The sequence below is a fragment of the Miniphocaeibacter halophilus genome, assembly GCF_016458825.1.
Taxonomy (GTDB): Bacteria; Bacillota; Clostridia; order Tissierellales; family Peptoniphilaceae; genus Miniphocaeibacter; species Miniphocaeibacter halophilus.
The window spans coordinates 524,044-581,714 of sequence record NZ_CP066744.1 but is presented as its reverse complement, the minus strand read 5'-3'; the positions used below and the strand labels follow the sequence as shown (position 1 = coordinate 581,714).

Genomic DNA, 57,671 nt, shown 5'->3' with positions numbered 1-57,671 from the left:
AAGGAGTTTAATAGGAAAATAGTTAGATTTAACTTAGCAACAGGTAAAAGAGAGGATTTTGGGAAGGAAATAGCAGGAGCTACATGGGATGGTGAAACTATTTATTTTTCTAAATTATTTAACGAAACAGAAGTAAGTGGTAATAGTAAATTTGTTTTTCCTCAATTGGATATTCCATTTCAATTTTTTAATCTACAAGATGCAATAGATTTTTGTAGATTTGCCATAGATATTACAATTAAAACAATGAGATTTACAAATGTTGTAAAAACAGTTGGTGGAAACATTGATGTACTGGGTATAAAGCCAGATGAAGAAATTTGGATTTCTAAAAAAGAATTATATTAGAAGGTAAAAATACCTTCTTTTTTTATGTTTTTTAAAATAAAATGCATATTCATTTGTATTTAGCCATTATTAGTGATATATTATACGAGGACAAAAAATAGAAAGAGGTAAAAAATACTTAATGACAGAAAAGAAAATTGAAGATTTTAACCTATCAAAAGAGGTAATGAAAGCTGTTTCCGACATGGGATTTGAAGAATTCTCTCCAATACAAGCTCAAGCTATACCTTATTTGATGGAAGGAGAAGACGTAATTGGTCAAGCTCAAACAGGAACAGGAAAAACAGCCGCTTTTGGGATTCCTATTGTCGAAAAAGTTGATTCGAAATTAAATAAAGTTCAAGCAATTGTACTTTGTCCAACAAGAGAATTATGTATTCAAGTATCTGAAGAAATTTCAAAATTAGCGAAATATAAGAAAGATTTGAAAGTATTGCCTATATATGGTGGGCAACCAATTGAAAGACAATTAAGAGCGTTAAAAAAGGGAGTTCAAGTAGTTATAGGAACACCTGGTAGAGTGATAGATCATATAAAAAGAAAAACATTAAAATTGGACAATGTTAATATATTTGTATTAGACGAAGCCGATGAAATGTTTGATATGGGATTTAGAGAAGATATAGAACTAGTATTAGGTAGTGTATCTGATCATAGACAATCATTGTTCTTTTCAGCAACAATGGATAAAAATATTATGAAATTTGCGAAAAAATTTCAAAATGAACCTAAAATCGTAAAAGTAGTTAATAAGGAATTAACAGTACCTAAGGTAACTCAATTTTATTATGAATTAAAGAATAATATAAAAATAGAAGTATTATCTAGAATCTTAGATATTTATAATCCAAAATTAACTGTAGTATTTTGTAATACTAAAAAAATGGTAGATGAACTTACAGGAGAGTTACAAGGTAGAGGTTACTTTGCTGACGGATTACATGGTGATTTAAAGCAGGTACAAAGAGATGTTGTAATGAATAAGTTCAGAAAAGGTACTATAGATATTTTAGTAGCAACAGACGTAGCAGCAAGAGGCATTGATGTTGATGATGTAGACTTAGTTGTTAACTACGACATGCCACAGGACAATGAATATTATGTTCATAGAATTGGAAGAACAGCCAGGGCTGGTAGAGAAGGTACAGCTATAAGTTTTGTAACAAACAGAGATTATAGTATGTTAAGAGAAATTGAAAAGTACACTAAAACTTCTATAGAAAGAAGGGCCTTACCTACATTAAAGGATATTGAGGCAAAACAATCATCTAAAATTATAGAAAAGCTTAGAAAAATTCTTGATGGTGGAAATTTAGAAAAACAAATTGAAATTATAGGTCTTTTAGAAGGCGAAGATTATAGTTCAAATCATATAGCAGCAGCATTATTGAAACTATATATGAGAGATAATCGCTTAGAAGGACATCAAGAAATAGACAGTGTCGATAACAATAAAAAAGCTTCCTTTGGCAGAGATAAGGGAAGAAAAGACGATAGAAGAGACAGAAGAGATCGTCGTGGAAAAGATGGAAGAACAGAAAGAAAACCAAATAGAAAATTAAAAAATTCTACAAGACTCTTCCTTAATACAGGAAAAAGAAAAGGTGTATCTCAAAAGCATATACTTTCGGCTTTATGTAATGATGCAGGAATTGCAGCAAAAGAAGTTGGAGATATAGATATTTACGATAAATTTACATTTGTAGATGTAGACAATAAAGTAGCTGATAAAGTTGTTAAGAAACTTAACAACAAGCATATAAAAGGATCTAAAGTATCTGTAGAAAAAGCTAATAAAAAAATATAATATTAAGATCAAGAGGATAACTTCTTGATCTTTTTTGATGCCAGCACTTTTTAATAAATTTGTTTAGTGATAGAGTAGATATAATGATTATCAAAATTTGTTTTATAAATACCAATAAGCCAAAAAATATTGATTAATAGGATTAAAATATAATAAATAATATTAGTTCTATGTAGGAAAATATGGGTATGGTATTTATGGAGCAATTATAAAAAATTATTAGTTGGAGGATATATATGGATAGATTATTTAAAGAGAAAAAATTTTATATTCCAATAATATTATTCTGTATGTTTTTATGGGGTTCAGCTTTTCCCATTATTAAATTAAGCTATATAGAATTTGGAATACCGCAGGGGGATTATTTTGCTAAAATATATTTTGCAGGATTAAGATTTTTCTTATCTGGTGTTATGGTAACAATATTTGGAAAGATTTTTTTAAAGGAAAAGATTAATTTTAAAAAATTAGACTATAAATTTTTAGCCATACTTGGATTAATACAAATTACCTTTCAATACACCTTTTATTATATAGGTGTTGGAAATACTTCAGGTATGAAGTCTGCCATTATTCAATCGGCATCAACCTTCTTCATAGTATTATTTGCTTCAATGCTATTTAAAGATGATAAGATTAACAAAAATAAAATAGCGTCAATAGTAATAGGATTTTTAGGAATTATAATTACAAATATTTCATCAGGTTTTGATTTTAATTTTACATTGACAGGTGAAGGATTTTTACTAATAGCAACATTATTTGGAAGTATTGGTCAAATCTATGTAAAAGCTGCCGGAAAGAGTATGAACCCGGTTGTGGCAACGTCAGGACAAATGTTAATAGGAGCGTCAATATTAATATTAGTAGGAAGAATTGGAACTTCTACAGATTTAATATGGACAGGAAAAGGTATCTTGTTATTTATATATAGTGGATTTTTATCATCGGCAGCCTTTGTACTTTGGTATTCTATTTTAAAATACAATAAAGCAGGGGAAGTATCGGTTTATAGATTATTTATTCCAATATTTGGAACAATATTATCGGCTTTATTTTTACCGGGAGAAAGAATTACCATTAATATTATAATAGGTTTAATATTGGTAGTTATTGGAATGTTTGTATTAAATATGAGATGGGAAAGAAAATAAAAAATCAATTTGAGATGTGATTTAAACTTGAAAAACAAATAGCTTATGTTTACATCAGATAGTTATTGCTGTCTGATGTTTTTTATTTTGTAAATATTTGTTATTTACAAAAGTATAGATTAGCAATATGAAAAATAATATAAGCAAGAAAGAAAATAGTGGGATTCTTGGTGTTTTCTTCCTTATCGATTAGAATATAATATAGATAATCTTAGGAGGATTATATGAAATTTAAATATGGATTTATTTGTATAATATTGCTACTTATGCTTACGGGATGTTCAAAAGAGAGTTCATTAAAAAACCAAGAAAATACAAGATATTTTGAAGATGCAACTTAATTTAGTGCAAACTATTGAAGAAATCCATCTTTTTTTATTAATGGTTAAGATTTAAGTAAGTATTAAAAAGTTAAAGATGAATTTTTAAAAGAAAGAAGGTAGTAGATGAAAGTAAAAAGATTATTTACAGAGAAAAAATTTTATATTCCAATTATATTATTTGCAATGTTTTTATGGGGTTCAGCTTTTCCGGCATTAAAAATTAGCTACGATGTTTTTAAAATACCTCAAGAGGATTACTTTGCAAAAATATATTTTGCTGGTTTAAGATTTTTTCTGTCAGGTTTATTTGTAGTCCTATATATAGGCTTATTTGTAAAAGAAAAAAATTGATTACAAAAAGTTAAACTATAAATTTTTAATTACTTTAGCTTTATTTCAAATAACCTTACAGTATATTTTTTACTATATTGGAGTTGGAAATACTTCAGGCATGAAGTCAGCAATTTTACAATCTTCAGCTACTTTTTTAATTGTATTAATTTCAGCAATTGTTTTTAAGGATGATAAACTAAATAAAAACAAAGTAGCAGCAATTATAATAGGATTTACAGGAATTATAGTAACCAATATAGGTTCGGATTTTGATTTTAATTTTAAGCTGACAGGTGAGGGGTTTTTATTCTTAGCAGCATTTTTTAGTAGTATAGGACATGTTTACATGAGGGCAAAGGGCAATAGCACCAATGCTGTTGTTGCAACTTGTTTTCAGATGATAATAGGCTCAATTTTGTTGATATTACTTGGAAAGCTTGGAATGAAATCAACTTTAGTTTGGAATGTAAAAGGTATAATGCTGCTTTTATATAGTGGATTTTTATCTGCAACAGCCTTTACCTTATGGTATGGAGTGTTAAAATACAATAAGGCTGGAGAGGTTTCCATATATATGTTGTTTATACCAATATTTGGTTCTATTCTTTCTGCTACTTTTATTCCAGGTGAGAAATTTACAATTAATATAGTAATAGGATTGATATTAGTGGTTGTTGGAATATTTGTATTAAATATGAAAAAGGAATAGGATTGGTAATTATGACTTCTGAAAAATTGTGGAAAGAATATAAAAAGTTAAATAAGGATATTGGAGAAAAATATGATACTTGGGCATTTGGAACTAGCCCAGATAAACTTTTAGAATTGGTTTTAAGTGGAGAAAAAACAGGAACTTCGTCTTTATATAGACTATATGAATTTACTAATGAATCAATTCCCAAAGAAGGAGAATACAGTATTATTTTAAACTCAAAAGGAAAGGCTATTTGTATTGTAAAAAATACAAAGGTTGAAATAATACCATTTAAGGAAATTAGAAAAGAACATGCATTTAAAGAAGGAGAAGGGGACAAATCTTTAAATTACTGGAAAAAAGTTCATAGGGAATTTTTCATAGGTGAGCTAAATAAGCTTGGAGAGAAATTTTCAGAGGACATATTGGTGGTTTTTGAAGAGTTTAAATTGATGTATAGTATAAAAAATCAATAAGATAAGAGAATTCAATCTAGATAAATATTATATTTTGTTGAAATGTTGTAATAAAATTCAAGAATAATAGGTGGATTTTTAATATATACTAAATATGAGGTGAATTATATGAAAAAATATAGACCTTATATTTTTGGTGGAATTATTATAATATTTATTATGCTTCTTATGGCTAAAATAATATTTGGAAGAAATAGGGGAGTTTTCAATGATTTAAGCTATTATAATAATATGTCCCATAATGAAGAGGATTATCCAATTATAAAAGATATTAATGAACTAGAAGAAGAAACTCGTGAAAAATGTCAAGAGTTTCTAAGTCTTTGCCAGCAGGAAGGACTTCCGGTTATAATTATTGAAACCTATAGAACTCAAGAAAGACAGGATTTTTTATATGCGCAAGGCAGAGCAAACGACAATAATATTGTAACTTGGACAAGAAGTAGTTATCATACAAGAAGAAAAGCTTTTGATATTGCTAAAAATGAAAAAGGAAATGAATTTGGTGATGATGAATTTTTTAAAAGATGTGCAGAAATAGGAGAATCCGTTGGATTAGAAGCAGGATATTTCTGGACCGACTATCAAGACAAAGGACATTTTCAAAATTAAAATAGAGGTTAAGATGAAAATAAGATTAGATAAATTAATTTCAAATATGGGCTATGGTAGCCGTAGTGAAATTAAAAAAAATGCAAAAAAAGGTTTGATTAAGGTAAATAATGTTATAGAAAAAAATAGTGGAAAACTGGTTGATACTGAAGAAGATATAGTAAAATACAAGGATGAAACAATTGAATATAGACAATTTATATATTTATTAATGAATAAGCCTAAAGGTTATATTTCTGCAACAGAGGATTCATATCATGAAACAGTTTTGGATTTATTAGATGATTATCATAAAAGTTTCCTGCCAGCTCCAATTGGAAGACTGGATATTGATACAGAAGGGTTGCTTTTACTTAGTAATGATGGAAAATTTAATCATGAATTAACATCTCCAAAAAAAAATGTACCAAAAACCTATTATGTTGAATTAGCAAGAAAAATAGAAGATGATTATGAAAAGATATTTAAAAAGGGAATAAAACTCATGCCTGAAAATATTGTTACAAAACCAGCAGAGTTTAAAGTATTAACAGAAAAAACTTGTGAATTAACAATATATGAAGGGAAATTTCATCAAGTAAAAAGAATGTTTGAAGAAGTCGGAAATAGAGTTATTTACTTAAAAAGGATAAAGATGGGATATTTTGAACTACCTATGGATTTAGAGCCGGGAGAATACATTGAGTTAAGAGAGGAAGAAATTAAACTTTAATAGTAACTACTAGTAATATATTTTAAAAAGATATTAATAGTAGTTATTTTTTGTTTTAAGCTGAAAAATATACCATATAATGATATTATTTAATTATAGACAGTTTATTAGTTAAGAAATTAAAGGGGGCACTGTGAAAAAATATACAGTAGCATTGGTGATTTGTGCTTTGATTTTAATATTAGGTATAAGAGTTACTAGACCTAATACCGGCTTAGATAAAGCTGATTTATTTTATAGAGTAGATAGTAATACTAAGGGAGTTACCAATTATAATCAAAAGGATTCATTTTTAATTCTAATAAATAAGGTTGAAAATAAACCTGAAAATAAAACAAATAAAAGACAAGAGTTTCTCCACGGTTTTAAAAAAGCACTAAAAAGAGAGAAACCAGAAGAAGAGACAGATAATTATTCTAACCTATTGGGTTATTATGAAAATACGAATTATTATAATATAAGAGTTGATGATAATACTCCTAAGGAGTATTTGCTAAGAAGTGTGTATAAAAATGATAGTGGAAAATCACAGGATTATATTTATTTCAAGGATGGAAAAACAGAAATATCTAAGGATAATGTTGTTGAGGACAAAGAGAGTAAAATTTCATTAAAACCATTTGTCTCAACAGATGAAAATTATTTTAATATGTCTAGTTATTATTATTTTACTAAGGACTTAATTGAAAAATCCGATGATGTAGAATATAAAGAACTAGATGAAAACTATTTTTTTACAAAAGAGCTAAGTAACTTTAATTTTGAAGAAGTAAAGGATTATTTTAAAATTTTTAATCTTGAAGATTATTTAAGAAAATCAGATATATTAACCTATGACAGTATATTAAATACAGAGTGGGACAGGAAATATTTCTTTGTCAGCTTTTCTGTAACTAGTCTTTATTTACAATTGCAAAAAGCATATATTACCATTGATTTAGAAAAAGATGGTGTAGAATATAGTATAAATTTAAGTAGAGATTTTGGACAGTTAAATTTAATAACGGATATAGAAATTCCGGAATTTGTAGAAGAGAATTGAGGCTACTATGAAAAGAACTATTTTAGACAATGATAAATATTATTATTTATTTTCTAGTATCCTTTTAATTACAATATCTTTACTAATTTCTGAACTAGGTGTTGGATTAAAAATATTAGATGAATACAGTTCATTTAAAATAGGTATAATACTAGCTTCTGCAATATTTCTATTGGCTTTTATAATTAATCCTATAAATATGAGTAAAAATATCTTTTATGCAGCAAGAAATCAATTAAAAGAAATAGGTTTTTTATTTATATTAATCATTTTATATGTAATTTTTGGAATATTGAGTTTTTACTATACTAAAAATATGGAAATAGCAATTATTAAGTATGAAAATATAGCCTATATGCTACTTTTATTATTTTTGTATTTACTTTATTTAAATAGAGAAAGTGTTGGGGATAAATTAAATACACTATTAAAATTTTTATCCTTACCATCTATAGTTATTATTCCTTACACATGGATATATTTATTGATTTTCAAAAGGACCTATTATAGTAGAAGATTGTCATTATTAAGGGACTACAATGATTTTGGTGTACTTTTGTTATTTAGTTTTGTTGCATTGGTATTTTTGATTTTTAGAAATATAAAAAATTTACACGTAAGAAATGTTTTATTAATCTTTACAATTATAGTAGGGGCTTCAACAATATATTTAATAGCGTCAAGAAGAAGCTCCTTACTATTAGGCGTGATTGTAATTATGTTTCTTTTATATGCTATATACGATAATTTCAAAAAGATATTTAAAGAAAATATAAAGAAATCAAAACTAGTTTTTAAATATATACTTTCCCTATTGCTTTTATTTTTAACAGTAGCAATAGCATATGTAGGTAGTGTTTTTGTAACTTATAGTTATAATTACTTAACTACAGAAATGGTAGTTGAGCTTACAGAAAATAAAGATAGTCAGGGAATAAGGGTAAATAGGGATGTAGAAGAAATATTATACGACGAAAAAGCCTTTGATAAACGGGAGTTTCTTTGGGGAATGGCAATAGATTCCTATATGGAATACCCTATGGTCAATAAAATAATTGGAGGGGGAGCCTCTGCACAGGTAGATATTTACAACGAACCGGAGAATAAGCTATTAAGGGATAAAGAATATGGACAAATAACATCGGATAATACAAGTCATCCACATAATTTTTTATTAACTGAACTTTTAACAGGAGGAGCGGTACTTCTTCTATTGACGATAGTATCGTTAATAGTATTTTTAAAATTGTTATTTAACCTAGGAAAAAAATCCTTAACAGATGCATTTTTTATATTTTTAATGTCCCTAGTAATTTTAGCAGACTTATTTGTCGATTCAAGATATGGCTTTTTAGGAAATAGTTACGTATGGGTATTATTAATTCTTTTAATTACTGCTTTTAACTCCAGTAGAGTGAAAATTGTAAAAAAAGATGAGATTTCAAATGATTATATTGATAATAGTAAACTTGATGATGAAGATTTAATAAAAGAAGATAAGATTATAGTCGATGATGAAGAACCTTAAACTAGTGAAGATATACTAAAGAAAAAATATTCAAATAGTAAGTCAGTTTAAAAATAGTAGAAAAAAGAAACCTTTTGATTTAAATAAGATTAATCAAAAGGTTTCTTTTTGATAAAAAGCATTTGATTTAAATAAATAAAAATAAAAAATTATAAGTAAAAGCTTGTTATTTTTGCATAAGTTCCGTATAAAGTCTTAAGGCTTTAAAGAGGTTTTTTATTAAGACTTTTTCATTTTCTTTGTGTACACCGGAAAGTAAACCCGGACCAACTATAACTACATCCCGTCCGTCTTTTCTAAGGATGGTGCCATCTGTTGTTCCTTTAAAGTCTTGGGTAATAAATTCATAATCTAAACTTTCATATATATTTTTTATATTTTGCATAAGCTCTGTATTTTCATCGGTAATCCAAGGCTCTCTTTTGTCTAAAATTGTAATATTTGCTTGCATACTTGGAACCTCTGTTTTTACTTCTGTAAGTATTTTATCGATTCTATGCCAAATGTCATCGGAAAAATGATTTGGTACAAGGCGAGCATCAATTTTTAATTCACAATCATCCGGTACTACCCAAGGGTCAACAGATGCATGAATTGCCAATGGCTGCCAAAAGCTAGAACCATAAATTTCATGAGCTTTATCGGATAAATCAGTTTCACCCATTTTATTAATTATTTTATTAGCTATAAGTATAGCGTTTTTATCTACACTTAATTGAGAACCGTGACCTGTTTTACCCTTTATATCAATTACTCCATAGGTTCTTCCTCTGCCAACGTTGCAAATTTCCATATTTGTAGGTTCACAAACTACAACTTCCCTAAAGTTTTCTAATAATCGGTGACCAACTAATGCTTTTGATCCCTTCATGCTGTCCTCTTCATCAACTGTTGCAACAAGAGCTATGTCTCTGTTAATAGGAATATTATTTTCTTTTATATATCTCATTGCAACCATAATTGAACAAAGACCTGACTTCATATCTGAAGCACCTCGGCCATATAGGAAACCGTCTTTAATTATTCCGGAAAAAGGAGCTACCTCCCATCTAGTAGATTCATCTTCACTAACAGGCACAACATCCATGTGTCCGGTAAAAATAATTCCCGGATTTTTTGATTCGCTTCTTAAAATAGAAATTATATCGTATCTGTTTTCCTCTACTTCAATTTTATAAGTTTCAATATTTAATTTTGTCATATAATCATAGACTAAATTACACATTTCCAATTCGTTTCCTGGAGGATTTATACTCTTTATGCGTACAGCTTTTTGTAATAAATTAAGTAATTCTTCTTCATAATTAGAATAATTATTAGACATTTAACCACTACCTTTCATAAATAGTATATTATAAGAATACGGTCAATACAATTTAACTATGATATAATTATTTTTACTTAATTATTGAAATGAAGAGGAATAAATGAAAATATATTTAAATGATTTAAATTATAAATATGAAATATTTGAGTTAATAAGAACTTTAATAGGACAAGGGAATTTTGAATTTGTTGATGATGTAAACTACTTGGATAATATTTTAATTATTATTATTAATGGAGATTTAGAAATTAAATATTATCTAAATAATGAAATTGAGTACAATAAAAAAATAAAAAACATTAAACAGACAACTGATGAATATTTTAAAGAAAAAATGCTTATAAAGGGAGAAATGTTAAGGTTTTTTGAAGAAAAATTAAATATTTCAAGCGATTGGGGTGTTTTAACAGGAATAAGACCGGTGAAGGTTGCAAGGAGTTTAATAAATAAATATGGAAGGGAATATTCAGAAAAGATTTTAAAGGATAAGATGCTTTTGAAGGAAAATAAAATCGATTTGATTACTTCTATTTCTACTATTCAAGAAACCTATATTAGTAGACTAAAAAAGAATAGTTATAGTCTTTATATAAATATTCCATTTTGTCCAACAAGATGTGATTATTGTAGTTTTTCTACTTTGAAAATTGAAAAACATAAGGATTTAGTTCCCAGATATTTAAAAACCATAGTAGATGAAATGAACAGTCTTAAAAAATATTTAAGAGATTTTAATCTTTCTACTATATATATAGGGGGAGGAACACCTACTACTTTAAATGAAGACAATTTAAAATATCTTCTATCCTATATAAATGAAAATTTTAAAAATCCAATTGAATTTACAGTTGAAGCCGGAAGGGAAGATACTTTGTCCTCTGAAAAACTAAAACTATTAAAGGAAGAAAATACAACTAGGATTTCATTAAATCCCCAAACTTTTAAATCGGATACTTTAAAATTAATTGGAAGAAAACAAAATAATAATGAACTTATTAAAAGATATTATGAAGCAAGGGAATTGAATTTCGATTCTATAAATATGGATTTAATAATAGGATTACCAAGAGAAAACTTAACTGATTTTAAAAATACTTTAGAAATAATAAAGGACCTATCACCTGAAAATTTAACCATTCATACACTAGCGGTGAAAAAAGGATCTAAAATAAGTGAAAAATCCCTAAATTTAGAAGATGAAAAAAACAATGTTTTAAACATGATGAATATGGCAGTGGACTTTGCTAATAAAAATGATTTTATTCCGTATTACTTATACAGGCAAAAACAGATTTTGGGAAATATGGAGAATATAGGTTTTTCTAAAAAGGGAAAAGAATGTATCTATAATATTACTATGATGGAAGAAGTTGAAAATATTATAGGTATAGGTATGGGAGCAAGCTCTAAAATAATAAAGGAAAACAATATGATTTTAAACCACAGAAACTATATGAATATGAGGGATTATTTAGAAAATATAGATAAATTGATTTTGAAAAAAATTGAGTTAATAGGAGAAGCATATGATTAAAAAAGCAGAAGTCAATTCAAAGTTCCAATATCCAATAGAACAAGTTTGGGAAATAATTACAAATAGGGAAAATATTATATGGAGAAATGATATTAAAAGCTTTAAAAAAATCAATGAAAAGGAATTTGAAGAAATTAATATAAATGATTTAAAAACACATTATACTATAGAAGAAAAAATAGAAAATAAAAAATATAAATTAAAATTTAATAATAGATTAATTGATGGAAAATTCGAAGTGGATTTTAATGAAATAGATAAAAATACTACTAATGTAAGAATTTACCAGGAAAATAAAATGAATAATCTGTCTACAATTATTTCAAGTGTATTGTTTTTAAATCTTGAAAAGATATTAAATAGATATGTTTACGACTTAAATAGAGAGTTAAAGAGCCGGAATGTTACAAAAAAGTAACAAAACACGCTTAATTATTTGAATAAATTTACCTATTTTTTATAAGGATTTTAATCATTGGAAAATACAGTCTTAAAGAGGTCATAGGTTACAAAAAAGTTACAAAAATTAAATATTCTAATTTTAAATATGAAAAATCCACATTTTTTGCTAAAAAACTCAAAAATATTCAACTTTAAATTGACACTATTTTTTCTATAGGCTAAAATAATTAGCGTAATAGAAATAGTTACAAAAAGGTTACAAAAATTTGTAATAAAGATTAAGGAGAAATATTTTGAGTATAAAAAAGAAATTAGTTTCCGGATTAGTTATAGGCTCTGTAATATTTTCTTCATTAACTCCTAGTTTAGCAAATGAAGGTTTTAATGCAGTAAGTATTAACAATAGTAGCTTATCAAGTACAGTTAGTCAGGTAGCTAGATTTAATGAGAAAAAAGCAGAAAATGTTTATATATTAAGTTCAGAAGAATTAATAGATGGAATTCCAGGAGGAGTTTTATCAGGAGAAAATAATGGAGCTATAGTATTTTTAGAAAATGGAAAATTATCTGAAAGTTCTTTAGCAATAGTAAATGAAGCAAAAAATGTTTATGCTGTTGGTGGGGAACAAATTATTCCTGAATCTGTAGTTTCAAAGTTAAATAACTACAAAGGAAGAATATCTGGCTCTGATAGATATGAGACAGCTGTTAAAATAGCAGACAAACTAAAGGACAATAGAGACATTATAATTACTAACGGTAATGCTTTAGCGGATTCTTTAGCAGCAACTTCATTGGCAGTAAAAAATGATATGAATATTATCTTAGTAGATACTAATACTGTTCCAGAAGTAACAAAAGAATATATTAAAGAAAACAAAGACTCTAACATATACTTTGTTGGTGGAGAAGGTTCACTTCCACAAAACACAAAAGAAGAAGTATATAAATTAGCTGATAAAAACATTGAAGATATAAAAAACAATACAATAGCTGGTTCTAATAGACATGAAACTTCTTTAAAGATAAGTGAAAGATACGGTTCATTTAATACATTAGTGTTAGCTAATGGAGAAAATTACCAAGATTCTATTTTGGCATCATCTTTAGCTTCAAGTTTAGAAGCTCCAGTAGTATTAGTTGATAATTCCAGTGTAAGTGAAAAAGTTGGAAATATTAAAGGAATAGAAAATCTTTATACAGTTTCAACTGAAACAGTTTCATATTCATATATGAAACAATTTGTTAGAACTTTATTAAATAATGACCAATTAGAATTAGCTATAAAAGATCTTAGCGGAAATGTAGTTTACAATATTAACCAAGGAACAGAAAAAACTGCTTGGGTTACACAAAGTTTAAATATTAGAACTGGAGCGGGAACAGGACATTCAATAATTGGTACATTTTCAAAAGGAGATAAAGTTACAGGTGTTGAAGAAGATGGTTGGCTAAAATTTGACTACAATGGCAAAACAGCATACGTAAGTTCAAAATACCTTTCAGCTACTGAAATAGCTAAAGAAGCTCCAAAAGAAACTGTAAAAGAAGAATCAAATGTAAACGGTGGTAGCCAAGACTTTTCTTATTCAAAAGTAATGAGCGTTACTGCAACAGCTTATAGTAGAAATGAAGCTGGTCTATCAAACAAGACAGCATCAGGAATTGACTTAAGTCAAAACCCAAATGTCATAGCAGTTGATAGAAATGTAATTCCTTTAGGAACTAAGGTTTATGTTGAAGGATATGGTTACGCTGTAGCTGGAGATACAGGTGGAGCAATTAAGGGAAATAAAATTGATGTACACTTTGATTCAGTTAGTAGATGTTACGAATGGGGTAGAAAAACAGTAAAATTATATATATTAGATTAATTTAAATCCTAGTAGAATTCCTACTAGGATTTTTTATAATTTTTTTATTAAATTTAGGAAACAAAAAAGAGATTCTATAACTTTTATAAGCTAGAATCTCTTTTAAGTATGACTATACCAACGATCTGTTTTAGGCTCCATCATAATTATCATTTCCCTTCTTTTTTATTTTTAATTCTTTATTATCTAATCTTTTGTTATTTATAATAACCTTAGATTATCTATTTTTAAATTATAATTTTATAAATAGAATATAAATTATGTCTTTAGATTAAATATGACATCTCATACAAAACCACTACTTAATTTATATTTTTAATTTTTAGTTGGTACGTCATAAATAAAATTATAATTTGTATTTAATATATACCCAGTATAAATATTTTAAACATAAAATTAAATTTTTTATTTATAATATAAAAAATAGACATGTATTTATGTCTATTTTTCTATTATAAGCTTACTTAAATTATATTTTCTTTTAAATAATTAATTATTCCATCTGATTCAAACATTGGTTTTCCATCAATGAATATACAAGGCACCTGAACTTTTCCCGTAACTTTTTCTAAAGTTTCCTTATCATAATCATTTAAATTAATATCTTTAAAAATGATTTTGTCTTCAATTTTATTTTCTTCAATATAATTTAAAACTTTTTTAGAGAAGGGACAAGTACTCATATAGTATAATTCTAATTTTGCCATTATAAATCTCCTCTTTAGAAAAACTATTTTACTAAATTATTTTTTAAATATTCAATAATATCACTTGACTCATACATAGGTTTGTCATCGATAAATAAACAAGGCACTTGTACAGAGCCGCCAACTTCTATTAATCTATCCTTATCAGCAGGATTAGAGCTTATATTTGTAAATGTGATTTTGTCCCTTAAATTATATTTATCAATAAATCTAAAAACCTTTTGACAATAAGGACAAACATCTTTATAAAATAATTCTAATTTTGTCATATTTTTTTTCACCCCTTTTATGCCATAATTGATAAATACCCATATTAAAATAAATTATTCAATATTAATATATAAAACTTTTAATATAATTATAGTTAATGGTTTAAATAAGTAAAGAAAAATGATATAATGGTTATTTAAGAAAAGAAAGTTGGAGGAAAAAATGACCTGTGAAAATTTAGATAGATGGGTAGAACAATTGGATTTTAAAGGAGCTAAAGAAAGGCTAAAGAATAAAACAAATCCTACAAGATTAATATATAGCGATGCTTTTTCAAATATTTTTGGTAATGAAATTTACTTAAAACCTGAAAACTTACAAGTTACAGGTGCATTTAAAATAAGGGGAGCATATAATAAAATTTCCAAAATGACCGAAGAACAAAAAACTAAGGGATTAATCTCCGCTTCAGCGGGAAATCATGCTCAAGGAGTGGCTTATTCTGCAAAAGAGGCAGGAGCAAGTGCAACTATAGTAATGCCTTCTACAACTCCCTTAATTAAAGTTGAAGGAACAAGAAAATACGGAGTAGATGTATTATTATATGGTACTAATTTTGATGAGGCTTTTCACAAAGCGGAAGAAATTGCTAAAGAGAAAAATTTGGAATTTGTACATCCCTTTGATGATTTAGATGTTATTGAAGGACAAGGTACTATTTCTCTGGAAATACTTAAAGAACAACCGGATATGGATATAATAATCGTTCCAATTGGTGGAGGTGGATTAATTTCAGGAATTGCAGTTGCTGCAAAACAAATTAATCCTAATATAAAAATAATTGGAGTTGAGCCGGAAGGTGCTAAGTCTATGACTTGCTCAATAGAAGATGGACATATTACCTGTTTAGACAATGTTGATACAATTGCAGATGGTGTTGCAGTTAAAGAACCGGGGAAAATAACATACGAATTAGTTAGAAATTATGTTGATGAAATAATTTCAGTATCCGATTATGAAATAATGGAAAGTTTTATAGAAATAATGGAAACCCATAAATTAATGGCTGAATCTTCAGGAGCTATGTCTGTTGCTGCTGCAAAAAAACTCAAAGTTTGGAATAAAAAGGTTGCATGTGTAATTAGTGGTGGTAATATAGATATGGTTACTATTTCAACTATGGTTCAAAAAGGTCTTATATCTAAAGGTAGACTATTTGGTTTTACTGTATTATTACCGGACAGACCGGGAGAACTTTTGAATATTGCAAGAATTTTAGCTGAAATGAGTGCCAACGTTGTAGAAGTATCCCATGACCAATTTAAAACAGCAGATAGACTAACAGATGTTGTTTTACAGGTTCAAGTTGAAGCTAATGGTCATGATCATATAAACAAAATAATAGAAAGGCTTTACAACGAAGGATATAAAGTAAAAAGAACCAGCTAGGGGGATTAATGTTAGTAGGAGAATTAATAAGCCATATTAAAACTGAAAAAATTAAAGGTGATATAACTACAAATATAGAATATATATCTTTAAATTCCAAAGAAGTAGATGAAAACACTGCCTTTATTGCAATAAAAGGATTTGTCACAGATGGTCATAAATTCATAGAAGACGCAATAAAAAATGGGAGTAAGGTTATTTTTCATCAATCGGAACTAAAAGATTATATTCAAAATATTACCTATATAAAAACAAATAATACAAGGGCAGCACTTTCTGAATTATCTTCTGTATTATTTGGTGAACCAAGTAAAAAATTAAATATGGTGGGAATAACAGGTACAAATGGAAAAACCACAGCTACCTATATGTTAGAAGAAATTTTAAATTACAACAATAGAAAAACCGCATCTATAGGAAGTATTGGACTAAAAACAAGTGAAGGTAATAAATCCTTAGGTAAAACCACTCCGGAATCAAATTTATTACAAAAAATATTTAAAGACCTTGTAGATAATGGAGTAGAAAATTGTGTTATGGAAGTATCTTCCCATTCCTTAGAATTAGACAGGGTTAAATGTACAGATTTTGACTATGGTATTTTTACAAATTTAACTTTAGAGCATTTGGAACTTCATAATAATATGGAAGACTATTATAAAGCTAAGAAAAAACTGTTTTATATGACCTCTAAAGAAAATATTATAAATATCGATGATAGTTATGGAAAAAGATTAGCAAAAGAATTAAGGGACGATAACAGAAGTGTAAAAACATATGGAATTAATTTAAAGGCTGATTATATGGCTGAAAACATAGAAATGTCTGTAGGCGAGTCTAAATTTACATTTACCACACCTAAAGGATATATAGATATAGTAATGCCTATATCTGCAATATTTAATGTCTATAACGCTTTATCGGCTATGGCTGTAGCTTGTGAAATGGGAATTGGCTTAGAGGATATTGCAAAGGGTATTAAAGAATTTAAAGGACCGGAAGGTAGATACGAAGTTGTAAAAAACAACAAAGGTCTTAATTTAGTAATAGATTTTGCACATACTCCTGATGCAGTTGAAAAAATATTGCAGTTTGCTAAAAACAATTTTAATAAAGAAATAATAGTTTTATTTGGAGTACAAGGAGCCAGAACTATAGAGGCAAGGGAAAAAATTGGAGAAGTTGCTGGAAAATATGCAGATATTTCAATAGTTACAAAAGATGATGAGATTTTTGATAATGTAGATAATATTTCAAAATCCATAATCAAAGGAATAAATAAAAATCAAGGTAAATATATTTATATTCCGGATAGAAGAGAAGCTGTTAAAGAAGCAATAAAAATAGCCAACAAAGATAATATAGTACTTTTTTTAGGAAAAGGAAATGAAAGATTCTTAAAAAAAGATGGAAAAGAAGAATATTATTACGAAATAGAGGAAATAAATAAAGCGCTGGCCAATAAATAAGGCTAGTGCTTTTTAAGTGGAAAGAAAGGCTTGCTTTCAATTGGGTATATATTATTGTGATTATATTTAAATATATATAATTATTTTTTTATTTTCTTATAAATTAATTTAAATATGATAGAATGATTTTGTCGATAATTATTATCAAAAAAATCGGTAGTTGAACATAGAAGGAGGTATTATGTTTAAAAGATTTAAAATGAAAGATATAGTTTTTCTGGCAATAATATCTACACTGTTATTAATTGCATCAGGAGTTATAATGCCAATAGTTATGTTTACCAATAAATTTGCTTTAAGACAGGTGTTAGCTTCTCCAATATTTGCGATTTTCACTGTAATTGCCTTAAAAAAAGTTCCTAAAATAGGAAGTATTACAATAATAGGAATTTTAACAGGAAGTTTTTTATTATTGATGTCACCTATAATGTTTTTTAATAATATAGTAGGGGCAATAATAACGGAACTTTTAATTGTTATTTTATTTAGAAATTATAATTTAAACAAATCTATATTATTTGCTGCATCAGTATATATGCCTATAACCGTTCCAGTTAGTCTAATATATGCAGTTACAATGGAAGGCAGTTCTATTTTAGAAAAAATCAAGAATCCGACTACGGCAATAGTCTATACTGTTATATCATTAATCCTAGGAATTATAGGGGCAAAACTAGGTATGAAGATAGCAGGGGAATTACAAAAAGCAGGAAAGTTGCAGGTCAATAGGTAAATGGAAAGTATTAGAGCTGAAAATCCAATATATCCATTATTGACTTTGCTATCCAGTATTATGGTCTTTGTATTTGGGATGGTAATAGCTAAAAGTAAATTAATTGTACTATTTTGCATAAGTTTAATAATTTTATATGGTATTTTTTCCTATGGGAAAACAACCTTTAAATTATTGTTAATATTCATTCCGTTGAGTTTTATTCCTGCATTATTGTCGATTCCTGCAGGTGGTCTTGAAAATGCCTTTCAAATTTACTTTAGATTTATATGTTTTGTACTGGCGGCAATCCCTTCTTTAGGACTTCCTCCAATAAACTTGGTAAGAAACTTCAATAATTTAAAAATTCCAAGGGGAATAAGTCTTGGAATATTAATAACAATTAAGTTTATACCAATTATGATTAAGGAGATTAAACAAGTTTGGAATGCAATGAAAACAAGGGGAATTAATGTAAATATTTTTAATTTTAAAGTAATTTATAGAGCTTTTATTATTCCTATAATGATGAGAATTTTGAATATTTCAGATCTTTTGTCAATATCTTTAGAAACAAGGGCCTTTGTTTTAGAGGATAAGGAAATTACAAATTACAAAGATATTAAATTTACAAAAAGGGATTTAACCTATTTTATTATACTTATTGGTATTATTTTGACTATTAGTTACTTATATATTAGAGGTAGTAGATGAAAGATGAAATTTTAAAAATAGAAAACCTATATTTTAAATATAATAATAGTAACAATTGGATACTTGAAAATATAAATTTCAAGTTGAATAAGGGAGATTTTGTACTTTTGTCAGGACCATCCGGTGAGGGAAAATCTACTTTTTTAAAATGTTGTAATGGAATAATTCCCAATATAGAAAATGGAATAAAAAAGGGAAATATTTATATTTATTCAGAGGATTTATCCAAGTATAAAACAAGTGAGATTTCAAAAAATATAGGGACGGTTTTACAAAATGCAGATGAACAGATAATATTTGATAAGGTTGAAGAAGAATTAGCTTTTCCTTGTGAAAATCTTCATTATAGCAAGAAAAAAATAGAGGATACTATTAGGGAAAAGGCAGATTTTATGGAAATACCCTTAGAAAAAAACACAAGTACTTTATCGGGAGGACAAAAACAAAGGTTAATTACTGCAAGTACTTTAGTAATGGAACAAAAAATCCTTATTTTTGATGAACCATTAGCTAATTTAGATTTTAAAGGAAGTATAAAATTATTAGAGAATTTAAATTATCTTTGTAAAGAAAAAGGATATGCAGTTATTTTTATAGAACATAGACTTGATTTAGTACTACCGTATTGTAATAGAATTGCTTGGCTTAATAAGGGAAAAATTCGAGAATTTGATTCTGCTGATTTATTTAAAGGTTTTTTAGATAAAAATACAAATTTAATTAAAACTAGGATTTATGGAGAAAATAATTCAAGGGAATTAGAGGATAAATTAATTAGTTTAGAAAATATATCCTATTCAAAAAATAATGTTGAAATTTTAAAGGATATTAATTTAGATATATACAAAAATAATAAGTATTTAATTCTAGGAGATAATGGATCTGGAAAAACAACTTTAATTAAGATAATATCACAACTATTAAAAGAAACACAAGGAAGCTATTGGCAAAATATTGTAAAAAAGAAGGAATTAGGAAAAAGAAAATGGTTTAAAAAACTAGGCTATGTTTTTCAAAATCCTAATTATCAATTGCATATGTCAACGGTTTATGACGAAATAAACAGTTCTTCAATATCTAAAAACATGACTGACAAATTAATGGATTTATTTGACTTAAAACATTTAAAAGAAAAACATCCTCATTCACTATCTGAAGGTCAAAAGAGAAAAGTAGGAATAGCATCAATATTGGCAATGAATCCGGAGGTTTTATTGTTGGATGAGCCAACAGTTGGACAAGATTACAAATCTTTAAATACACTTATTAATGCCCTATATGAGTTGGATTTTCAAAATAAGACAATTATTACTATTACCCATGATAGTAGGGTAGCAAAATTTTTTGGTGACAGGGTAATTTGGTTAGAAGCTGGAGAAATATATAAAATAGGTAATAAAGAATTAATAGATGAATATAGTAAAAATTAATAAAGAAAAGTAAAAAAATAAGTCCAGTGGTTAGCTGGACTTTTATTTTATATATAGGTCGCAGGGTTCATAATTTGGGAGGATGAACAAAATAAATGACCTATATCTTTTCTTCTGAATATATAATAGCATAAATGTAAGATTATGTAGTTACAGATAAATTACAAAAAAGTTACAAAATTGTTACATTATGACCTAACCCCATTTACGAAGGAAATGGAAGGTAGGTCAAATGCAACCTATTACCCACGAACTAATAGAGTGGCAAGAAATAGTCTGCTTTATGACCTAACCCCATTTACGAAGGAAATGGAAGGTAGGTCAAATGCAACCTATTACCCACGAACTAATAGAGTGGCAAGAAATAGTCTGCTTTATGACCTAACCCCATTTACGAAGGAAATGGAAAGTAGGTCAAATGCAACCTATTACCCACGAACGAAGGGAGTGGCAAGAAATAGTATGTTTTATGGCGCAGCCTATTTGCTTGCAAATAGTAGGTAGGTCAAATACAATTATTTAGGAAATAATAAAAGCAATAGTAAAGTTAAAATATATTTACAAATTAAATAGTATTTATATTGAATATATTATAATTTCTCAATAATAGTTATTATAAAACCTTGCTATTTTGTTTAAATATCATTTTTACAGTTGGTATATAATATATTAGAGTGTATTATAGTAAAATTAAAATTGTAAAATAAAAAGTTAAGATTCAATAAAATTAACTAATGTTTTTTATTTAGAATCTATAATTAAATTTATGATGAGGTGCAAATATGTCTAAAGTCATAATTGTAGGTGCTGGTGCTTCAGGAGTTATGGCCAGTATTCTCTTAAAAAGAAAAGGCCATGAAGTATTAGTATTTGAAAGAAATGAAAAACCGATGAAAAAAATTTACGCTACTGGAAATGGTAGATGTAATTTTACAAATAGAAATATAGAGTTTAGTAATTATCATGGGAAAAATCCTAAATTTGTAATGTCGGCAATAAAAAGTTTTGGTTATGATGAAGTAATTGATTTTTTTAATGATATAGGAATAAAAGAACTAGAATTAGAAAATGGTAAAATTTATCCTATGAGCCTACAGGCTAGTTCTGTTGTAAAACAAATGACTTTAGAAGCTGAAAAGCTTGGAGTTAAGTTTAAATACAATAGTTATATAAAGATGTTGGACTTTAAAAACAAACCTAAGGCTATCTTATATAATAATGAAGAATTTGAAGGGGACTATATAATTGTTGCTACAGGTGGAAAAGCCATGACAAAATCCGGCTCAGACGGAAATGGATATTTGCTATTGGAAAAAATAGGTCATAGTATTATTTCTACACATCCAGGTATTGTCCAGTTAAAATTAGAAAATAATGAATTTAAGAAAATAAATGGAACGAAAATACCGGGCTATATTTATTTAATGAATAAAAACAAAAAGACAATGGAGCAGTTTTCTGATATATTATTTACAGACTATGGAATATCAGGACCGGGGATATTACAAATATCCGGTGAAGCTATAAGAAAGTTAAAGGCTAATAAAGATGTTTATATTTCGGTAGATTTACTGCCATATTTGAAAGAAGACGAGCTATATAGTTATTTAAAGAGTAATTTTGAAAAAAATAGCTATAAAAAATTATCACAAGCTTTAGTTGGAACAATTAACGATAAGGTTATTAGCTCGTTAATAGAATATTTAAACTTAGAGGATATAGTAGTTGGAAATTTGTCAAAGGAAATTATTTTTGAAATATCAAAGACTATTAAGGACTTACGTTTAAAAGTTACCGGCTATAAATCTGAAAAAGATGGTCAAGTTACTTGTGGTGGCATTTCTACAAAAGAAATTGACCCAAGAACTATGAAATCAAAAATACAGGATAAATTATATATCATAGGAGAAATAATGGATATAGATGGAGATTGTGGAGGATACAATCTTCATTGGGCATGGGCTTCTGCAAATGCCTGTGCTAAAGACATTGTTTAAGGAGAAGAAGATGTTTAGAATGAAAAACAAGCTCGATGAATTAGTAAGTCGGGGAGAGCAAATAAGAATTGCATTAGTTGGTGCAGGGAAAATGGGAACAGGTCTTGTTAATCAAATTTCAAGAATAAAGGGAATGACCACATCTATAATAGTTGATGAGAAAATAGACAAGGCTTACCACGCGTTAGATTCGGCAGGTATAAAAAAAGAAGATATTATAAAAACAAACTCTATTCAACAAGCCGAACTTGCACTATCGAAGAATAAATTTGTAATTACAGATGACTATACATTGTCATATAGACTGGATAAAATTCAAGGAGTAGTGGATGCTACAGGAAATCCTCCTTTTGGAGCTCAATTGGCAATGGAATCTATAGAACACTACAAACATATAATTATGTTAAATGTAGAATGTGATGCAGTAGTTGGACCAATAATATACGATTATGCTAGAAAGAACAATGTTGTATACACAGGTACAGCTGGAGATGAGCCGGGAGCCATAATGGAACTTGCTAATTTTGCAGTTGGTGCAGGATTTAATCTATTGGCAGTTGGAAAGGGAAAAAATAATCCCTTAGACAATTATGCAACAGAAGATGATTTAAGAGAAGAAGCAATATCCAAAGGACTGTACCCCAAAATGTTGACGGCTTTTGTAGATGGAACAAACACCATGCTAGAGTTAACTTCTGTAGCAAATGCCTTAGGTTTTACACCGGATGTATTAGGATGTCATGGTGTTACAGCTGATATTAAAGAAATCCCTAGTCTATTTTCCTTAAAAGAGCAAGGTGGAATACTAAATAATTACAGGGTAGTAGATTTTTGCTTTGGCATAGCACCAGGAGTTTTTGCCGTTGTTACCCATGACACAAAAGAGGTGCATGATTTAATGGATTATCTTTCAATGGGAAAGGGACCAAACTATGTATTGTATAGGCCTTATCACTTAACAAGTCTAGAAACCCCTATTACAATATATGAAGCTATCGTTGAACATGATCCAACAATAGCTCCGGAAAAAGGTCAGGTTTCAGATACTATAACAGTAGCCAAAAGGGATTTAAAAGCAGGTCAATACTTAGAAGGAATTGGTGGAAAGGATGTTTTTGGTAAAATAACAAGCCATATAGACCAAAGAAATAGAAAATTATTACCAATAGCCTTAATTACTAAAAAAACTAAATTAAAAACCGATGTAAAAAAAGATGAGTTAATAACCTATGATATGGTAGAATTAGAAGAGGAACAAATAATTACTAAATTAAGAAAAAAGCAAGACGAACTAGGTTTATAGGAGGTTCTTATGGTGCATTTTAAATATGAGGAAATATTGGATTCTTTAATTGATATTTTAATGGCAGAAAAAACAAAAGAAAAAAAGCTTCAGAAAGTTTCTGAAATTTTAAAAAACAATGTCCATGATGTTATATGGTCAGGGTTTTATTTAACTAACGAAGAAGAAGACTTAATTTTAGGACCCTATGTTGGAAAACCTGCTTGTATAAAAATATCACCGGGAGAAGGTGTTTGTGGTACGGCAGCTTTATTAATGGAAACAAAAAAAGTTTATGATGTAAGTAAGTTTCCAGGGCATATTCAATGTGATGAAGATGCACAGTCCGAATTAGTTGTTCCAATAATAAAAAATGATGTAGTTTATGGAGTAATAGATTTAGATAGCGATAAAATAGGAAATTTCACAAAAGAAGATCAAGATTTTGTTGAAAGAGTAAGGGATATTTTAGTTAATACCATTGATTGGAAGTAAAAGACAATGAAAGATATTTATAAAAAAAATAGATTTAGAAAAGACCTTTATTATAAAAATAATAAGGGTCTTTTTAAGATAAATTTTAAATTAAAGTCCAAAGAATATAGTTATCATAGTAGTAATAACAATAATTGTAAATATTATCATGCCGGGATTTAGTATTATTGAACTGTTTTTTTCAAGTTGAATTTCTCCCTTAGAAAAGTGAATATTATTTAAAATAGGAGTTAAGCAAAATAAAAACAACAATAAGCCAATAATTATTAAAACAAAGGATAAAATTCCCCACAGAAAGATAATAGTATTGTTATTAAAAGTTAGGGTAATTATTGAAATACCTCCGCCTAATAAATTTATAATCATGTGAATAAGTATTGGGTACTTAAGCTTTCCTGAACATACATATACTAAGGCTAAAATATTTCCTAGTATAAAGGCGTATATTCCTTGAACTATATTTAAGTGAAACATTCCAAATATTAGTGAACTAAATAATACATAGATTTTATCGCCATATATTGAAATTTTTTTATAGATAAAATATCTAAACATATATTCTTCAACGATTGGTGCTAGTATTACAGTCATAAAAAACATTATATAGGGATTTGAATTTATAATTATGTCAGATATTGGGTTACTGTTTAAATTACCGTGTAAAAATAATCCTAATAGCATTGTAATTAAATTTCCTAATATATTTATTAGAGAAACTAAAGCAAAACCCGATAAAGAAATGATAAATATTTGTTTTAAATTTAAAAATCTTTTTTCTACAGGTTTTTCTATAGGACTATTAGAAGCGGTATTCATTACTATAAGTCCAACAGGATAGGCTATTAGATATTGAATTACTAGGGATAAGATAAGAATTAGCCAATCATTTTCCAATAAATTTCGTGGAATAAAATTTCTAAATTCATTTAAAAGTATACTAAAAATATTTTGAATAACCATAATTGTAATTAAACCAAAGGCTATTCTACTAAAAGTGTTTTTATATTTTTCCATAAGATCTCCTTTTAATCTAGGATACTATAAATTATATATGATTTGTAGCTGGAACTAAATAATAATGGAAAAATTAAGATAATAAAAAACCAGCTATGTAAGTAGATGTTTTAAATAACTTGGACTTCATTATAAAAACTTTCTTTGTAATATGTATTTTTATAAAAACTCTACAAGAATAGGATAATAGAAAATTTCTTAGAAGGCGTTCTTTAATTACTAAACGAAATAATTATGAATTAACATATAAGAAGATGATAATATATTAGTGTATATTGCAAAACTTGACAAAATGGTGCTAAATATGTAAAATAATAAGGATTATAGACTGTGAAGAGACCGTTCCTACAATTGATTTTTTAGAGAGGTTCAGCTTGGTGAAATGAACTAATGAAATTATAGGAAAAATCAGCTTGGAGTTTAGTATTCGATATTTAGAATATTACGTAATACGCGTTAAGTATATTGAGTGGCATAGTCTTTGCTATGCAATTTAGGTGGTAACACGGTTAGAAGCGTCCTATTTTATATAGGATGCTTTTTGTAATTTATAGATTAATGAAATTAAATAATATATTTAAGGAGAGGAATTATGTCAAAGTTTAAAGATCTTTCTAAAGCACCGGTAAAGGAAAGAGAAATTGAAATTTCCAAATATTGGAAAGAAATAGATTTACTACATGAAACAGTAAACCAAAGACCAAAGGACAAAAATTATATTTTTTATGATGGACCTCCAACAGCAAATGGCAGGCCTGGAATTCACCATGTAATATCCAGAACTTTAAAGGATATGACTTGTCGTTATAAAACCATGAAAGGCTATAGAGTAAAGAAAAAAGCAGGTTGGGACACTCATGGTTTGCCAGTAGAAATTGAAGTTGAAAAGAAATTAGGACTTCACAGTAAAAAGGAAATAGAGGAATATGGTGTAGAAGCCTTTAATAAGGAATGTAGAAACTCTGTATTCACCTATGAGCAAGCATGGAGAGAAATGTCAGAAAGAATGGCGTTTATGGCTGACATGGATAATCCATATATAACTTTGGACAATGACTATATAGAAACTGTTTGGTGGCTACTAGATGGTATGTTTAAAAAGGGTCTTGTTTATGAGGGAGCTAAAATTTTACCATATTGTCCAAGATGTGGAACCGGACTTGCTTCTCATGAAGTAGCTCAAGGCTATAAGATGATAAAAACTCAAACTGTATATGTTGCCTTTAAAAGAAAGGACGTAGATGAGTATTTTCTAGCTTGGACAACAACACCTTGGACTTTATTATCCAATGTTGCCTTAACAGTTGGACCGGACGTAGATTATATTCTAGCTGAACTAGGTGGAGAGAAGTACTATATTGCCAAGGCTTTAGCAGATAAAGTTCTAGGAGAGGACTATAAAATATTAAAAGAGCTTAAAGGTAAAGACATGGAGTATATGGAATATGAGCAAATACTTCCATTTTTTAAACCCGATAAAAAAGCTTTCTTTGTAACAACAGCAGACTATGTATCAACAGAAGATGGTACAGGTATAGTTCATACTGCACCGGCATTTGGAGAAGATGACTATCAAACTGGAAGAAGATATAACTTACCGTTAATTAACCCGGTAAATGAAGAAGGGAAATTTGTCGGCTCTCCTTGGGATGGTCAATTTGTTATGGACGCAGACCATGACATAATCCATTACCTATTTGATAATGGTAAGGCATTTAGAAAACAGAAAGTAGAACATAATTATCCTCATTGCTGGAGATGTGGAACTCCATTAATCTACTATTCAAAACCATCCTGGTATATTGAAGTTACAAAATTAAAAGAACAATTAATTGATGAAAATAATAAGGTGAATTGGTATCCTGATTTTGTTGGAGAAAAGAGATTTGGAAACTGGTTGGAAAACTTAAATGACTGGGCAATTTCCCGCTCAAGATATTGGGGAACACCATTCCCGGTATGGAAATGTGAAGAAGGTCATACAACATCAGTAGGCTCAAGGAAGGAACTGAAAGAAAGAGCAATAGAGGATATTTCTGAAGATATTGAACTACACAGACCTTATGTTGATGATGTTCATTTAACATGTGAAAAATGCGGTAAGCCAATGACTAGGGAAAAAGACGTTATAGACGTTTGGTTTGACTCCGGTGCAATGCCTTTTGCACAACAACATTATCCATTTGAAAATAAGGAGAATTTCTTTGAAGAACTTTTCCCAGCAGATTTTATAAATGAGGGAATAGATCAAACAAGAGGATGGTTTTATTCCTTACTTGCAATATCTGTATTAACAACAGGAAAAGCACCTTATAAAAATGTACTGGTAAATGACTTAATCCTTGACAAAGAAGGAAAGAAAATGAGTAAATCCAGAGGAAACACACTGGATCCAATAGAACTTTTCGACAAATTTGGAGCTGATGTTGTAAGATTTTATTCCTTATATGTATCACCACCATGGGTTCCAACTAAATTTGATGTTGATGGATTAAGAGAAGTAGACAGCAAATTCTTTAGATCCTTTAAAAACACTTATAATTTCTTCCAATTATATGCAAATACAGATAATATAGATCCTAGAGATTTTTATATAGAACCGGAAAATAGACCGGAAATAGATAGATGGATACTTTCAAGATACAATAATCTATTAAAATTATATAATGAAAACATGGAAATATTTGAAGTTACAAAAGTTGTAAGAGCAATTTCCGACTTTGTAATTGAAGATGTTTCTAACTGGTATATAAGAAGAAATAGAAGAAGATTTTGGAAAACGGAAATAGATGACGATAAAAAAGCCGTTTATAATACAACCTATGAAATACTTCTAGGAGTAACTAAATTAATAGCACCATTTACACCATTTATGGCAGAGGAAATATATCGTAATTTAACAGATAAAACTTCAGTTCATTTAGATTATCTTCCGGAAGTAGAAGACTCTTTAATTAACGAACAATTAGAAGAAAAAATGGAAGTAGTAAGAAATTTAGTAGCCCTAGGTAGAGCATCAAGGGAAGAAGTTAATATTAAAGTAAGACAGCCTTTAACAGAAATAGTTGTTGACGCTAAATATGAGAAGTTAATTTCAGACTTAGTTCCATTAATAAAAGAAGAACTTAATATTAAAAATGTTAAGTTTGAAAAAGACCTTTCAGAATTTATGAACTATGAATTAAAACCTGACTTTAAAGTAGCAGGAAGAATATTAGGAAAGAAAATAAAAGAATTCCAAAACTACCTTAAGGGTGTAGATGCTAAGAAGTTCGTTTCAGATTTAGAAGATGGAGATTTAGAAGTAGAACTTTCAGGAGAAAGTACTACAATAAAAAGAGAGTATATTGAAGTTAGAGTATCTGCAAAAGAAGGATTTGACGTAATAATGGAAAACAATCTATTTGTAATACTTGACACAACAATAACTCCTGAACTTAAAGCAGAAGGATATGCTAGAGAATTTATATCTAAAGTTCAACAGATGAGAAAAGCAAATGATTATGACGTGCTGGACAATATTAAAATTAGCTATGTACCTACAGAAGCAATAAAATCAGCTGTAAAAGAATTTGAAGATTTTATTAAAAAGGAAACATTAGCAAGGGAAATACTTGCAGTAGAAAGTCTTAATGGGGAAACAGTAGATTTAAATGGGGAGGAAGTAGTAATAGAATTAAATAGAATTTAGAAAATAGAGAAATGATTATAAGATGACCTTAAAAAGTTGGACTTTTTCCAGAGCAGATTTTTGCTCTGGTTTTTCTATTATTTTGTTGTAGTTAATTTTATAATGAAATATTAGGTAAGACTGTAAATATTAATTGATTTGAAAAACAAAAACAAATAATTATATAATTTATAAGGTATGTTTCTGTACTTAGCAGGGATATACCTTTTAAATTGCCATTTTATATTTTATTATTATAACAATAAATATAATTAAAAAAATATTTAAAATACTATTGCAAAATAAAAAATATAATGATAAGATACTAGTGTATTAATTATTAAGTACATCATAACAGGAGAGGAAATATGGAAAATATTATAAAAATTAATGGACTTACTAAGAAGTTTGGAAACTTTGAAGCTGTAAGCAATGTGAATATAGAAGTTAAGGAGAAGGATATATACGGTTTAATAGGGAAAAATGGTGCAGGAAAGACCACTCTATTAAGAATGATAATGGGACTTTCCAGTCCGACTTCAGGAAATATATCTTTATTTGGTGGAAAAAACGAGAAAGAAAATGCAATAAATAGAAAAAAAATAGGCTTTTATATTGGTCAGAGTTTTTTCCCTTATTTAAATGCAAAGGAAAATATTGAATATCATAGGAGGATGAAGGGAGTTAAGGGTAGAAAAGAAACTAGAAGAGTTTTAGAAATTGTTGGCTTAAAAAATGTTAATAAGCCCTTTAAATCTTTTTCTATGGGAATGAAGCAAAGATTAGGACTTGCCGCAGCCATGCTTGGAAATCCGGAATTAATAGTACTAGATGAACCAATAAATGGATTGGACCCTCAAGGTATTGTCGATATAAGAAATATTATAAATATATTAAATGAGGAATATAATACGACTATAATCGTATCTTCCCATATATTAAGCGAATTGGATTTAGTAGCAAGTAAGTTTGGGATAATAGACCATGGTAAACTTTTAGAGGAAATATCCTTTGAAGAACTTCATAAAAAAACAACATCAGCTATTATAATTAAGGTTGATAACGTTGAAAAGACAAGGAATATTTTAAATGATAAATTCAATATAGAAAACATAAATATTACTAATCATTCTACGTTAATAGTAAATGATAATATAGACCATTTAAATATTATTAATAAAACTATGGTAGAAAATAATATTGATGTTTTTGAAATATATAAAAGAGAAAGCTCTTTAGAAGATTATTACTTCGATTTAATAGGAGGCAAAAATAATGACTAAATATATTAGAAGTGAGTTGTACAGGATTTTTAAGAAAAAAAGTTTATATATTTTTATGGGGATAATTGCCTTAGGTTTTATTCTAATAAACTATATGATGTTAAACTCCAAGTCAACAAGTCTGGACTATATAAGTAACACACTTGACTTATTATCCTTCGCAACTATTATAGCCGGAATATATATTTTTAATACAGTATATAATGATGATTTTAACAGCAATGCTTTAAATGCCGGTGTAGGTTTAGGTATTAAAAGGTCCGGTATAGTTATATATAAATTAATCATTACGATTATTTTAACAGTAGTAATGTTTGCTTTTTTTACACTGGTTTTCTTTTTAATGGGAATGATGTATAAATTTGAATTTTCAAATTTGGAAATAGAAAATTTAGTATTGTATACTAGTAGCATTATAGTAAGTATTATAGGTTATGCTTCCTTAACCTCAGTTATTATTTTTGCTACACAAAAAGCCATATATGGTACAATTACCTATTTGCTTTTATGTACAGGAATGGTGTATTCATTAGTGACTATGGGATTAAAGTTTCCACCTGTTAGATCATTAATTGGGAATAGGAGCAATTGGTTATTTACATCACTTACTGGTGGTTTAGCCCAAGGTAAATATTTTTCTTTAATAGGAATTGGAGTATATATTTTAATTTCTATTATATTAGCTATTTTAATGTTTAATAAGAAAGAGGTAGAATTTATTTAATGAAAAAAGGTATAAAATTAATAGTAGGAATAGTAATAATAGCTTTAATTGCTGTTATAGCAGTAAAAGGTAAAGAATATTATGAAAATAGATATACAGGGACTTATTACTATACAATGATTCCAATGGATGAACCAGTGGAATTAGAGGAGATGAAAGACGATAGAGGTGAAGTAGTAGGACAGGGCAAGAAATATAAATTAAAATCCTATGATGAAAAAGGTGAAAGATTATTAGAATTTTCTGTAAATACAGAAGATAAGGATAAATTATTTAAACCGGGAACTTTTTTGAAAATAAAGGCTAGTAAGGAAATAGTCTTAGGTGAAGAAATAATTTCAAAAGATGAAGTTCCAGAAGATATACTAGTAAAAATAGAAGAAGGTAAATAAAAAAACAAACCTGATTTTCTTATAAAGAGAATTAGGTTTGTTTTTTATAATAAGAGAAAGTTTTCATGTATAATGTACTATAAGTAGAAAAATTTTAAAGAGGTATTTATGGATAATAATAGTTTAAATAGATTAAAAAATATGAATATAACTATAGCAGGTCTAGGTATGGAAGGTGGTTCCATGGCGCTTGCTATAAAAGAATGGATAAGACCTAAAAAAATATATGGAATTTCCAGAACTGAGAATACTATAAAAGCAGCTGAAGCTTTAGAAGCGATTGACAAAGGTTCAATTAACCCACAGGAGATTTTAGAAGATACTGATTTGTTAATTTTATCTATGTATCCTTCAGGGATTGTTGAATTTTTAAGAAAAAATCAAGAATTTCTAAAACCCGGTACAGTAATAACCGACTTAGCCGGTACAAAGAAAAAATTAGTTCCTGAAATACTGTCCTTTTTAAGGGATGATTTAGACTTTATACCAGGTCATCCTATGGCAGGAAATGAATTTAGTGGATTTTTAAATGCCGATAAGGCAATTTTTTATAATGCAAATTATATATTAACTCCTACAGAGAGAAATAAACCGGAAAATATTGATTTAATTAAAACCTTGGCTTTGGAAATTAAATGCAAGGGTGTAGAAATAACTGATATTGACACTCATGATAAAAAAATAGCCTATGCAAGTCAACTAGTTCATGCAATTTCAGTAGCAATAACAAATTCACCATCCTATGATGATCAGGTTGAATATTTTGTCGGTGGAAGCTTTAAAGATATTACAAGAGTTGCAAGAATTAATCCAAATTTGTGGACAGATGCATTTTTAGAATCGAAGGAAGATCTATTAATTGAAATGGATAAATTTTTAAAGGAATTTATTAAATTGAAAGATGCCCTAGAAATTGAAGATTATGAAAAAATCTGGAATATTCTAGAGCATAGTCGTCAAAGACGTTCAAGAGAAATATAGTTATTTAAAAGGAAGTTCACCCTTTGGGTAGCTTCCTATTATATTTGTTACTGTAACATGTGGCTTAATGGTTTCAATAGTTCTTTGCATATTTTCAGAGTTTAAACTTGCATCAACTTCAACAAAGAAACCATATTGAAATATATTTTCATTTCCTAAAGGTCTTGAATTAAGATTTATTAAATTTAATTTTTCATCGGCAAAACACTGTAATGCAGAAAGTAATGCACCGGGACTATGTTTTACTTGGAAATACATAGTTGTTTTGTTGGCGTTTTCAGGTATATCCACAGAGTTTTTAAAGATTAAAAACCTTGTAGTATTATAATAAATATCCTGAACATTTTCCCTTAGTATTTTCATTTCATATATTTCTGCAGCTCTTTTACTTGCAAGAGCAGCAGAGGTCTTTAGATTATTTCTCTTTATATAATCAACACTTTCAGAAGTGTCCTTCCAAGAAACCGGATTTAATTGTTCATTGTATTCAAAAAAATAATTACATTGACTTAATGCTTCTGGATGGGAATAAACATCTTTAATATCCTCAAAAGTAGCGTCTGGAAAACCTATTAATTGATGATGGATAGGTACAAAAACTTCACCAATGGCAAAAATATTATTATGTCTTATTAGATCCATTGTTCTGTAAATTATTCCAGTTGTTGAATTTTCAATAGGTAAAACAGCATAATCCAAGCTGTTGTTGGATAAATCTTTAATTAAGCTTCTAAAATTGTCATAGCCAACAGCCTCGTAACCTTTTTCTCCAAAAAATTTAATTGTAGCAACTTCGCTGTATGCACCAGGCACACCTTGATAACCAATTTTCATGTATTACTCCTAAAATAATATTGACTTATTATATCATATTTAGATATGATTAATAATTTTATTGTATAATGTTATTATACTAAATTAAAATAATAAAAAGGAGAGAAAATGAAAACCGCATTAATTTCTGTTTACAAAAAGGAAGGAATTGTTGATTTTGTCAAGGAATTGACAGAACTAGGATGGAGTATTGTTTCTACAGGTGGTACCTATAAACATCTTTTGGACAATGGCATAGATGTTACTGATATTACCGAAATAACAAAATTCCCTGAAATACTTGATGGAAGGGTAAAAACATTACATCCTAAGGTATATGGTGGAATCCTATATCGTAGAGATGTAGAGGAGCATTCAAAAACTATTAAGGAACAAAATATTGATTCAATAGATATGGTGGTAAATACCTTATATCCCTTTGAAGAAACTATAAATGATATTAATTCTACCCATGAGCAATTAATAGAAAAAATAGACATTGGTGGACCTTCAATGATTAGGGCTGCTGCTAAAAACTATAAAGATGTTATTGTTGTTACCAGTATTTCCGATTATGATTTTGTCTTAAAAGAATTAAAGGAAAAGGGAGACTTATCTTTAGAGAACAAAAGGATTTTAGCAGGAAAAGCCTTTGGAGTAACAGCACAATATGATGCTTTAATTTCAAATTATTTCAACAATCAAAACAAATTGGATTTCCCGGAAAATATTACATTTACATATAGATTAAAACAAAGTTTAAGATACGGAGAAAATCCTCATCAAAATGCAGCATATTATGAAAAAATATATGAAGCGCCAAAGGAAAAGGGAGAAATAATTCAACTCCACGGTAAAGAGTTATCCTATAATAACTTAAATGATTTATACGGTGCTGTAAAAATGGTTAAAGAGTTTGAAGAACCAACAGCAGTAGCTGTAAAACACAATAATCCATGTGGAATAGCAACTGGTGAAAATATATACGAAGCCTTTAAAAAAGCTTTTGAAGCAGATGAAGTATCTATTTTTGGAGGAATTATTTCTTTAAATAGAAAAGTAGATGTAAAAACAGCTAACTTACTTTCACAAATATTTTTAGAAATAGTAGTTGCACCGGAATATGATAATGAAGCTTTTAATATATTATCTAAAAAGAAAAACATTAGAATTTTACAAATAGAAAATCTCAATACTATGGAACTTGTAAAACAAGAAACAAAAGATGTATTACATGGAGTGTTATTACAGGATAGAGATAATAAGTTGTTAAGGGATAAGTTGGAATTTGTAACTAATAGAAAACCAACAGATGAGGAACTTGAAGAGCTTTTATTTGCTTGGAAGGCTGTAAAATATGTTAATTCAAATGGTGTAGTAATATCTAAAAATAAACAGACTTTAGCAATTGGACAGGGGGAAGTTAGAAGGCACTGGGCTGTAGAAAAAGCTGTTAAAAGGTCAATTAAAGACTTAAAGGGAGCTGTTTTAGCATCTGATGGATTTTTCTTTGGAGATACTGTTGAAGAGTTAAATAAAGCCGGAGTTAAGGCTATAATCCAACCGGGTGGCTCTGTTAAAGATAGTGAAGTTATAGAATTGGCTAATAAGTATGATATAGCTGTTGTTTTTACAGGAATGAGACATTTTAAACACTAGGATTAAATAAAAAATTATCCAGTAGTTTTTTCTGGATAATTTTTTATTTACCTTATTTCTCTTTCTACATTAATAATACTGGCCTCTGTATTTTCTTCAATAAAAGCTATAATTTTACTTTCAAGACTATCGCTTTTAGAGGAATTAAAAGTAATAGCAGCAAGGCTTATTGTTATTTTTTGATGTAGATTTTGATTATCGGACTCTACAACTGAAATATTGTAATTGTTTCGTAGCTTAGCTATTAAACTTTTAACAATAGATCTTTTTTCCTTTAAACTATGAACCCAAGGAGCATACAGGGATATTGTTAATAAAAGTATAGTCATATAATTTTCCTCCATTGTATATTTATTATAGCAAAAATCAATAAAGGGAGAGAATCTTATATTAAGTATAAAGTTTCATTTTTGCTAATAATGGTATAATAGTAGACAGGGGACTGTATTAATATTTTGGAGGTGATTATTCTGCTAGATTATAAAAAAGTGAAAAGTAAAGAAATTTTAGAACATATACCATTTTTTAAAGGACTATCTAAAGAGGAGAAAAACACAGTATTTGAAGGTGTGGAAATTCTAAAAGTAAAAAATGGAGATGTAATTTTTGAAACAGGGGATTCTGCTGATAGACTTTATATTCTTGTTGAAGGAAAAATAAAAATATATAAGAATTTAGTTGATGGAAGGGAACAGATTTTATATATTTATTCTTCAGGAGATTTTGTAGGGGGACTTAATCTTTTAAAAGATGATGAATATCGATATATAGGTGAGGTAATAGAAGGTGGATTAGTAGCTACCTTATCTAAAGATAAATTTGATGAAGTTATATTAAATAATCCAATAGTGCTAAGAAGAATATTAGAAAAATCCTACCATAGAATTAGACTGGCTGAAGGTCTTATTGATAGATTGTTTAGCGGTACTGCTGATGGGAAGGTCGCTAGTTTATTGTTGGATTTAGCAGATATTTTCGGAGAAGAAACAAAAGACGGAATACTATTGAACTTTCCTATAAGCAGGGAGGAAATGGCCTCTTTTGCAGGAACCAGTAGGGAAACAATAACTAGAAAATTACACCAATTTAAAGATAGGGGTTATTTAAAGGTGCTGGGAAATAAAAAAATACTTCTAGTAAATATTGATAAAATTGAAGAAATAGCTGGAGAATATTAATGACATGTAAATCATGTCATTTTTTATACAAAATTTAGTAAAGAGTGATACTATGAGCAATAAAGAATTGGAAATGAAAGAAATAGGAGTTGACTACCTGGATCAATATAATCAATTATTAAAATATGTTTTTCAAGTTACAGAAAGTGAATTAACACAGTCTGGTTGGGAGGAAGAAGAGGATTTTATTAGGGCCAAGGCACCAAATTTAGAAAAAGCAGATGCAATAGGTTGGTTTGACAAAGGTAATCTTATATCCCAGGTAATTGTTTATCCTATGAAAGTAAGGATTTTTAATCATACATTTAATATGGGTGGGCTTACTGGAGTTGGAACTTATCCTGAATATACAGGAAATGGATTAATGCATGAATTACTTTTTAAAGCACTGTCTCGAATGAGGGAAAAAAAGCAATTTATATCCTACTTATATCCTTATTCTATCCCCTATTATAGAAGAAAGGGTTGGGAGATTGTTTCTGACAAAATCACATACGAAATTAAGGACTATCAACTGCCTAAAAACGACTCAATTCTAGGAAAAGTTAGAAGAGTTGATCCTAAGGGTGAAGAAATAAAAACAGTTTATAATAAATTTTCCAATGTAACTCATGGAGCTTTAATACGTGATGATATTTCATGGAATGAATATTGGCTATGGGAAAATGAAGATATAATGACAGCTGTTTATTATAATGAAAAAGATAAGTTAGAAGGTTATTTAGTATATTGGATTTCTGACGAAATATTTTATATTAAAGAAATGATTTTTCTAAATGAAAACGCAAGAAAAGGACTTTGGAACTTTGTTAGTGCACATTTTTCTATGATAAAAAAGGTTATAGGAAATACCTATACAGATGAACCTCTTTCATTTTTATTTGAAGATGCAGATATTAAAGAAAGTATTTCTCCATATTTTATGGCTAGAATTGTTGATTTTGAAAAATTTATTGAAGAATTTCCTTTTAAAAAGGATAATGTAGATAAAGAATGGATTTTCAAACTGGAAGATCCCTTGCTTTCATGGAATGAAGGGGTATTTCATCTTTATATTAGCAAGGAAGGAAAGGGAAAGGCTAGACTTGTATCTGAAAAAACAAAGGATAAGATAGATATACAAACAATGACAACTATGCTTTTAGGTTATAAAAGACCGGACTATCTATATAGAATAGGACGAATAGAATGCAGTATGAAAACAATTAATGATTTAGAGGATTCAATAGAAAAACAAGTACCATATTTTTCGGATTATTTTTAAGATGACTTTTCAAAAGTCATTTTTTTATTGGAAAAATTAAAAAAAGGGAGGGATAATAACTGGAAATAATGGGAACAAAATCGCTACACAGGGACAAATATTACAAAAAAGAAATATTTTATTTTTTTATTAAAAAATAGTTTCAAAACAAGAATAAATATATATTCAAACTTATAAATAAATAATTAGAGATAACGTTTAAATATAGATAATAACTATGTTTAGCTTATATATATACATATATTTAGGTATATGATAATGGTTACTATTTGACTAATATATTGAATTAAAACAAATATATAGATATAATTATATCAAACTATTTGGAGGTAGCTATGGATTACAATTATGATATTGAACAAGATATGGATAAGTTAAGAGATTATATTGACTATTTAAGAATAATTAAAAATGAACCAGGTGCAGTTATGCCTGCATTGCAAAGAGCACAACAGGATTATGGATTTATTCCAGAAGCTATAGTGGATATAATTGCTTTAGAATTAGGAATTCATACATCGGAAATATATGGAGTTGCAACTTTTTATTCTCAATTTAGATTTGAGCCAAAGGGAGAAATAGACATAGCGGTTTGTACAGGAACAGCTTGCTATGTAAAAGGTGCAAATGATATTTTAACTGAACTTACAAATTTATTAGGAATAAAAAATGGAGAAACCAGTAAGGACGGAAAATATTCCATTGAAGGAATTAGATGTATTGGGGCTTGTGGCTTAGCACCGGTAATAAAAGTAAATGGCGATATTTACGGAAATGTTTCATCTAAAGACATCGACAAAATTTTAAAAAAATATAGATAAATATTATATATAGGGGATTGATATGAAACAAATTAAAAATTATAAGGAATTACTTGATTTAAATAGTACATATGAAAAATTATTACATAATAGATTAAATAAATCAGAAGGTATGAAAAAAGAAATTTTAATATGTGGAGGAACAGGATGTACTTCATCTAAGAGTTTAGAACTGTTAGATGAAATGAAAAAACTAATTGTAGAATATGGTTTAGAAGAAAAATGTTCAGCACATATTACAGGTTGTCTAGGTTTTTGTGAAAAAGGACCAATAGTAAAAATATTTCCAAAGGATACTTTTTATACTAAAGTTCAACCTGAAGATGCTAGGGAAATTATAGAAACAGATATTATAAAAGATGAGTTAGTAAATAGATTATTATATAAATTACCGGGAACGGAAGAGGAAATACCTTCTCAAGACGATATACCATTTTATAAAAAACAACTTAGAATTGCACTTAGAAACTGCGGAATTATAAATCCTGAAGTTATAGAGGAATACATCGGCTATGGAGGTTATTTAGCTTTAGGTAAATGTTTAGAAGAATATTCCAGAGAGGAAGTAATAGATATAATTAAAGATTCCGGCTTAAGAGGTAGGGGAGGCGGTGGCTTTCCAACAGGTCTTAAATGGGAATTTACAAAAAATTCCGAATCTGATGAAAAATATGTAATATGTAATGCTGACGAGGGAGATCCTGGAGCTTTTATGGATAGATCCATTTTAGAAGGGGACCCTCATTCAGTTATTGAAGCAATGGCAATAGCAGCTTATGTAATTGGAGCTAAACAAGGATATGTATATATAAGAGCAGAATATCCTCTAGCTATTGAACGACTTGGTAAAGCCATTGAACAGGCTAGGGAAATTGGAATATTGGGAGACAATATTTTAGGAACCGACTTTTCTTTTAATTTGGGTATGAAATTTGGAGCTGGTGCTTTTGTTTGTGGAGAGGAAACTGCACTAATTAATTCGGTTGAAGGACAAAGAGGAGAACCTAATCCAAAACCACCTTTTCCATCTACTTCAGGTTTATATGGAAAACCTACCTTAATTAATAATGTTGAAACTTATGCAAATATACCTGTAATTATTTCAAAAGGAGCAGAGTGGTTTAATTCTGTTGGTACAGAGAAATCCAAAGGTACTAAAGTTTTTGCATTAGCAGGAAAAGTTAACAATATAGGTTTAGTTGAAGTTCCAATGGGAACTACTCTAAGGGAAATACTATACGATATTGGTGGAGGAATTCAAAAAGGAAGGGAATTTAAGGCGGTACAAACAGGAGGGCCATCAGGTGGATGTATAACTGCAGAAGATTTAGACACACCTATTGACTATGATTCATTAGTTGCTAAGGGATCAATGATGGGGTCAGGTGGAATGATTGTTATGGATGAAGACAACTGTATGGTTGATATAGCTAAATTTTATCTTGAATTTACCTTAGATGAATCCTGTGGAAAATGTACTCCTTGTAGAATTGGAAATAAAAGACTATATGAGATTTTATGTAAAATATCAGATGGAAAAGCAACAGAGGAAGATTTAGACAATCTTGAAGATTTATCCAATATAATAAAAGATACTTCTCTATGTGCTTTAGGACAATCTGCACCAAATCCGGTATTGTCTACAATAAAAAGCTTTAGGAAAGAATATGAAGAACATGTGCTAAATCATAAGTGTCCTGCAAAAATTTGTACTAGTTTGTTGGAATATAAAATTACAGATGATTGTATAGGATGTACAAAATGTGCAAAAATATGTCCTGCTAAATGTATTACAGGAGCAGTAAGGGAAGTTCATGTTATTGATAATACAAAATGTATTAAATGTGGAGCATGTTTTAATGGTTGTCCAGTTCATGCCATAGTAAAGGAGTAATTATAATATGAAAATGGTAAATGTTATTATAAATGGTCATAATATTGCAGTTGAAGAAGGTACTACAATTTTATCAGCAGCAAAAAGACTTAAAATAAAAATACCTACTTTATGTCATTTAAGTTTACATGAAATAGATTTAGAAAATAAAAGAGCATCTTGTAGGGTTTGTATGGTTGAAGTTGTAAATACAGGAAAATTAGTTGCTGCTTGTGCTACTCCGGTATTTGAAGGTATGGAAATTAAAACAGAATCTGCAAGGGCTATAAAAGCTAGAAGAGCTATTGTGGAATTATTACTTTCAAATCATCCAACGGATTGTTTAGTATGTGCTAAAAATATGAACTGTGAGCTACAAAAGCTAGCATCTGATTTAGGAATAAGAAAAATTCATTATAAGGGTGAAAGAAGTAAATATCCGGTAGATGTAGACAGTCTTTCCATAATGAGAGATCCAAATAAATGTATTCTTTGTAAAAGATGTGAGACAGTTTGTAATAATACACAAACTGTAGGAGCATTAGCCACAATAGGTAGGGGATTTAATACATATGTAGGCTCTACATTTGATAAATCAATGTACAATACAACCTGTACTTTCTGTGGACAATGTGTTGCAGTATGTCCAACAGGAGCTTTAACTGAAATAAATAATATAGGAAAATTATGGAGATTATTACATGATGATAGTAAGCATGTAATAGTACAAACAGCTCCGGCAATAAGGGTAGCTATAGGAGAAGAGTTTGGATTTGAAGCAGGAACGGATTTAACAGGTAAGATGGTAACTGCTTTAAAAAACTTAGGTTTTGATAGAGTTTTTGATACGAATTTTGCAGCTGATTTAACAGTAATGGAAGAAGCCAACGAATTTGCAAATAGACTTAAAAATGGTGGTAAATTACCAATATTAACAAGTTGTTGTCCTTCTTGGGTAAACTTTATGGAACAACAATTTCCAGATATGTTAGACATACCTTCTACATGTAAGTCACCACATGAAATGTTTGGAACCATAGCCAAAACTTACTATGCTAAAAAAATGAATATTAATCCAGAGGATATTGTAGTTGTATCTGTTATGCCTTGTGTTGCTAAAAAATATGAATCTGCAAGACCTGAACTTATGAACGAAGGTAAAAAAGATGTAGATGTGGTAATTACTACAAGAGAATTGGCGATTATGCTAAAAGAAGCGGGAATAAGTTTTGATTTATTAGAAGAGGATGAATTTGATAATATAATGGGAGAATCATCCGGTGCAGGAGCTATATTCGGCTCAACAGGAGGAGTAATAGAAGCTACTGTTAGAACTGCTTATGAATGGTTAACAGGACAACCTTTAGGTTATATGGAATTTACTGAATTAAGAGGAATCAGAGGAATTAAAACAACAGAAATAGATATAAATGGAAGGCTCATAAGAATTGCTGTAGCAAATGGCTTAGGTAATACTAGAAGACTCCTAGATAAAATCCGTAAAGGTGAAGAGCATTTTGATGCAATAGAAGTTATGGCGTGTCCTGGAGGATGTATTGGTGGAGCCGGTCAACCATACCACTATGGAGATTTAACCATATTAAGAAAAAGAGCAGAGGGAATATACAAGGTAGATAGGGATAAAAATATAAGAAAAGCTCATGAAAATCCTATGATAAAAAAATTATATGATGAATTTTTAGAAAGTCCAGGTTCAGAAAAAGCCGAAGAATTACTTCATACATCATATAGACCTAAACCTAGATTATAATATTTGACAAAAGAAAATCTAATTGTTACAATGTTGTTGTAATGATTACAAATTTAATATTGTTTTAACAAGGGGGTAATTATGAGTTTAAAGGGAACAAAGACAGCTAAGAATTTAATGATTTCATTTGCAGGAGAATCTCAAGCTAATATGAGATATACATACTACGCTTCTACAGCTAAAAAGGAAGGATATGTACAAATATCTAATATTTTTGAAGAAACTGCAAGAAATGAAAAAGAACATGCTAAAAGATTTTTCAAATTTTTAAATGAGGATTTAAAAGACGAAACTATTCAAGTAGATTGGAACTATCCAGTAGAATTGGGAACTACTGCAGAAAATTTACTTGCTGCAGCAAATGGAGAACATGAAGAGTTTGTAGAAATGTATCCAGGATTTGCAGACATAGCAGAAGAAGAAGGATTTAAAGAAATAGCTTATGTATGGAGAGAAATTGCAGAAGTAGAGGACAGACACGAAAGAAGATTTAGAAAACTACTAGCAAATATTGAAAATAACGAAGTTTTCGAAAAAGAAGAAGTAGTTGAATGGAAATGTAATAACTGTGGATATATACACACAGGAAAAACAGCTCCTACTAAATGTCCGGCATGTGATCATCCACAAGCTCATTTTGAAGTTTTTAAAGAAACATATTAATATAAAAACTAAATTAAAATCTTGGTAGTGTAAGCTATCAAGATTTTTTTATTTTTAAGTAGATTAAAAAACATTGTAATAAAATTTTAAATAATTTTTAAATATATAGATAAAAGTTGTAATTTATAGTATATAATAATAAATGTAATGAAATATTTTTTAGAAGTAAATTAAAATCACTTACTAATTATTGTATAAAATATTTACTGATTTTTATTCTGTTAATTATATCTATAAAATATCATTGCTAGAATTAGACTAGATATAATGGTAAAATTATTAATAGGTTATAAAAATTGGTGGTAATATGAAAATTTTTGAAAAAATTAATAAAAAATTATTTGGATTTATTTTACTATTTGTACTTATTATTATTGGTCTTGTTGTTTTATTGTTTAATTTAAAAACAAATAATATTGGACATATGGAAAAGATTCCATTTGAAGGAGATTATTCCAATATTGCAATTTTAGATAAGGAAATATATCTTTTAAAATCCAATAATTTAAAATCCTATGATGAAATAGGAAAAGAAAAAATATCTGTTAATGTACCGGTGGAAAATGGACATTTAGTTGGTAATAACAATACACTGGTAATTTATGAAAATAAAAATTTATATATACTTAATTCAGATGGTAAAATTGAAGAAAGTATAAAAATGAAATTTGAAATTGCAAATATTGAAGTCAAAGATAAAACTATTTATGTTTCAGGAGAAAAGGAATTGGTTTTAATAGATTTAAAAGGAAAACAAATTGATTCTATTAAGACAAATTCAGCCATAACCACTTCTACAATGTCTGAAAATCAGAAGGAATTAATAGTTACAACTATTGATTTAATAGACAATGTATATAAATCTAACTTATATTTAAAAGATTTGAAAAACGATACAAAAATCAATCAAAGTTTTGTTGGAGAAGTTATTATGTTTTCTGAATATATTGACAAGGACAGATATTTAATAATTAGCAATAAACAGGCAATAATATTAAATGATTTTGAGATACAATCTAAAAGAAGAATTTCAGATTTTAAAGGAGCCGGAGTTTTAAAATCCAATATTTATATATTAGAAGGTGATTCATTAAACATTTATGATTTTGATTTTAAGTTAATCAACTCAATTCAGTTAAAGGGTGATTATAATAACCTATTTGTAAGTGATAATAGGGTATTTTTACTTAGTAAAAACAATTATTCTGAATATATTAGAGGGAAGGCTGACACAGTTATTAGTGTTCCGGATATAGAAAAAATAATAAAAACTGAAAATGGATTATATTTAATCCATAAGGATTCAGTTACTAATGTAGATAGACAATAGGAGGATATAATGATAAAAATTGATGCTAAAGGACTAGCTTGTCCAAAGCCTGTAATATTAACAAAAAAAGAATTAGATAATTTAGACAGTGGAGAAGTTGAAACGACTGTTGATAATAAAGTTGCAGTAGAAAATCTTTCAAGACTAGCTAAAGGTCAAGGATATGAATATAGTGTTGTAACAATTTCAGAAGATGAATATAGGGTTACTATTAATAAGTCAGAAAAAAAAGATAATCTAACATGTGAAATAATGGAAGATGAGGACTACACATTAGTAATTGCTTCAGATACTATGGGTGGTGGAGAAGAGGAGCTGGGACATATATTGATGAAGTCATTTATGTATACAGTTACAGAAACTAAACCCTTACCAAATACCATGATATTTTATAATAGTGGAGTATTTTTAACTTGTGAAGGTTCACCGGTTTTAGATGATATAGAAAAATTAGCTAAGGAAGGTGTAGAAATACATTCCTGTGGTACATGTTTAGATTATTATAACTTGAAGGATAAATTTAAAATTGGAGAAATTTCCAATATGTATACAATTTATGAGAAAATAAAAGAAGCTTCTAAAAATGTGGTAATTAGATAATGGATGTAATATTATTAACTTTTGATTCTGTTAATTTTACAATGATGACAGAAAAAAAATTAATAGAAATGGGGTATAAAATAAAAACTATACCAACTCCTAGGGAAATTAGCCGAAGTTGTGGTTTAGCAATAATGGTTGAGAATAAAGAAATAGATAATATTGTTAAATTGAAAAATGATTTACCAATTGGGTATATTTGGAAATATAAAAAAGAAAAAGGAAATGTAGAAGTGGTGAAAATTGCTTAATGAAAACAATAATTTCATTTATAGAAAACATAAGGAAGATTTTTTATAACGAAGCAAATAATTTAAATATACTTGGGAAATTATTATATGCCTTAATTATTGCAATAATTACAATTATAATTTCTAAACTTGTTCATAAATTATTTAATAAATATTTGTTGAAAAATTCTGAAAAATTAGATGGTAAATTCATAGATCCTAAAAAAAGTCTTACTATTACTTCTGTAATAGATAACACCTTAAAATATATTATATATTTCATAGGACTGGTTTTAATACTTGAAGTATTTGATATAGGTAAAAGCATCAGTGTAGGTCTTGCCGGTATAGGGGGGTAGCAGTAGGATTTGGTGCTCAATCCATTGTAAAAGATGTAATATCCGGTATATTTATTATTTTTGAAGGGCAATATGTAATAGGAGACCATGTACTAATAAATAATACAATTTCAGGAAATGTAGTTGAATTTGGTATGAGGACTACATTTATTAAAGGATTTGACGGATCCATTACATCAATAGGAAATGGAAATATAAACACTGTAAAAAACATGTCTAAGGGCAATCAAAGAGCCTATGTGGAAATAATAGTCCCAGACAAAATGACTATCTCAGATATTGAAAAAGTTGTAAATATTATTTCCGAAAAAATAGGCAAAGATAAAAATGTAACAGTAAAACCCTACTTAATGGGAGTAATGGACATAGGTTTAGGCAGTAGCGTGAAAATTGCAATAGTAGCATGGACTAAACCTGGCAAACAGGCTGTAATTGAATTACAAATAAGGGAACTTTTCATTAAAGAAACTAGAAAATTAAATATGGATAATGTTTAGGGGTAAATAATATGAAATATAGAGTAAATGATATTGTAACTTTGAAAAAGGGCCATCCTTGTGGTGAAAATAAATGGAAAATATTAAGAACCGGTTTAGATATAAAATTAGAATGTCAAGGATGTAATAAAGTCGTTTGGCTTTCTCGAATGGATTTTGATAAAAGATTAAGAAGAATTAAAAACAAAGATGGAAAATTTGTTTCCATTATACATTATGAACCAGAAGAAGATTAGGGAGATAGTTTTTGCTATCTCCTTATAATTTTATTTCATTAATAATATAGGTTATTATAAGCATGTTATTCTAACAAAGAACTTGACGATGATACTAAACTGAGTGTTATACTAGTAACATAGTCAAGGGAGGGAAAGTATATATGAGTGATAAAGTATCAGAAAAACGAAGAAGTGTTTTTGTAAAGAAAAAAGAATTATATGAAGCAAAAACACAGGGAAAACTTCTTTATGGCGTAGAGGATAAACCACCAACAGCCGTTGGCGTTGTAATGGGAGTGCAAAACATTTTAACTGCATTTGGAGGAATTGTAGCAGTACCCTTAATTATTGCTGGCATGGCAGGTACAAATGTTGCAGATACAGCATATTTAGTAAGTGCGGCCTTATTATGTTCAGGTATATGCACAATAATACAGTCAAGGGGAGTGGGAGTATCTCCATTTAGAATTGGTTCTGGACTACCGACAATAATGGGGACGGATTTTGGTTTTGTTGCTCCTGCGTCAACTATTATAGTTGGTATGGGCGGTGGACTTCCGGCATACTTTGGAGCAAGTATTTTAGGTGCAGTTTTAGAATTTATACTAAGTTATTTTGTAAAACCATTACTTAAATTTTTTCCACAAGTTGTAACCGGAACAGTTATTACATTAATTGGAATGACCTTAGTTCCTGTAACATTTGACTGGGCAGCAGGAGGAGTTGGAGCATCTGATTATGGCTCTGTAACGAATTTGGCTGTTGCATTAATAGTATTTGTAATAATTATATTGTTAAACAGGTATGGAAAAGGTTTTGTTAGTTCAGCCTCCATATTAATAGGCATAGTAGTTGGTTATATTATTTGTATACCTTTAGATAAAGTTGATTTTAATCAAGTTGCACAAGCAAGTTGGTTTGCGCCGCCATCAATTTTTAAATTCGGTGTAAATTTTGATTTTAAATTTGTAATTCCATTTATAGCAGGATATTTAGTAACTGTTATAGAAACAATAGGAGTTGTTCAGGTAATTGGGGAAGTAACAGAAACTGAAGTAACGGATGATATGATTGCAAGTGGAGTTAGAGCAGATGCGTTTGGATCTTTTCTTTCACCGTTTTTAGGATCAGGACCAGTTGCAACCTTTAGTCAAAATGCAGGACTTATTCCTTTAACAAAAGTAGCGTCAAGATCTGTAGCAATAATAAGTGGAGTTTTATTAATATTAATTAGTTTATTTCCAAAAGTTGCTACAATAGTTTCTATAATGCCTCCGGCAGTATTAGGTGGAGCTGGTATTTTAATGTTTGGTACAGTAGCAGCATCGGGAATTCAAAATTTATCATTAGTTAAATTTACCAATAGAAATTTAATAATAATAGCATCTTCATTAACAATAGGTTTAGGAGTTACTTTTAAACCGGAAATAGTTGCGAACTTGCCAACGGTTTTAAACGCTTTGTTTTCATCAGGAATTTCAGCCGGCACTATAACAGCATTTATACTTAATATTATATTAAAAGAAGAAAAATAATATTTTTAATTACATAAATAGAGGTGAAATATTTCATCTCTTTTTTGTTTGCATTTATAAAAATAACAATGCATTGACTAAAAAGTGTTTAAATAATATGATATAAACTATATTCAATAAGTATATTTAGGAGATATTAAATGCATTGTAATAATTGTGGAAAAGAAATAGATGAAAAGGATAAGTTTTGTTCTAATTGTGGAAAAACCAATAGTATAGAAAAAGAGAATTCCAAATTTGATTTAAGGAAAAAAATAATAATAATTGCTATTTGCCTTGGAATAATCTTGATTGTTTTATACCTTTTCCAACATAAATCTTATGTAAAAGAAGTTGGTCAATTATCAAAAGATACTGAACAATTGATTATTTCAGATGTAAAGTATGAGAAATTAAAGGAAGATATTGAAGATGTTGAAAAATTCAAAGGACCATATACTTCAAAATCAATAGATAAAAAATTAGAGCCTATAGTTAAAAAAATAAATGAATACAGAGAAGATAGTGAAGATAAGTTTGAAATTATATTAAACGAGATTAATAGTATAGATATTTCTGAAACAGAAAAAAATAATTTAAAAGTTAATGAAAAAATTGAAGAGGCTAACGAAGAGTTTACTCATGAAAATTATAAAAGAGGCTATGATATTCTTTATAAATTAAAAGATAAAATAAATACAAATATATTAATAGCAGGTAATAATGAACAAAAGTTAGAAATAAATATTAATAATGAGCTAAATCATATAGAGGATAAAAACATAGATTTTAATTTTGAAAATGAATATGATTATTTAACAGTTATTGATGGTAACTCAAATCAAATAAACACCATAGAAGATGGGTTATTAGAGTATTTAAGTGGAATGGTTACAGCTTTAAACAACAAGGATTTTTCTTATGTGGAGCCATATATAATAATCAATAGTCCAGCATATAAGGAACAGAAAAAATATGTTGGAGTAGATATATATGAAGAATTATTATATGCTAAAATTATTTCTTATAATGAAGTAAGCTATGACACAGTAGATATTAAAGTATACGAAGAATATGATATACACAATGAAAAAGATGGTTTTCATTTTAGAGCAATAGAGGCGGTTTATAGATTTAAATTAGATATTAATAACAAATGGAAGTTATATTCTTTTCCCGAAAAAGTAAAGGTGATTTCAAAAGGTCATTATTAAAATAAAAAAATAAGATAAAATGTTATTTTTAAAAAAGTGTAGGTATATTACTTAATAGGTATACTTACACTTATTTTATTTAGTCATATAATAAAACATTAAATTATTAAAAAAATGTAATAATTTAGAAAAATCTATTGTAAATTGTAAATTAAAGTAGTATAATGATTATAAGGTCAAAGAAAGTCAAAGAGTTAAAAATTATGTAAAAGGATTTTGGTATAAACTAAATATTTGTATCATAATCCATTTACACAATTTTTTTGTAAGGGAGGATACTATGGAGTATAAAGACTATTATAAAATATTGGGAGTAGATAAATCTGCTAGTGATGCTGAAATAAAAAAGGCATATAGAAATTTAGCAAAGAAATATCATCCTGATTTAAATCAAGGAAATGAGAAAGCTTCTGAAAAATTAAAAGAAATTAATGAAGCCTATGAAGTATTAGGCGATAAAGATAAAAGACAAAAATATGATCAATTTGGATCTAATTATGATTTTACAGGAGGACAAAATTTTGATCCATCTCAATACGGATTTGATTTTGGCGATTTTGGTGGATTTGGAAGAAACGGTACAACATATACTTACACTACATCAGGAGATGGTGGAGGATTTTCAGATTTCTTCAACATGTTTTTCGGAGGAGGATTTGGAAATAACTCTTCCTCTAGGAAAAGTAGTAGGGATGTATTTTCAGGATTTGGAGGAAGGAGTAAACCTCAAAGACAAAGATATGATACCGAAATATCTATTAGCTTAAAGGAAGCATATGATGGTGCTGAAAAAACTTTATATTTAAATGTTAATGGAGAAAATAAATCCTTAAATGTGAAAATACCTAAGGGAATTTTACCAGGTAAAAAAATTAAGACAAAGGGAGAAAAAATTGGTTTAGATGGCGATATTTACATTAAAATCAATGTTATAGACCAAGAGAATACTCTAGATGGCTTAAATATAATTAAAAAATTAAATATATATCCTTGGGAGGCTGCACTAGGAGGAAAAGTAGTAGTAGATACTTTAGAAGGAAAAATTAAGGTTAATATTCCTAAGGAAATACAGTCAGGTAAGAGAATCAGATTAGCAAATAAGGGATTTAGAAATATGAAAGGTGAAAGGGGAGATTTGTTTTTAGAAATTCAAATACAAAACCCAAGTCATTTAAGTAAAAGACAAAAAGAATTATACGAAGAATTAAAAAAATCTATATAAGGGGGATAAAGTATGGATTTAAATAAATTTACTCAAAAATCAATTGAAGCAATTCAAGATGCACAAAACATTGCAATTAAAAATGGTAACCCGGAAGTAAATGATATTCATTTACACTATGCTTTAGTAGCTGATACTGAAGGTGTTATTCAAAGGGTTTTAAATAAAATGGGAGTAGATGTTAATGCTTATACTATTGCATTAACAAATGAATTAGATAAATTGCCAAGACAGGATAGTTCTTCAAACATTTATCCTTCAACAATTTTTCAAAGAATTTTGTTAAAAGCTGAAGATGAAGCAAAAGCAATGGGAGATAGCTTTATTTCTGTTGAACATATCTATATGACATTGTTAAAAGAAAAAAGTACTTCAAGTACTCAAATTTTTAATAGATTTAATATAAATTTAAAAAGCTTTAAAAAGACATTAAAGGAAATGAGAGGTAGTGCAAAAATAGAAACAGATGATCCTGAAAGTGCTATGAATGCTCTTGAAAAATATGGTAGGGATTTAACAGCAGATGCACGAAAGGGTGCAATTGATCCGGTAATAGGTAGAGACGAAGAAATTAGAAACTGTATCAGAATATTATCGAGAAGAACAAAGAACAATCCGGTTTTAATTGGAGAGCCGGGAGTTGGAAAAACTGCCATAGTAGAAGGATTAGCACAAAGAATTGTAAACAACGATGTTCCGGAAACTCTAAGGGATAAAACAATTTTTGCTTTAGATTTAGGAGCATTAATTGCCGGTGCTAAATACAGGGGACAATTTGAAGAAAGATTAAAGGCTGTTTTAAAGGAAATAACTGATTCAGATGGCGAAATTATATTATTTATAGATGAACTTCACACTTTAGTTGGCGCAGGTAAAACTGAAGGTGCAATGGATGCGTCAAATATGTTAAAACCTATGTTGGCCAGAGGAGAACTTCATACAATCGGTGCAACTACCTTAGATGAATATAGACAATATATTGAAAAAGATGGTGCCTTAGAAAGAAGATTTCAAAAAGTTTTAGTAAGTGAACCAACAGTTGAAGATACAATTTCCATATTGAGAGGTATAAAGGAAAAATATGAAATCCATCATGGAATAAGAATATCAGATGGTGCAGTAATAGCCTGTGCAACTATGTCTGACAGATATATTACAGATAGATTTTTGCCGGATAAGGCTATAGATTTAATGGATGAGGCTTCAGCTATGGTTAGAACAGAAATAGATTCTATGCCGGCAGAGCTTGATGAACAAAACAGAAGAATACTTCAATTGGAAATTGAAAGAGCTGCCCTAAAGAAAGAAGAAGATGATTTAAGTAAGAAAAGATTAGAGGACCTAGAAAAGGAACTTCAAGATTTAAGAAATGAATATGATGCTAATTACGAAAAATGGAGAAGCCAAAAGAAAAGTATTGATGAAGTAAAGGATTTAAAAGAAGAAATAGACAGTGTAAGAATTCAAATGGATGAAGCTGAAAGAAAATATGATTTTGAAAAACTTTCCCAATTAAAATATGGTAAATTAGCTGAACTGGAAACAAAATTAGCAGAAATTACAGCTAAAAATGCAGAAGATGAATCGATGTTAAAAGAAGAGGTAACAGAAGAGGAAATAGCTGATGTAGTTTCTAAATGGACAGGTATTCCAGTAAGTAAATTAGTTGAAACAGAAAGAGATAAAATCTTAAATATGGATGAAGTCCTACATCAAAGGGTTATAGGACAAAATGAAGCAGTAGATGCGGTTACAGAAGCAATAATCAGATCACGTTCAGGAATAGCGTCATTTGGCAAACCAATTGGTTCCTTTATATTCTTAGGACCAACAGGAGTAGGAAAAACAGAACTTGCTAAAGCATTAACCGAAGCTATGTTTGATGATGAAAAAAATCTAGTTAGGATAGATATGTCAGAATATATGGAAAAACATTCTGTTTCCAGACTTGTAGGTTCTCCTCCAGGATATGTTGGATACGAAGAAGGAGGCCAATTAACTGAAGCAGTAAGAAGAAAACCATATTCAGTAGTATTATTTGATGAAATTGAGAAAGCCCATCCAGATGTATTTAATATTTTATTACAAGTATTAGATGACGGTAGATTAACAGACAATCAAGGTAGAACTGTAGACTTTAAAAACACCATAATTATAATGACATCTAATATTGGTTCATCATATTTAATAGATGGTATAGACAAAGAAGGTAATATATCTACAGATGCAAGAGAAAATGTAATGAATCAAATGAAAGCAACATTTAAGCCGGAATTTTTAAACAGGGTAGACGATATTGTAATGTTCAAACCTTTAACAGAAGATGAAATATATGAAATAGTAGATCATAATATTTCCGATATAGAAAGTAGATTAGAGGACAGACAAATTTCCATTACTTTAGATAGAGCTGCAAAGGAATTAATAATGGCAAGAGCATACAATGTTCAATATGGTGCTAGACCGGTAAAGAGATTTTTACAAAAATATATTGAAACAGAACTTGGTAGAATGTTATTAAAAGGAGAAGTTCAAGACAAAGATAATGTAGTAATATCTGTAGAAAACGGCGAACTTAAATTATATGTAAGATAATTCCATAAATAAAAAGCGTCCTAATAGCTAATAAGATATTTAAGCTTTAGGATGCTTTTCTATTTAAAACTTTAATTGTTTTTTATGAGAATATAGAAGATATAATATTTGCTTAAGTATAATATTTAAATTAGAATAGATATAGGTGAAGTAATGAATATAGAGAGAATTTTTCAAAATTATGAACCAAAACCTATTGGAATGAAAAAAGAATACAGCGTAATAATATTAATTACTAAAATTAATGAGGAAGACCATATAATATTTGAAAAAAGAAGCAAGCATATTTCTCAACCTGGAGAGGTTTCTCTACCAGGAGGAAAAGTAGAATTAGGAGAAACTCCATTAATGGCAGCAAAAAGAGAAGCATCTGAAGAATTAGGAGTAAATATACAAAAAATTAATATTATTGGTGAAATGGATTATATCTATAATTTAAATAATTCTATAATATGGGTATTTATTGGAGAAATAAAAAACTGTAATCTTGGTGATTTTAAATCAAATAGTGAAGTAGAATATTTATTTACATATCCTGTATCCTATTTTTTTAAAAATAAGCCCCAAATATACAGTAGCAATTTAGAAAATAATTTTGAAGAGGATTTTCCCTTTGAATTAATACCAAATGGGAAAGATTATCGTTTTAGTGAATTAAATAATGATATTTATTTTTATGAAAATACAAAACCATTAATTTGGGGGTTAACGGCTAAGATTATTTCAAAGTTTATAGAGATATGTGAAGGTGAAATGAATGAATAAAGAGAATTTATTAAGTACAATGATGAAGATTGTATATAATAATAAAAATATAGTTTGTCTATTAGAAACAGGTGAGCGTGTAAATACAACAATAAGTAAAGATTCTTTAATGGGCTTTAAATTGATTTTAGGAGTAAAGGATTTAAACGAAATTGCCCTATTGGAGTCAATGGAAGAAATTATAGGAAATAGTTATATATTACAAAAAGAAGATGGATTGTCGATGATGAATAATTACTTTGGTAATGTATTAAGATATATTGCTGTTATTGATGATCTTACTATTGTGGATTTTACCTTTTTTAAATATGATGACGTACAATCCTACATAGATGTAGATAGTTTATGTAAAATCCATATAGATAAAAAAAATGTACTTGTTGGAAATGTTAAAATAACAGATGTTAAATATAGACAACTTAAACCTACTCAAAAAGAGTTTTCTAAATGTTGTAACGAGTTTTTTATATATGCATTAAAAATTGCAAGGGGTCTTTATAGATCAGAAATTGTTTATAGTATGAATTTATTTACAAAATTAAAATCCAGACTTGATAAAATGACTTTATTTTATATTGGTTGCCAATATGATTTTAGTGTAAATATAGGAGCTTACGATAAAAACATGAAGACCTATTTAGAAAAATCCCATTATGAAAAACTACTAGAAACATATCCTTCACCAGATAAAGATAAACTATGGACGGCTTTGTTTAATGCCTGTATGCTTTTTAGAAAAGAAGGACTACATGTGTCAGAAAAACTTGATTATATATATCCTAAAGAAGCCGATAGGGAAATAGTAAAATACCTAAGGGAAGTTTGGAATATGTATGCACAATAAGTAGTATTAGATTAATATTAATAAGTTGATAATATAAAAACTAGTTCAAACTAAAAAGTTTGAACTAGTTTTTATATTCATGGAAAGTATCTAATTTAAATTAGACTTACAAGATTTTTTAATAATTAAATTTTGATATACTTCCATATTTAAAACAATATTTTATTTTGTAATATCTTCACCTTTATAAGCATGTTCATAAATCAAGGCTAATATTTCTGGATTTGTTTCCCTTGGATTTGTTAAGGTACAAGGATCATCTTGTGCATTAACACTCATGTTTTTTAATTCTTCATAGAATTTTTTATTATCTTCTAAACCAAAACCCTCAGTATCTTTAAAAGATAAAGGAATATTTAATTTTTTGTTAAGTTCTTTAATAGCATTAGGGAAATCTTCAATTCCTAATTCTCTTTCAATCCAATCAACCTTATCGGTGGATTTTCTATTAAATTGAGTAACATAAGGTAAAAGAATTGCATTAGCTAAACCATGAGTTATTCCAAACATTCCACCAATTTTATGAGCTAAAGAATGAGAAATACCTAAAGATGCTGAAGCAAAAGCCATTCCAGCCATTGCTGAAGCGTTGTGCATTTTTTCTCTAGCTTCTATATTATCCGGTTCATTATAAGCTATTGGCAAATATTTAAAAACTAATTTTATTGCTTGAATAGCCAAAGCATCTGTGTAGTCACTTGCACCAGTTGAAGTAATAGCCTCTGAAGCATGGGTTAGTACATCCATACCGGTATTAGCTGTAATATGTTTAGGCATTTTAGATGGTAAAATTGGATCAATTATTGCTATATCAGGAACTATTTCAGGTGATGATATAGGATATTTAACATGGTTTTTTGTATCTGTTACTACACCAGTACTTGTTATTTCAGATGCAGTACCGGATGTTGAAGGTATACAAACAAGTCTTGCCTTATTTCTTAATTTAGGAAAGTTTTCTCCATATCCTAAGTATTCAAAAGTAACTTCTGGATGTTCATACATAGCCCACATTATTTTAGCAGCGTCCATTGGAGAACCTCCACCAATCGCAATAATCCAGTCAGGTTCAAATTGTAACATTGCTTCCTTACCCTTTAAAATAGTCTCTACAGATGGATTTTCTTCAACGCCATCGAATATTTCAACAGTAAAGTCTGAGTCTTCTAAATATTTTCTTGCTTGATCTAAGAAACCGAATTTCTTCATTGAACTTCCGCCAGTAACAATCATGGCTTTATTTCCTTTTAAAGTTGTAAGATGGGAAAGAGCATTTTCACCAAAAACTATATCTCCAGGTATTTTAAAATTTTGCATTATGACCTCCTATTAAACTCATGAAAATGATAATTAAATATTTAACTATCTTTAATTAATATTATACTCTTGGATGAAATTGTGTCAAGAGGAATGTTACTGTCCCAGATATATTTTATTCTACAAAAATTTGTCTTTACAGTATAATATTAATGAAGAGGTAAATATGGAAAAAATAAAATTATCGGTACATGGACTAATAGACTTTGTAATGCGTAGTGGAGATATAGACAATACTTTTACAGGTATTAGCAGAATGAAGGAAGGACAAAAGATCCATCAAAAACTTCAAAAAGAATATGGAAAATACTATGAAAAAGAAGTAGTGTTAAAAAACGAAATAGAATACAAGGATTTAATTTTTGCAGTAGAAGGAAGAGCAGACGGTATTTACCATAAAGGAAATGAAGTTTTAATTGATGAAATAAAGTCCACTACTAGAAATTTAGAAGATTTAAAATATAATTCAAATCCATTACATTGGGCTCAAGCTAAATGTTATGGTTATTTTTATTGTGTTAAAAATAATTTGGAAGAAATAGATATTCAATTAACATATTATCAAGTGGAATCAGACGATATAAAAAGAATTATAGAAAAATTTACTAAAGCAGACTTAGAAGAATTCTATTTTACTCTTTTAGATTTGTACTTGGATTTTAGTGTTATGATTTTAAAATTTAAAAAAGAACGAGATGAACATATAAGAACTTTACAATTTCCATTTTTATCTTATAGGAAAGGTCAAAGGAAGATGACTGTTGGTGTATATAAAACCATAAGGGATAAGAATATACTATTTGCAGAAGCACCAACGGGAATCGGCAAAACCATGTCTACTTTATTTCCTTCAATTAAAGCTGTTGGTGAAGGATTAACGGATAAAATATTTTATTTAACTGCTAGATCCACAACTAAAGAAGCAGCTGTCAAAGCTGTATATAGGTTAATGGATAGAGGACTAAGGTTTAAAGCTGTTATTATAACGGCTAAGGATAAAATATGTATAAATGATGAGGTAAAATGTAATCCAAAGGATTGTCCTTTTGCAAAGGGACATTTCGATAGGGTAAATGATGCTATTTTAGATATTTATGAAAATGAAGAAATTTTAAATATGGAAACAATTATAGATTATTCAAAAAAACATAAGGTATGTCCAATGGAATTTCAATTGGATATGGCAATATATTCTGATCTTGTTGTATGTGATTATAATTATGTTTTTGATCCTACTGTGTATTTAAGAAGGTTTTTTGAAGGAACTGTTGAAAAATACACTTTTTTAATAGATGAATCCCATAATCTTGTAGATAGAGGAAGGGATATGTACAGTAAAGAAATTTCTATGAAAAAAATAAATCAGCTTGTTAATTTATTGGAAGAAGATGATTATAAAGTTAAAAATGCTCTTAATAAAATTTCTAATATAATAGATGATTTTTATAGATTAGCAGAAAATAATAAATATTATATTTCTAAATATATAGATGATGATTTTGTATCAGAAATTATTTTTACTATGCGAACTATGGAGAAATTCTTAACGGACAAAAAAGATAAACCATATTATGATGATGTACTAGATTTATATTTTGAATTTTCAAAATTTGTAAAAATTTCAGATTTTTATAGCGATAATTACATAACCTTAGTAATTAGCAAAGAGGATGATATTTTTTTCAAAATAATGTGCTTAGATACATCACCTATATTTAAAAATATTCTAAAAAGAGCGGAAAGTTCGGTGTTTTTTTCAGCAACCTTATCACCAATACCTTTTTATGCAGATGTATTAGGAGCAGAAGAGGATTATTATTATTTAAGATTAAATTCTCCCTTCGATTCAGATAATTTAAAAGTGGGAATAGTACCTATTTCTACAAGATATCAAGATAGAGAGGAAAATTACAGTAGAATTACAAAAATTCTAGAAAACTATACTAATAAAAAAGGTAATTATATGTTATTTTTCCCATCTTATAAATTTATGCAGGAAGTTTATGACAGATTTAATAAGGAAGACAAGGATGTAATAAAGCAGGATTCGAATTTAACTGAACTTGGTAGAGAACAGTTTTTAAAACAATTTAAAGAGGATACCTCCATAATTGCTTTTGTAGTTTTAGGGGGAGTGTTTTCTGAAGGAATAGACTTAGTTGGAGATAGATTAAATGGGGCAGCAATAGTTTCTGTTGGACTACCGGGAATTTCTGTAGAAAGAAACTT

At 28.4% G+C, this 57,671-nt stretch carries 53 protein-coding genes and 1 other annotated feature (2 of these 54 only partly in view); of the genes, 46 read left to right on the top strand and 7 right to left on the bottom strand.

Translation table 11 applies throughout. The features are described from left to right. From JFY71_RS02790 to JFY71_RS02745, 10 genes are all read left to right on the top strand, one after another. On the top strand, window positions 1-348 hold the final stretch of the coding sequence (locus JFY71_RS02790) for an Ntn hydrolase family protein (protein ID WP_243661526.1). It extends 369 nt beyond the left edge of the window; the window shows 348 of its 717 coding nt (coding positions 370-717); the start codon falls outside the window, past its left edge; the stop codon is at window positions 346-348. 121 nt (window positions 349-469) lie between these two features. Further along, a complete protein-coding gene (locus tag JFY71_RS02785; RefSeq protein ID WP_243661525.1) occupies window positions 470-2,155 on the top strand; it encodes a DEAD/DEAH box helicase in 1,686 nt (561 codons plus the stop codon). Between the two features lie 236 nt (window positions 2,156-2,391). Further along, complete coding sequence (locus JFY71_RS02780) at window positions 2,392-3,309, top strand: DMT family transporter (RefSeq protein ID WP_243661524.1); 918 nt, start codon at window positions 2,392-2,394, stop codon at window positions 3,307-3,309. A 446-nt stretch (window positions 3,310-3,755) separates the two neighbouring features. Beyond that, the gene (locus JFY71_RS02775) at window positions 3,756-3,983 is read left to right on the top strand and encodes a hypothetical protein (RefSeq protein ID WP_243661523.1); all 228 of its coding nucleotides are present in this window, start codon (window positions 3,756-3,758) and stop codon (window positions 3,981-3,983) included. Further along, complete coding sequence (locus JFY71_RS02770; protein WP_263457760.1) at window positions 3,979-4,674, top strand: DMT family transporter; 696 nt, start codon at window positions 3,979-3,981, stop codon at window positions 4,672-4,674. The genes JFY71_RS02775 and JFY71_RS02770 overlap by 5 nt, the downstream gene beginning before the upstream one ends. A gap of 11 nt (window positions 4,675-4,685) precedes the next feature. Further along, window positions 4,686-5,135, top strand: a complete 450-nt coding sequence (locus JFY71_RS02765) for an ASCH domain-containing protein (RefSeq protein ID WP_243661522.1) — start codon at window positions 4,686-4,688, stop codon at window positions 5,133-5,135. A 108-nt stretch (window positions 5,136-5,243) separates the two neighbouring features. Beyond that, a complete protein-coding gene (locus JFY71_RS02760) occupies window positions 5,244-5,747 on the top strand; it encodes a M15 family metallopeptidase (protein ID WP_243661521.1) in 504 nt (167 codons plus the stop codon). A gap of 13 nt (window positions 5,748-5,760) precedes the next feature. After that, complete coding sequence (locus JFY71_RS02755; RefSeq protein ID WP_243661520.1) at window positions 5,761-6,459, top strand: pseudouridine synthase; 699 nt, start codon at window positions 5,761-5,763, stop codon at window positions 6,457-6,459. A gap of 133 nt (window positions 6,460-6,592) precedes the next feature. Next, window positions 6,593-7,501 carry a hypothetical protein gene (locus JFY71_RS02750; protein WP_243661519.1) on the top strand — a complete coding sequence of 303 codons (909 nt, stop codon included), beginning with the start codon at window positions 6,593-6,595 and terminating at the stop codon, window positions 7,499-7,501. A gap of 7 nt (window positions 7,502-7,508) precedes the next feature. Continuing rightward, entirely contained in the window at window positions 7,509-9,029 is a 1,521-nt protein-coding gene (locus tag JFY71_RS02745; protein WP_243661518.1) for an O-antigen ligase family protein, read from the top strand. A gap of 166 nt (window positions 9,030-9,195) precedes the next feature. Here the strand turns inward: JFY71_RS02745 and JFY71_RS02740 are convergent, their stop codons facing one another. Further along, on the bottom strand, window positions 9,196-10,353 hold the full coding sequence (locus JFY71_RS02740) for a M20 family metallopeptidase (RefSeq protein WP_243661517.1): 1,158 nt from the start codon (window positions 10,351-10,353) through the stop codon (window positions 9,196-9,198). A gap of 103 nt (window positions 10,354-10,456) precedes the next feature. Here JFY71_RS02740 and hemZ point away from each other — a divergent pair, with 103 nt between their 5' ends. The 3 genes from hemZ (at window position 10,457) to JFY71_RS02725 (ending at window position 14,166) form a co-directional block, all read left to right on the top strand. Beyond that, on the top strand, window positions 10,457-11,890 hold the full coding sequence (gene hemZ / locus JFY71_RS02735) for a coproporphyrinogen dehydrogenase HemZ (protein WP_243661516.1): 1,434 nt from the start codon (window positions 10,457-10,459) through the stop codon (window positions 11,888-11,890). Next, complete coding sequence (locus tag JFY71_RS02730; protein ID WP_243661515.1) at window positions 11,883-12,308, top strand: hypothetical protein; 426 nt, start codon at window positions 11,883-11,885, stop codon at window positions 12,306-12,308. The genes hemZ and JFY71_RS02730 overlap by 8 nt, the downstream gene beginning before the upstream one ends. 277 nt (window positions 12,309-12,585) lie before the next feature. Continuing rightward, complete coding sequence (locus JFY71_RS02725; RefSeq protein WP_275955190.1) at window positions 12,586-14,166, top strand: cell wall-binding repeat-containing protein; 1,581 nt, start codon at window positions 12,586-12,588, stop codon at window positions 14,164-14,166. A 464-nt stretch (window positions 14,167-14,630) separates the two neighbouring features. Here JFY71_RS02725 and JFY71_RS02715 read toward each other — a convergent pair whose 3' ends face one another. Together JFY71_RS02715 and JFY71_RS02710 are read right to left on the bottom strand one after the other, a co-directional pair. Beyond that, a complete protein-coding gene (locus JFY71_RS02715; RefSeq protein WP_243661514.1) occupies window positions 14,631-14,873 on the bottom strand; it encodes a glutaredoxin family protein in 243 nt (80 codons plus the stop codon). Between the two features lie 23 nt (window positions 14,874-14,896). Further along, window positions 14,897-15,142: a glutaredoxin family protein gene (locus JFY71_RS02710; RefSeq protein WP_243661513.1), complete on the bottom strand. Its 246-nt coding sequence runs from the start codon at window positions 15,140-15,142 to the stop codon at window positions 14,897-14,899. A gap of 163 nt (window positions 15,143-15,305) precedes the next feature. Here JFY71_RS02710 and ilvA point away from each other — a divergent pair, with 163 nt between their 5' ends. From ilvA to JFY71_RS02670, 8 genes are all read left to right on the top strand, one after another. After that, entirely contained in the window at window positions 15,306-16,532 is a 1,227-nt protein-coding gene (ilvA, locus tag JFY71_RS02705) for a threonine ammonia-lyase (RefSeq protein ID WP_243661512.1), read from the top strand. A gap of 8 nt (window positions 16,533-16,540) precedes the next feature. After that, window positions 16,541-18,001, top strand: a complete 1,461-nt coding sequence (locus JFY71_RS02700) for a UDP-N-acetylmuramoyl-L-alanyl-D-glutamate--2,6-diaminopimelate ligase (protein WP_243661511.1) — start codon at window positions 16,541-16,543, stop codon at window positions 17,999-18,001. A gap of 181 nt (window positions 18,002-18,182) precedes the next feature. Then, window positions 18,183-18,734, top strand: coding sequence for a hypothetical protein (locus tag JFY71_RS02695; protein WP_243661510.1), 552 nt, complete (start codon window positions 18,183-18,185; stop codon window positions 18,732-18,734). Then, a complete protein-coding gene (locus JFY71_RS02690; protein WP_243661509.1) occupies window positions 18,735-19,427 on the top strand; it encodes an energy-coupling factor transporter transmembrane component T in 693 nt (230 codons plus the stop codon). Continuing rightward, the gene (locus JFY71_RS02685) at window positions 19,424-20,857 is read left to right on the top strand and encodes an ABC transporter ATP-binding protein (protein WP_243661508.1); all 1,434 of its coding nucleotides are present in this window, start codon (window positions 19,424-19,426) and stop codon (window positions 20,855-20,857) included. The genes JFY71_RS02690 and JFY71_RS02685 overlap by 4 nt, the downstream gene beginning before the upstream one ends. Window positions 20,858-21,639: 782 nt before the next feature. Further along, window positions 21,640-22,854: a BaiN/RdsA family NAD(P)/FAD-dependent oxidoreductase gene (locus JFY71_RS02680; protein WP_243661507.1), complete on the top strand. Its 1,215-nt coding sequence runs from the start codon at window positions 21,640-21,642 to the stop codon at window positions 22,852-22,854. Window positions 22,855-22,864: 10 nt separating this feature from the next. Then, window positions 22,865-24,157 (top strand): NAD(P)H-dependent oxidoreductase, encoded by a 1,293-nt coding sequence (locus JFY71_RS02675; protein ID WP_243661506.1) that lies wholly within the window; start codon window positions 22,865-22,867, stop codon window positions 24,155-24,157. A 9-nt stretch (window positions 24,158-24,166) separates the two neighbouring features. Then, a complete protein-coding gene (locus JFY71_RS02670) occupies window positions 24,167-24,631 on the top strand; it encodes a GAF domain-containing protein (protein ID WP_243661505.1) in 465 nt (154 codons plus the stop codon). Window positions 24,632-24,721: 90 nt separating this feature from the next. Here the strand turns inward: JFY71_RS02670 and JFY71_RS02665 are convergent, their stop codons facing one another. Continuing rightward, on the bottom strand, window positions 24,722-25,645 hold the full coding sequence (locus tag JFY71_RS02665; RefSeq protein ID WP_243661504.1) for a CPBP family intramembrane glutamic endopeptidase: 924 nt from the start codon (window positions 25,643-25,645) through the stop codon (window positions 24,722-24,724). 321 nt (window positions 25,646-25,966) lie between these two features. After that, window positions 25,967-26,171 (top strand) — a binding site (T-box leader). 66 nt (window positions 26,172-26,237) lie between these two features. On the opposite strand from JFY71_RS02665, the gene ileS reads away from it, so the two are divergent. The 5 genes from ileS (at window position 26,238) to JFY71_RS02640 (ending at window position 32,695) form a co-directional block, all read left to right on the top strand. Beyond that, complete coding sequence (gene ileS / locus JFY71_RS02660) at window positions 26,238-29,336, top strand: isoleucine--tRNA ligase (protein ID WP_243661503.1); 3,099 nt, start codon at window positions 26,238-26,240, stop codon at window positions 29,334-29,336. Between the two features lie 347 nt (window positions 29,337-29,683). Then, window positions 29,684-30,598 (top strand): ABC transporter ATP-binding protein, encoded by a 915-nt coding sequence (locus JFY71_RS02655; protein WP_243661502.1) that lies wholly within the window; start codon window positions 29,684-29,686, stop codon window positions 30,596-30,598. Next, window positions 30,591-31,322: a hypothetical protein gene (locus JFY71_RS02650; protein ID WP_243661501.1), complete on the top strand. Its 732-nt coding sequence runs from the start codon at window positions 30,591-30,593 to the stop codon at window positions 31,320-31,322. The genes JFY71_RS02655 and JFY71_RS02650 overlap by 8 nt, the downstream gene beginning before the upstream one ends. Further along, entirely contained in the window at window positions 31,322-31,714 is a 393-nt protein-coding gene (locus JFY71_RS02645; protein ID WP_243661500.1) for a YxeA family protein, read from the top strand. The genes JFY71_RS02650 and JFY71_RS02645 overlap by 1 nt, the downstream gene beginning before the upstream one ends. 108 nt (window positions 31,715-31,822) lie before the next feature. Further along, window positions 31,823-32,695: a prephenate dehydrogenase gene (locus JFY71_RS02640; protein ID WP_243661499.1), complete on the top strand. Its 873-nt coding sequence runs from the start codon at window positions 31,823-31,825 to the stop codon at window positions 32,693-32,695. On the opposite strand, the gene JFY71_RS02635 is transcribed toward JFY71_RS02640, so the two are convergent. Continuing rightward, window positions 32,696-33,529 (bottom strand): prephenate dehydratase, encoded by an 834-nt coding sequence (locus tag JFY71_RS02635; protein ID WP_243661498.1) that lies wholly within the window; start codon window positions 33,527-33,529, stop codon window positions 32,696-32,698. 108 nt (window positions 33,530-33,637) lie between these two features. On the opposite strand from JFY71_RS02635, the gene purH reads away from it, so the two are divergent. Next, on the top strand, window positions 33,638-35,167 hold the full coding sequence (gene purH, locus JFY71_RS02630) for a bifunctional phosphoribosylaminoimidazolecarboxamide formyltransferase/IMP cyclohydrolase (protein ID WP_243661497.1): 1,530 nt from the start codon (window positions 33,638-33,640) through the stop codon (window positions 35,165-35,167). Window positions 35,168-35,214: 47 nt separating this feature from the next. Here the strand turns inward: purH and JFY71_RS02625 are convergent, their stop codons facing one another. Next, window positions 35,215-35,496 carry a DUF503 domain-containing protein gene (locus JFY71_RS02625; RefSeq protein ID WP_243661496.1) on the bottom strand — a complete coding sequence of 94 codons (282 nt, stop codon included), beginning with the start codon at window positions 35,494-35,496 and terminating at the stop codon, window positions 35,215-35,217. Between the two features lie 132 nt (window positions 35,497-35,628). Between JFY71_RS02625 and JFY71_RS02620 the strand changes: the two genes are divergently transcribed. From JFY71_RS02620 to JFY71_RS02535, 18 genes are all read left to right on the top strand, one after another. Beyond that, window positions 35,629-36,345 carry a Crp/Fnr family transcriptional regulator gene (locus JFY71_RS02620; protein ID WP_243662126.1) on the top strand — a complete coding sequence of 239 codons (717 nt, stop codon included), beginning with the start codon at window positions 35,629-35,631 and terminating at the stop codon, window positions 36,343-36,345. 52 nt (window positions 36,346-36,397) lie between these two features. Next, window positions 36,398-37,609, top strand: coding sequence for a GNAT family N-acetyltransferase (locus JFY71_RS02615; RefSeq protein ID WP_243661495.1), 1,212 nt, complete (start codon window positions 36,398-36,400; stop codon window positions 37,607-37,609). A gap of 335 nt (window positions 37,610-37,944) precedes the next feature. Further along, a complete protein-coding gene (locus JFY71_RS02610; protein WP_243661494.1) occupies window positions 37,945-38,430 on the top strand; it encodes an NADH-quinone oxidoreductase subunit NuoE family protein in 486 nt (161 codons plus the stop codon). A 22-nt stretch (window positions 38,431-38,452) separates the two neighbouring features. Further along, the gene (gene nuoF, locus JFY71_RS02605) at window positions 38,453-40,324 is read left to right on the top strand and encodes an NADH-quinone oxidoreductase subunit NuoF (protein WP_275955189.1); all 1,872 of its coding nucleotides are present in this window, start codon (window positions 38,453-38,455) and stop codon (window positions 40,322-40,324) included. A 7-nt stretch (window positions 40,325-40,331) separates the two neighbouring features. After that, entirely contained in the window at window positions 40,332-42,074 is a 1,743-nt protein-coding gene (locus tag JFY71_RS02600) for an NADH-dependent [FeFe] hydrogenase, group A6 (protein ID WP_263457746.1), read from the top strand. 78 nt (window positions 42,075-42,152) lie between these two features. Further along, window positions 42,153-42,737 (top strand): rubrerythrin, encoded by a 585-nt coding sequence (gene rbr / locus JFY71_RS02595; RefSeq protein WP_243662123.1) that lies wholly within the window; start codon window positions 42,153-42,155, stop codon window positions 42,735-42,737. Window positions 42,738-43,044: 307 nt separating this feature from the next. Next, window positions 43,045-44,067 carry a DUF5711 family protein gene (locus tag JFY71_RS02590; protein WP_243661493.1) on the top strand — a complete coding sequence of 341 codons (1,023 nt, stop codon included), beginning with the start codon at window positions 43,045-43,047 and terminating at the stop codon, window positions 44,065-44,067. A 9-nt stretch (window positions 44,068-44,076) separates the two neighbouring features. After that, entirely contained in the window at window positions 44,077-44,667 is a 591-nt protein-coding gene (yedF, locus tag JFY71_RS02585; protein ID WP_243661492.1) for a sulfurtransferase-like selenium metabolism protein YedF, read from the top strand. Then, complete coding sequence (locus JFY71_RS02580) at window positions 44,667-44,918, top strand: putative Se/S carrier protein (protein WP_243661491.1); 252 nt, start codon at window positions 44,667-44,669, stop codon at window positions 44,916-44,918. The genes yedF and JFY71_RS02580 overlap by 1 nt, the downstream gene beginning before the upstream one ends. Beyond that, window positions 44,918-45,256 carry a hypothetical protein gene (locus JFY71_RS02575; protein WP_243661490.1) on the top strand — a complete coding sequence of 113 codons (339 nt, stop codon included), beginning with the start codon at window positions 44,918-44,920 and terminating at the stop codon, window positions 45,254-45,256. The genes JFY71_RS02580 and JFY71_RS02575 overlap by 1 nt, the downstream gene beginning before the upstream one ends. A 23-nt stretch (window positions 45,257-45,279) precedes the next feature. Then, window positions 45,280-45,753, top strand: coding sequence for a mechanosensitive ion channel family protein (locus JFY71_RS02570; protein ID WP_338041878.1), 474 nt, complete (start codon window positions 45,280-45,282; stop codon window positions 45,751-45,753). Between the two features lie 11 nt (window positions 45,754-45,764). Continuing rightward, a complete protein-coding gene (locus tag JFY71_RS02565; RefSeq protein WP_243661489.1) occupies window positions 45,765-45,989 on the top strand; it encodes a DUF951 domain-containing protein in 225 nt (74 codons plus the stop codon). A 143-nt stretch (window positions 45,990-46,132) separates the two neighbouring features. Next, entirely contained in the window at window positions 46,133-47,506 is a 1,374-nt protein-coding gene (locus JFY71_RS02560) for a uracil-xanthine permease family protein (RefSeq protein WP_243661488.1), read from the top strand. A gap of 140 nt (window positions 47,507-47,646) precedes the next feature. After that, window positions 47,647-48,699 carry a zinc ribbon domain-containing protein gene (locus tag JFY71_RS02555; RefSeq protein WP_243661487.1) on the top strand — a complete coding sequence of 351 codons (1,053 nt, stop codon included), beginning with the start codon at window positions 47,647-47,649 and terminating at the stop codon, window positions 48,697-48,699. A 280-nt stretch (window positions 48,700-48,979) separates the two neighbouring features. Further along, complete coding sequence (locus JFY71_RS02550) at window positions 48,980-49,921, top strand: DnaJ C-terminal domain-containing protein (protein ID WP_243661486.1); 942 nt, start codon at window positions 48,980-48,982, stop codon at window positions 49,919-49,921. A gap of 12 nt (window positions 49,922-49,933) precedes the next feature. Then, window positions 49,934-52,516, top strand: coding sequence for an ATP-dependent chaperone ClpB (clpB, locus tag JFY71_RS02545; protein WP_243661485.1), 2,583 nt, complete (start codon window positions 49,934-49,936; stop codon window positions 52,514-52,516). Window positions 52,517-52,669: 153 nt separating this feature from the next. Continuing rightward, window positions 52,670-53,281, top strand: coding sequence for an NUDIX hydrolase (locus tag JFY71_RS02540; protein ID WP_243661484.1), 612 nt, complete (start codon window positions 52,670-52,672; stop codon window positions 53,279-53,281). Further along, the gene (locus tag JFY71_RS02535) at window positions 53,274-54,125 is read left to right on the top strand and encodes an aminoglycoside 6-adenylyltransferase (protein WP_243661483.1); all 852 of its coding nucleotides are present in this window, start codon (window positions 53,274-53,276) and stop codon (window positions 54,123-54,125) included. Before JFY71_RS02540 ends, JFY71_RS02535 begins: the two co-directional genes overlap by 8 nt. A gap of 162 nt (window positions 54,126-54,287) precedes the next feature. Here JFY71_RS02535 and JFY71_RS02530 read toward each other — a convergent pair whose 3' ends face one another. After that, window positions 54,288-55,442 carry an iron-containing alcohol dehydrogenase gene (locus JFY71_RS02530; RefSeq protein ID WP_243661482.1) on the bottom strand — a complete coding sequence of 385 codons (1,155 nt, stop codon included), beginning with the start codon at window positions 55,440-55,442 and terminating at the stop codon, window positions 54,288-54,290. A 166-nt stretch (window positions 55,443-55,608) separates the two neighbouring features. Between JFY71_RS02530 and JFY71_RS02525 the strand changes: the two genes are divergently transcribed. Beyond that, window positions 55,609-57,671, top strand: the 5' portion of a protein-coding gene (locus tag JFY71_RS02525) for an ATP-dependent DNA helicase (RefSeq protein WP_243661481.1). The gene runs 241 nt beyond the window's last position; 2,063 of the gene's 2,304 nt are visible here — the first part of the coding sequence; it begins with the start codon at window positions 55,609-55,611; its stop codon lies beyond the right edge, outside the window.

Coding starts and splice junctions, on each gene's coding strand:
- JFY71_RS02785 (WP_243661525.1), top strand. CDS start 470: ATGACAGAAAAGAAAATTGAAGATTTTAACCTATCAAAAGAGGTAATG.
- JFY71_RS02780 (WP_243661524.1), top strand. CDS start 2,392: ATGGATAGATTATTTAAAGAGAAAAAATTTTATATTCCAATAATATTA.
- JFY71_RS02775 (WP_243661523.1), top strand. CDS start 3,756: ATGAAAGTAAAAAGATTATTTACAGAGAAAAAATTTTATATTCCAATT.
- JFY71_RS02765 (WP_243661522.1), top strand. CDS start 4,686: ATGACTTCTGAAAAATTGTGGAAAGAATATAAAAAGTTAAATAAGGAT.
- JFY71_RS02760 (WP_243661521.1), top strand. CDS start 5,244: ATGAAAAAATATAGACCTTATATTTTTGGTGGAATTATTATAATATTT.
- JFY71_RS02755 (WP_243661520.1), top strand. CDS start 5,761: ATGAAAATAAGATTAGATAAATTAATTTCAAATATGGGCTATGGTAGC.
- JFY71_RS02745 (WP_243661518.1), top strand. CDS start 7,509: ATGAAAAGAACTATTTTAGACAATGATAAATATTATTATTTATTTTCT.
- JFY71_RS02740 (WP_243661517.1), bottom strand. CDS start 10,353: ATGTCTAATAATTATTCTAATTATGAAGAAGAATTACTTAATTTATTA.
- hemZ (WP_243661516.1), top strand. CDS start 10,457: ATGAAAATATATTTAAATGATTTAAATTATAAATATGAAATATTTGAG.
- JFY71_RS02730 (WP_243661515.1), top strand. CDS start 11,883: ATGATTAAAAAAGCAGAAGTCAATTCAAAGTTCCAATATCCAATAGAA.
- JFY71_RS02715 (WP_243661514.1), bottom strand. CDS start 14,873: ATGGCAAAATTAGAATTATACTATATGAGTACTTGTCCCTTCTCTAAA.
- JFY71_RS02710 (WP_243661513.1), bottom strand. CDS start 15,142: ATGACAAAATTAGAATTATTTTATAAAGATGTTTGTCCTTATTGTCAA.
- ilvA (WP_243661512.1), top strand. CDS start 15,306: ATGACCTGTGAAAATTTAGATAGATGGGTAGAACAATTGGATTTTAAA.
- JFY71_RS02700 (WP_243661511.1), top strand. CDS start 16,541: ATGTTAGTAGGAGAATTAATAAGCCATATTAAAACTGAAAAAATTAAA.
- JFY71_RS02695 (WP_243661510.1), top strand. CDS start 18,183: ATGTTTAAAAGATTTAAAATGAAAGATATAGTTTTTCTGGCAATAATA.
- JFY71_RS02690 (WP_243661509.1), top strand. CDS start 18,735: ATGGAAAGTATTAGAGCTGAAAATCCAATATATCCATTATTGACTTTG.
- JFY71_RS02685 (WP_243661508.1), top strand. CDS start 19,424: ATGAAAGATGAAATTTTAAAAATAGAAAACCTATATTTTAAATATAAT.
- JFY71_RS02680 (WP_243661507.1), top strand. CDS start 21,640: ATGTCTAAAGTCATAATTGTAGGTGCTGGTGCTTCAGGAGTTATGGCC.
- JFY71_RS02675 (WP_243661506.1), top strand. CDS start 22,865: ATGTTTAGAATGAAAAACAAGCTCGATGAATTAGTAAGTCGGGGAGAG.
- JFY71_RS02670 (WP_243661505.1), top strand. CDS start 24,167: ATGGTGCATTTTAAATATGAGGAAATATTGGATTCTTTAATTGATATT.
- JFY71_RS02665 (WP_243661504.1), bottom strand. CDS start 25,645: ATGGAAAAATATAAAAACACTTTTAGTAGAATAGCCTTTGGTTTAATT.
- ileS (WP_243661503.1), top strand. CDS start 26,238: ATGTCAAAGTTTAAAGATCTTTCTAAAGCACCGGTAAAGGAAAGAGAA.
- JFY71_RS02655 (WP_243661502.1), top strand. CDS start 29,684: ATGGAAAATATTATAAAAATTAATGGACTTACTAAGAAGTTTGGAAAC.
- JFY71_RS02650 (WP_243661501.1), top strand. CDS start 30,591: ATGACTAAATATATTAGAAGTGAGTTGTACAGGATTTTTAAGAAAAAA.
- JFY71_RS02645 (WP_243661500.1), top strand. CDS start 31,322: ATGAAAAAAGGTATAAAATTAATAGTAGGAATAGTAATAATAGCTTTA.
- JFY71_RS02640 (WP_243661499.1), top strand. CDS start 31,823: ATGGATAATAATAGTTTAAATAGATTAAAAAATATGAATATAACTATA.
- JFY71_RS02635 (WP_243661498.1), bottom strand. CDS start 33,529: ATGAAAATTGGTTATCAAGGTGTGCCTGGTGCATACAGCGAAGTTGCT.
- purH (WP_243661497.1), top strand. CDS start 33,638: ATGAAAACCGCATTAATTTCTGTTTACAAAAAGGAAGGAATTGTTGAT.
- JFY71_RS02625 (WP_243661496.1), bottom strand. CDS start 35,496: ATGACTATACTTTTATTAACAATATCCCTGTATGCTCCTTGGGTTCAT.
- JFY71_RS02615 (WP_243661495.1), top strand. CDS start 36,398: ATGAGCAATAAAGAATTGGAAATGAAAGAAATAGGAGTTGACTACCTG.
- JFY71_RS02610 (WP_243661494.1), top strand. CDS start 37,945: ATGGATTACAATTATGATATTGAACAAGATATGGATAAGTTAAGAGAT.
- nuoF (WP_275955189.1), top strand. CDS start 38,453: ATGAAACAAATTAAAAATTATAAGGAATTACTTGATTTAAATAGTACA.
- JFY71_RS02600 (WP_263457746.1), top strand. CDS start 40,332: ATGAAAATGGTAAATGTTATTATAAATGGTCATAATATTGCAGTTGAA.
- JFY71_RS02590 (WP_243661493.1), top strand. CDS start 43,045: ATGAAAATTTTTGAAAAAATTAATAAAAAATTATTTGGATTTATTTTA.
- yedF (WP_243661492.1), top strand. CDS start 44,077: ATGATAAAAATTGATGCTAAAGGACTAGCTTGTCCAAAGCCTGTAATA.
- JFY71_RS02580 (WP_243661491.1), top strand. CDS start 44,667: ATGGATGTAATATTATTAACTTTTGATTCTGTTAATTTTACAATGATG.
- JFY71_RS02575 (WP_243661490.1), top strand. CDS start 44,918: ATGAAAACAATAATTTCATTTATAGAAAACATAAGGAAGATTTTTTAT.
- JFY71_RS02565 (WP_243661489.1), top strand. CDS start 45,765: ATGAAATATAGAGTAAATGATATTGTAACTTTGAAAAAGGGCCATCCT.
- JFY71_RS02560 (WP_243661488.1), top strand. CDS start 46,133: ATGAGTGATAAAGTATCAGAAAAACGAAGAAGTGTTTTTGTAAAGAAA.
- JFY71_RS02555 (WP_243661487.1), top strand. CDS start 47,647: ATGCATTGTAATAATTGTGGAAAAGAAATAGATGAAAAGGATAAGTTT.
- JFY71_RS02550 (WP_243661486.1), top strand. CDS start 48,980: ATGGAGTATAAAGACTATTATAAAATATTGGGAGTAGATAAATCTGCT.
- clpB (WP_243661485.1), top strand. CDS start 49,934: ATGGATTTAAATAAATTTACTCAAAAATCAATTGAAGCAATTCAAGAT.
- JFY71_RS02540 (WP_243661484.1), top strand. CDS start 52,670: ATGAATATAGAGAGAATTTTTCAAAATTATGAACCAAAACCTATTGGA.
- JFY71_RS02535 (WP_243661483.1), top strand. CDS start 53,274: ATGAATAAAGAGAATTTATTAAGTACAATGATGAAGATTGTATATAAT.
- JFY71_RS02530 (WP_243661482.1), bottom strand. CDS start 55,442: ATGCAAAATTTTAAAATACCTGGAGATATAGTTTTTGGTGAAAATGCT.